The organism is Nitrincola sp., from assembly GCF_048264025.1.
Taxonomy (GTDB): domain Bacteria; phylum Pseudomonadota; class Gammaproteobacteria; order Pseudomonadales; family Balneatricaceae; genus Nitrincola.
Genome location: NZ_JBLXDN010000010.1, coordinates 57672 through 113453 on the forward strand (window position 1 = coordinate 57672; position 55782 = coordinate 113453).

61 protein-coding genes and 2 tRNA genes (2 of these 63 running past the window's edge) are annotated in these 55782 nt (G+C 51.6%); 24 read left to right on the forward strand and 39 right to left on the reverse strand.

The window, feature by feature from the left end; genetic code table 11:
• Nucleotides 1-384: the 5' portion of a glycine--tRNA ligase subunit alpha gene (glyQ, locus tag ACN0R1_RS09505; protein WP_417582202.1), read on the reverse strand. 621 nt of this gene lie to the left of the window's left edge; 384 of the gene's 1005 nt are visible here — the first part of the coding sequence; it begins with the start codon at nucleotides 382-384; its stop codon lies beyond the left edge, outside the window.
• A 94-nt stretch (nucleotides 385-478) separates the two neighbouring features.
• Between glyQ and ACN0R1_RS09510 the strand changes: the two genes are divergently transcribed.
• Complete coding sequence (locus tag ACN0R1_RS09510) at nucleotides 479-1372, forward strand: lysophospholipid acyltransferase family protein (RefSeq protein ID WP_417582204.1); 894 nt, start codon at nucleotides 479-481, stop codon at nucleotides 1370-1372.
• On the opposite strand, the gene ACN0R1_RS09515 is transcribed toward ACN0R1_RS09510, so the two are convergent.
• From ACN0R1_RS09515 to def, 5 genes are read right to left on the reverse strand one after another with little or no spacing between them, the layout of a single operon-like run.
• Nucleotides 1373-2821, reverse strand: coding sequence for a TrkH family potassium uptake protein (locus tag ACN0R1_RS09515; protein WP_417582206.1), 1449 nt, complete (start codon nucleotides 2819-2821; stop codon nucleotides 1373-1375).
• Nucleotides 2822-2831: 10 nt separating this feature from the next.
• Nucleotides 2832-4208: a Trk system potassium transporter TrkA gene (gene trkA, locus ACN0R1_RS09520; protein WP_417582208.1), complete on the reverse strand. Its 1377-nt coding sequence runs from the start codon at nucleotides 4206-4208 to the stop codon at nucleotides 2832-2834.
• Nucleotides 4205-5533: a 16S rRNA (cytosine(967)-C(5))-methyltransferase RsmB gene (gene rsmB / locus ACN0R1_RS09525; protein WP_417582210.1), complete on the reverse strand. Its 1329-nt coding sequence runs from the start codon at nucleotides 5531-5533 to the stop codon at nucleotides 4205-4207. The genes trkA and rsmB overlap by 4 nt, the downstream gene beginning before the upstream one ends.
• Nucleotides 5533-6480, reverse strand: coding sequence for a methionyl-tRNA formyltransferase (fmt, locus tag ACN0R1_RS09530; RefSeq protein WP_417582212.1), 948 nt, complete (start codon nucleotides 6478-6480; stop codon nucleotides 5533-5535). The genes rsmB and fmt overlap by 1 nt, the downstream gene beginning before the upstream one ends.
• Nucleotides 6481-6504: 24 nt before the next feature.
• Nucleotides 6505-7023: a peptide deformylase gene (def, locus tag ACN0R1_RS09535; RefSeq protein ID WP_417582214.1), complete on the reverse strand. Its 519-nt coding sequence runs from the start codon at nucleotides 7021-7023 to the stop codon at nucleotides 6505-6507.
• A 177-nt stretch (nucleotides 7024-7200) separates the two neighbouring features.
• Between def and ACN0R1_RS09540 the strand changes: the two genes are divergently transcribed.
• From ACN0R1_RS09540 to ACN0R1_RS09585, 10 genes are all read left to right on the forward strand, one after another.
• Complete coding sequence (locus tag ACN0R1_RS09540) at nucleotides 7201-8235, forward strand: LysM peptidoglycan-binding domain-containing protein (protein ID WP_417582216.1); 1035 nt, start codon at nucleotides 7201-7203, stop codon at nucleotides 8233-8235.
• A gap of 12 nt (nucleotides 8236-8247) precedes the next feature.
• Nucleotides 8248-9354, forward strand: a complete 1107-nt coding sequence (dprA, locus tag ACN0R1_RS09545) for a DNA-processing protein DprA (RefSeq protein ID WP_417582218.1) — start codon at nucleotides 8248-8250, stop codon at nucleotides 9352-9354.
• Nucleotides 9355-9468: 114 nt separating this feature from the next.
• Nucleotides 9469-9957, forward strand: coding sequence for a 5-(carboxyamino)imidazole ribonucleotide mutase (gene purE, locus ACN0R1_RS09550; RefSeq protein WP_417582220.1), 489 nt, complete (start codon nucleotides 9469-9471; stop codon nucleotides 9955-9957).
• 18 nt (nucleotides 9958-9975) lie between these two features.
• A complete protein-coding gene (locus ACN0R1_RS09555) occupies nucleotides 9976-11106 on the forward strand; it encodes a 5-(carboxyamino)imidazole ribonucleotide synthase (protein ID WP_417582222.1) in 1131 nt (376 codons plus the stop codon).
• A gap of 9 nt (nucleotides 11107-11115) precedes the next feature.
• The gene (locus ACN0R1_RS09560; protein WP_417582224.1) at nucleotides 11116-11673 is read left to right on the forward strand and encodes an L-threonylcarbamoyladenylate synthase; all 558 of its coding nucleotides are present in this window, start codon (nucleotides 11116-11118) and stop codon (nucleotides 11671-11673) included.
• A 33-nt stretch (nucleotides 11674-11706) separates the two neighbouring features.
• Complete coding sequence (gene hemF / locus ACN0R1_RS09565; protein WP_417582226.1) at nucleotides 11707-12624, forward strand: oxygen-dependent coproporphyrinogen oxidase; 918 nt, start codon at nucleotides 11707-11709, stop codon at nucleotides 12622-12624.
• Nucleotides 12621-13463 carry a shikimate dehydrogenase gene (gene aroE, locus ACN0R1_RS09570; protein ID WP_417582228.1) on the forward strand — a complete coding sequence of 281 codons (843 nt, stop codon included), beginning with the start codon at nucleotides 12621-12623 and terminating at the stop codon, nucleotides 13461-13463. The genes hemF and aroE overlap by 4 nt, the downstream gene beginning before the upstream one ends.
• Before the next feature lie 109 nt (nucleotides 13464-13572).
• The gene (locus ACN0R1_RS09575) at nucleotides 13573-15945 is read left to right on the forward strand and encodes a Lon protease family protein (protein WP_417582230.1); all 2373 of its coding nucleotides are present in this window, start codon (nucleotides 13573-13575) and stop codon (nucleotides 15943-15945) included.
• Between the two features lie 18 nt (nucleotides 15946-15963).
• Complete coding sequence (locus tag ACN0R1_RS09580) at nucleotides 15964-16332, forward strand: CidA/LrgA family protein (protein WP_417582232.1); 369 nt, start codon at nucleotides 15964-15966, stop codon at nucleotides 16330-16332.
• The gene (locus ACN0R1_RS09585) at nucleotides 16325-17056 is read left to right on the forward strand and encodes an LrgB family protein (RefSeq protein WP_417582234.1); all 732 of its coding nucleotides are present in this window, start codon (nucleotides 16325-16327) and stop codon (nucleotides 17054-17056) included. Before ACN0R1_RS09580 ends, ACN0R1_RS09585 begins: the two co-directional genes overlap by 8 nt.
• A 4-nt stretch (nucleotides 17057-17060) precedes the next feature.
• Here ACN0R1_RS09585 and ACN0R1_RS09590 read toward each other — a convergent pair whose 3' ends face one another.
• A complete protein-coding gene (locus ACN0R1_RS09590) occupies nucleotides 17061-17603 on the reverse strand; it encodes a gamma carbonic anhydrase family protein (RefSeq protein ID WP_417582236.1) in 543 nt (180 codons plus the stop codon).
• Between the two features lie 120 nt (nucleotides 17604-17723).
• Between ACN0R1_RS09590 and prlC the strand changes: the two genes are divergently transcribed.
• Together prlC and ACN0R1_RS09600 are read left to right on the forward strand one after the other, a co-directional pair.
• On the forward strand, nucleotides 17724-19766 hold the full coding sequence (gene prlC, locus ACN0R1_RS09595; RefSeq protein WP_417582238.1) for an oligopeptidase A: 2043 nt from the start codon (nucleotides 17724-17726) through the stop codon (nucleotides 19764-19766).
• 7 nt (nucleotides 19767-19773) lie between these two features.
• On the forward strand, nucleotides 19774-20058 hold the full coding sequence (locus tag ACN0R1_RS09600; RefSeq protein ID WP_417582240.1) for a YheV family putative zinc ribbon protein: 285 nt from the start codon (nucleotides 19774-19776) through the stop codon (nucleotides 20056-20058).
• Nucleotides 20059-20064: 6 nt separating this feature from the next.
• On the opposite strand, the gene ACN0R1_RS09605 is transcribed toward ACN0R1_RS09600, so the two are convergent.
• The 4 genes from ACN0R1_RS09605 to ACN0R1_RS09620 are packed head-to-tail and all read right to left on the reverse strand — an operon-like array spanning nucleotide 20065 to nucleotide 23467.
• Nucleotides 20065-21402, reverse strand: a complete 1338-nt coding sequence (locus tag ACN0R1_RS09605) for an MATE family efflux transporter (RefSeq protein WP_417582242.1) — start codon at nucleotides 21400-21402, stop codon at nucleotides 20065-20067.
• Nucleotides 21402-22196: a zinc ABC transporter permease subunit ZnuB gene (znuB, locus tag ACN0R1_RS09610; RefSeq protein ID WP_417582244.1), complete on the reverse strand. Its 795-nt coding sequence runs from the start codon at nucleotides 22194-22196 to the stop codon at nucleotides 21402-21404. Before znuB ends, ACN0R1_RS09605 begins: the two co-directional genes overlap by 1 nt.
• Nucleotides 22189-22974, reverse strand: a complete 786-nt coding sequence (znuC, locus tag ACN0R1_RS09615) for a zinc ABC transporter ATP-binding protein ZnuC (protein WP_417582246.1) — start codon at nucleotides 22972-22974, stop codon at nucleotides 22189-22191. Before znuC ends, znuB begins: the two co-directional genes overlap by 8 nt.
• Nucleotides 22967-23467: a Fur family transcriptional regulator gene (locus ACN0R1_RS09620; RefSeq protein ID WP_417582248.1), complete on the reverse strand. Its 501-nt coding sequence runs from the start codon at nucleotides 23465-23467 to the stop codon at nucleotides 22967-22969. The genes znuC and ACN0R1_RS09620 overlap by 8 nt, the downstream gene beginning before the upstream one ends.
• Before the next feature lie 70 nt (nucleotides 23468-23537).
• Here ACN0R1_RS09620 and ACN0R1_RS09625 point away from each other — a divergent pair, with 70 nt between their 5' ends.
• The 3 genes from ACN0R1_RS09625 (at nucleotide 23538) to ACN0R1_RS09635 (ending at nucleotide 24842) form a co-directional block, all read left to right on the forward strand.
• Nucleotides 23538-24566, forward strand: a complete 1029-nt coding sequence (locus ACN0R1_RS09625; protein ID WP_417582250.1) for a zinc ABC transporter substrate-binding protein — start codon at nucleotides 23538-23540, stop codon at nucleotides 24564-24566.
• Between the two features lie 69 nt (nucleotides 24567-24635).
• Nucleotides 24636-24722 (forward strand) — tRNA-Leu (locus ACN0R1_RS09630).
• A 33-nt stretch (nucleotides 24723-24755) separates the two neighbouring features.
• Nucleotides 24756-24842, forward strand: a tRNA-Leu gene (locus ACN0R1_RS09635).
• A 343-nt stretch (nucleotides 24843-25185) separates the two neighbouring features.
• Here the strand turns inward: ACN0R1_RS09635 and ACN0R1_RS09640 are convergent.
• From ACN0R1_RS09640 to nifH, 20 genes are all read right to left on the reverse strand, one after another.
• On the reverse strand, nucleotides 25186-25311 hold the full coding sequence (locus tag ACN0R1_RS09640) for a hypothetical protein (RefSeq protein WP_417582252.1): 126 nt from the start codon (nucleotides 25309-25311) through the stop codon (nucleotides 25186-25188).
• A gap of 233 nt (nucleotides 25312-25544) precedes the next feature.
• A complete protein-coding gene (gene trmL / locus ACN0R1_RS09645; RefSeq protein ID WP_417582254.1) occupies nucleotides 25545-26009 on the reverse strand; it encodes a tRNA (uridine(34)/cytosine(34)/5-carboxymethylaminomethyluridine(34)-2'-O)-methyltransferase TrmL in 465 nt (154 codons plus the stop codon).
• Nucleotides 26006-28699, reverse strand: coding sequence for an EAL domain-containing protein (locus tag ACN0R1_RS09650; protein WP_417582256.1), 2694 nt, complete (start codon nucleotides 28697-28699; stop codon nucleotides 26006-26008). The genes trmL and ACN0R1_RS09650 overlap by 4 nt, the downstream gene beginning before the upstream one ends.
• Nucleotides 28700-28793: 94 nt before the next feature.
• Complete coding sequence (locus ACN0R1_RS09655; protein WP_417582258.1) at nucleotides 28794-29732, reverse strand: tripartite tricarboxylate transporter substrate binding protein; 939 nt, start codon at nucleotides 29730-29732, stop codon at nucleotides 28794-28796.
• A gap of 95 nt (nucleotides 29733-29827) precedes the next feature.
• The gene (locus ACN0R1_RS09660) at nucleotides 29828-30487 is read right to left on the reverse strand and encodes an alpha/beta hydrolase (RefSeq protein WP_417582260.1); all 660 of its coding nucleotides are present in this window, start codon (nucleotides 30485-30487) and stop codon (nucleotides 29828-29830) included.
• Between the two features lie 88 nt (nucleotides 30488-30575).
• The gene (gene fdxB, locus ACN0R1_RS09665) at nucleotides 30576-30857 is read right to left on the reverse strand and encodes a ferredoxin III, nif-specific (RefSeq protein ID WP_417582262.1); all 282 of its coding nucleotides are present in this window, start codon (nucleotides 30855-30857) and stop codon (nucleotides 30576-30578) included.
• A complete protein-coding gene (locus ACN0R1_RS09670; protein ID WP_417582264.1) occupies nucleotides 30854-31078 on the reverse strand; it encodes a CCE_0567 family metalloprotein in 225 nt (74 codons plus the stop codon). Before ACN0R1_RS09670 ends, fdxB begins: the two co-directional genes overlap by 4 nt.
• Nucleotides 31079-31103: 25 nt before the next feature.
• Nucleotides 31104-31562, reverse strand: coding sequence for a NifX-associated nitrogen fixation protein (locus ACN0R1_RS09675; RefSeq protein WP_417582266.1), 459 nt, complete (start codon nucleotides 31560-31562; stop codon nucleotides 31104-31106).
• Entirely contained in the window at nucleotides 31546-32001 is a 456-nt protein-coding gene (locus ACN0R1_RS09680; RefSeq protein ID WP_417582268.1) for a SoxR reducing system RseC family protein, read from the reverse strand. Before ACN0R1_RS09680 ends, ACN0R1_RS09675 begins: the two co-directional genes overlap by 17 nt.
• A complete protein-coding gene (locus ACN0R1_RS09685; protein ID WP_417582270.1) occupies nucleotides 31995-32489 on the reverse strand; it encodes a NifB/NifX family molybdenum-iron cluster-binding protein in 495 nt (164 codons plus the stop codon). The genes ACN0R1_RS09680 and ACN0R1_RS09685 overlap by 7 nt, the downstream gene beginning before the upstream one ends.
• On the reverse strand, nucleotides 32467-33879 hold the full coding sequence (nifN, locus tag ACN0R1_RS09690) for a nitrogenase iron-molybdenum cofactor biosynthesis protein NifN (protein WP_417582272.1): 1413 nt from the start codon (nucleotides 33877-33879) through the stop codon (nucleotides 32467-32469). Before nifN ends, ACN0R1_RS09685 begins: the two co-directional genes overlap by 23 nt.
• Nucleotides 33863-35272, reverse strand: coding sequence for a nitrogenase iron-molybdenum cofactor biosynthesis protein NifE (nifE, locus tag ACN0R1_RS09695; RefSeq protein ID WP_417582274.1), 1410 nt, complete (start codon nucleotides 35270-35272; stop codon nucleotides 33863-33865). Before nifE ends, nifN begins: the two co-directional genes overlap by 17 nt.
• A gap of 280 nt (nucleotides 35273-35552) precedes the next feature.
• Entirely contained in the window at nucleotides 35553-36536 is a 984-nt protein-coding gene (locus ACN0R1_RS09700; protein ID WP_417582276.1) for a hypothetical protein, read from the reverse strand.
• 25 nt (nucleotides 36537-36561) lie between these two features.
• A complete protein-coding gene (locus ACN0R1_RS09705; RefSeq protein WP_417582278.1) occupies nucleotides 36562-36837 on the reverse strand; it encodes a DUF6129 family protein in 276 nt (91 codons plus the stop codon).
• On the reverse strand, nucleotides 36834-37541 hold the full coding sequence (locus tag ACN0R1_RS09710; RefSeq protein WP_417582280.1) for a dinitrogenase iron-molybdenum cofactor biosynthesis protein: 708 nt from the start codon (nucleotides 37539-37541) through the stop codon (nucleotides 36834-36836). The genes ACN0R1_RS09705 and ACN0R1_RS09710 overlap by 4 nt, the downstream gene beginning before the upstream one ends.
• Nucleotides 37542-37621: 80 nt before the next feature.
• Entirely contained in the window at nucleotides 37622-37813 is a 192-nt protein-coding gene (locus ACN0R1_RS09715; protein ID WP_036523961.1) for a 4Fe-4S dicluster domain-containing protein, read from the reverse strand.
• Between the two features lie 39 nt (nucleotides 37814-37852).
• A complete protein-coding gene (gene nifT / locus ACN0R1_RS09720; protein ID WP_417582282.1) occupies nucleotides 37853-38068 on the reverse strand; it encodes a putative nitrogen fixation protein NifT in 216 nt (71 codons plus the stop codon).
• 27 nt (nucleotides 38069-38095) lie between these two features.
• The gene (gene nifK, locus ACN0R1_RS09725) at nucleotides 38096-39667 is read right to left on the reverse strand and encodes a nitrogenase molybdenum-iron protein subunit beta (protein ID WP_417582284.1); all 1572 of its coding nucleotides are present in this window, start codon (nucleotides 39665-39667) and stop codon (nucleotides 38096-38098) included.
• A gap of 59 nt (nucleotides 39668-39726) precedes the next feature.
• Nucleotides 39727-41199 carry a nitrogenase molybdenum-iron protein alpha chain gene (nifD, locus tag ACN0R1_RS09730; protein WP_417582286.1) on the reverse strand — a complete coding sequence of 491 codons (1473 nt, stop codon included), beginning with the start codon at nucleotides 41197-41199 and terminating at the stop codon, nucleotides 39727-39729.
• Nucleotides 41200-41317: 118 nt separating this feature from the next.
• On the reverse strand, nucleotides 41318-42193 hold the full coding sequence (gene nifH, locus ACN0R1_RS09735) for a nitrogenase iron protein (protein WP_417582288.1): 876 nt from the start codon (nucleotides 42191-42193) through the stop codon (nucleotides 41318-41320).
• A gap of 344 nt (nucleotides 42194-42537) precedes the next feature.
• Here nifH and ACN0R1_RS09740 point away from each other — a divergent pair, with 344 nt between their 5' ends.
• Both ACN0R1_RS09740 and ACN0R1_RS09745 read left to right on the forward strand, forming a co-directional pair.
• On the forward strand, nucleotides 42538-43398 hold the full coding sequence (locus tag ACN0R1_RS09740) for an SIR2 family protein (RefSeq protein ID WP_417582290.1): 861 nt from the start codon (nucleotides 42538-42540) through the stop codon (nucleotides 43396-43398).
• Nucleotides 43399-43413: 15 nt separating this feature from the next.
• Complete coding sequence (locus tag ACN0R1_RS09745) at nucleotides 43414-43845, forward strand: bacteriohemerythrin (RefSeq protein ID WP_417582291.1); 432 nt, start codon at nucleotides 43414-43416, stop codon at nucleotides 43843-43845.
• Here the strand turns inward: ACN0R1_RS09745 and ACN0R1_RS09750 are convergent.
• Complete coding sequence (locus ACN0R1_RS09750; RefSeq protein ID WP_417582293.1) at nucleotides 43834-44718, reverse strand: LysR family transcriptional regulator; 885 nt, start codon at nucleotides 44716-44718, stop codon at nucleotides 43834-43836. The two genes, ACN0R1_RS09745 and ACN0R1_RS09750, sit on opposite strands and share 12 nt — an antisense overlap.
• A gap of 107 nt (nucleotides 44719-44825) precedes the next feature.
• Between ACN0R1_RS09750 and ACN0R1_RS09755 the strand changes: the two genes are divergently transcribed.
• Nucleotides 44826-45470 carry a glutathione S-transferase N-terminal domain-containing protein gene (locus tag ACN0R1_RS09755; RefSeq protein WP_417582295.1) on the forward strand — a complete coding sequence of 215 codons (645 nt, stop codon included), beginning with the start codon at nucleotides 44826-44828 and terminating at the stop codon, nucleotides 45468-45470.
• A gap of 37 nt (nucleotides 45471-45507) precedes the next feature.
• Here the strand turns inward: ACN0R1_RS09755 and ACN0R1_RS09760 are convergent, their stop codons facing one another.
• Entirely contained in the window at nucleotides 45508-45819 is a 312-nt protein-coding gene (locus ACN0R1_RS09760; protein WP_417582297.1) for a helix-turn-helix domain-containing protein, read from the reverse strand.
• 16 nt (nucleotides 45820-45835) lie between these two features.
• Entirely contained in the window at nucleotides 45836-46195 is a 360-nt protein-coding gene (locus ACN0R1_RS09765; protein WP_417582299.1) for a type II toxin-antitoxin system RelE/ParE family toxin, read from the reverse strand.
• 160 nt (nucleotides 46196-46355) lie between these two features.
• Between ACN0R1_RS09765 and ACN0R1_RS09770 the strand changes: the two genes are divergently transcribed.
• The 5 genes from ACN0R1_RS09770 (at nucleotide 46356) to modC (ending at nucleotide 50146) form a co-directional block, all read left to right on the forward strand.
• Nucleotides 46356-47033, forward strand: a complete 678-nt coding sequence (locus tag ACN0R1_RS09770) for an arsenic resistance protein (RefSeq protein ID WP_417582301.1) — start codon at nucleotides 46356-46358, stop codon at nucleotides 47031-47033.
• A gap of 36 nt (nucleotides 47034-47069) precedes the next feature.
• Nucleotides 47070-47312, forward strand: coding sequence for a hypothetical protein (locus ACN0R1_RS09775; protein ID WP_417582303.1), 243 nt, complete (start codon nucleotides 47070-47072; stop codon nucleotides 47310-47312).
• Between the two features lie 290 nt (nucleotides 47313-47602).
• The gene (gene modA / locus ACN0R1_RS09780) at nucleotides 47603-48349 is read left to right on the forward strand and encodes a molybdate ABC transporter substrate-binding protein (RefSeq protein ID WP_417582305.1); all 747 of its coding nucleotides are present in this window, start codon (nucleotides 47603-47605) and stop codon (nucleotides 48347-48349) included.
• A gap of 3 nt (nucleotides 48350-48352) precedes the next feature.
• A complete protein-coding gene (gene modB, locus ACN0R1_RS09785; protein ID WP_417582307.1) occupies nucleotides 48353-49039 on the forward strand; it encodes a molybdate ABC transporter permease subunit in 687 nt (228 codons plus the stop codon).
• A gap of 12 nt (nucleotides 49040-49051) precedes the next feature.
• Nucleotides 49052-50146 (forward strand): molybdenum ABC transporter ATP-binding protein, encoded by a 1095-nt coding sequence (gene modC, locus ACN0R1_RS09790; protein ID WP_417582309.1) that lies wholly within the window; start codon nucleotides 49052-49054, stop codon nucleotides 50144-50146.
• A gap of 9 nt (nucleotides 50147-50155) precedes the next feature.
• Here modC and ACN0R1_RS09795 read toward each other — a convergent pair whose 3' ends face one another.
• From ACN0R1_RS09795 to nifL, 5 genes are all read right to left on the reverse strand, one after another.
• Entirely contained in the window at nucleotides 50156-50737 is a 582-nt protein-coding gene (locus tag ACN0R1_RS09795) for a nitrogen fixation protein NifQ (protein WP_417582311.1), read from the reverse strand.
• A 15-nt stretch (nucleotides 50738-50752) separates the two neighbouring features.
• Nucleotides 50753-51004, reverse strand: a complete 252-nt coding sequence (locus ACN0R1_RS09800; RefSeq protein ID WP_417582313.1) for a 4Fe-4S binding protein — start codon at nucleotides 51002-51004, stop codon at nucleotides 50753-50755.
• Nucleotides 51005-51039: 35 nt separating this feature from the next.
• Nucleotides 51040-52527: a nitrogenase cofactor biosynthesis protein NifB gene (gene nifB / locus ACN0R1_RS09805; protein ID WP_417582315.1), complete on the reverse strand. Its 1488-nt coding sequence runs from the start codon at nucleotides 52525-52527 to the stop codon at nucleotides 51040-51042.
• Between the two features lie 168 nt (nucleotides 52528-52695).
• A complete protein-coding gene (gene nifA / locus ACN0R1_RS09810) occupies nucleotides 52696-54267 on the reverse strand; it encodes a nif-specific transcriptional activator NifA (RefSeq protein ID WP_417582317.1) in 1572 nt (523 codons plus the stop codon).
• A protein-coding gene (gene nifL, locus ACN0R1_RS09815) for a nitrogen fixation negative regulator NifL (protein WP_417582319.1) crosses the window boundary here: on the reverse strand, nucleotides 54260-55782 show its 3' portion. It continues 16 nt past the right edge of the window; only the last 1523 of its 1539 coding nucleotides appear in the window; its start codon lies off the right edge, out of view — the gene reads right to left on this strand; the stop codon is at nucleotides 54260-54262. The genes nifA and nifL overlap by 8 nt, the downstream gene beginning before the upstream one ends.

The window sequence follows — 55782 nt, forward strand, 5'->3', positions numbered from 1 at the left end:
ATCGATTCCGATATGTTTAAAGGAGCCGAGAAAAAGCTCCTGAAGATTGTCGGGCGAGGGTTTAAGAACCACTTGGAATTGATAATAATGTTGCAGGCGGTTGGGGTTTTCGCCGTAGCGGCCATCAGTAGGACGACGGCTGGGTTGTACATAAGCCGAGCGCCAGGACTCCGGACCGATAGAACGCAAAAACGTCGCCGGATGGAAAGTCCCTGCCCCGACTTCGAGATCAAGGGGTTGTACGATAACGCAACCCTGATCACCCCAGTACTGCTGCAGGGCGAGGATCAGGCCCTGAAATGTGCTAACGTCTGTAGTAGCCTTATCAGTCACGTGAATCACCTTAACTGTTGATAGGATCAAAACAAACCCATAATTATACATGAACAAGGTCTATAGAGCGTGATCCCATCAGAGAAACTTGATAGGTCTTAACGCAAGATGGGTATAATAAGTCAAAAATCCGGTTGGAGTGGATATGAAAACGATTAAGGGCATGCTGGCTATTTTGGCGCTGGGGATTACTGCCTTGTTGCCTTTGCGATGGGCGCAAGGGTTAGGGAGGCGTTTGGGGCGGTATTTCTACCGACAAGGTGATAGCAGTCGAGTGTACCGTACTACGCGAGTAAATTTGCTTACATGTTTTCCTGAGCTATCTGATCAACAGCAGCAACAGCTAATCCAGCAAAGCCTTGAGCAGACTGGACAGTCAATTGCTGAAATGGGCATGTCCTGGCTTTGGCCAGTTAAGCGTACATTGAAAGTAATTCGCAGGGTACATAATGAAGCGTTGATTACCGAAGGAATCGCCAAAGGAAAAGGCGTGATTTTGATTGCACCACATCTTGGCAATTGGGAGATTCTGAATCTGTACTTGTCCAACCGCTATACCTTCACCGCCATGTACAAGCCCCCTCGCCAGAAACAGATGGATAACCTGATTAAACGCATGCGAGCGCGTTTGGGTACAGATATGGCGCCTGCCAATGTGCAAGGCGTGCGTAAAGTTATGAAGGCACTTAAGCGCAGTGAAATGGTTGGCATATTGCCGGATCAGGAACCGGATGTTGGCAGCGGTGTGTTTGCTGATTTTTTTGGTACCCCTGCCCTGACTATGTCATTGCTGCCACAGTTGGCGGCACAAACAGGGGCAACAGTAATTTGTGGATATGCCAAGCGGCTGGATAATGCTGAAGGATTTGATATTTATTTCAGTGAAGCTGAGGCAGATATTGCACTTAAGGACATTGTGCTGGCAACTGCGGCCATGAACCGCTCTGTTGAGTGCTGTGTGCGTGAATTACCAGCGCAGTACCAATGGGAGTACAAACGCTTTAATTCACGACCTGAGGGCGCTGCGCGCGTTTACTGATCAGCGGCGCCAGAATACCGGAGTGAAGAGTACCAACAGAGTGAAGACTTCAAGCCGTCCCAGCAGCATTGAAAAGCACAGGATCCACTTTGCCGTGCTGTTGATATCCCCGTAGTGGTTAGCGACATCACCCAGTCCAGGGCCCAGGTTGGTAATGGTTGCCCCGACGGCAGACCAGGCGGTGACCTGGTCGAGACCTGTTCCCATTAGCGCAATCATCATAATGATAAAAATCAGCAAGTAAACCGAGAAAAACCCCCACACGGCTTGTAGCACTTTATCCGGTATCGTGCGACGACCTAATTTGACCGGAAAAATAGCATTGGGGTGAACCAGGCGCTGTAACTCTCGATAGCCCTGTTTCAGGATAAGTAGGATTCGGATCACTTTCATGCCTCCACCCGTTGAACCGACACAGCCACCAATAAAGGCGGTAACAAAGAGCATAAATGGCAACATCACTGGCCAGTAAGCAAAATTCCCTGTGGAAAATCCAGCGGTAGAAGCAACCGATACCGTCATGAAAGCCGCATTGCGCAATGAGTTTATGGGTGGATAGGTTTCATGAATCAACAATACGGAAAAGGTAATGACGAAAGTTAGCAGTAAAATGCTCAGAAAAAAGCGTACTTCAGAATCACCAAAGTAATGAAACAGACTGCGCTGTCTCCAGGCAAAGAAATGTAGCGCAAAGTTCATGCCGCAAAGGACCATGAAGAAAATGGCAATGAGCTCGATAGTCGCACTGTTAAAAGCTCCAATGCTAGCGTCATAGGTTGAAAATCCACCCAGAGCAACAGTTGAGAAGCTATGCCCTATCGCATCAAAGGGTGACATGCCGGCGAGCCAGTAAGCTAAAGCACACAGAAATGTCAGAATGGCGTAGATAATCCATAGCGCCTTGGCTGTTTCGGTAATACGCGGAGTTAGCTTGGTATCTTTTACTGGCCCCGGAATTTCGGCACGAAACAACTGCATTCCTCCGATTCCCAGCATAGGCAAAATAGCCACAGCAAGAACGATGATACCCATGCCGCCAAGCCACTGGAGTTGTTGTCGGTAGTAAAGAATCGATTTGGGCAGGTGGTCCAGACCGGTGATTACGGTAGCACCTGTCGTCGAAAGCCCTGAAATAGATTCAAATACGGAGTCAACCAGTGACATATCCGGCGTAGGCGACAGGTAGAGTGGAATGGCACCAAATACGCCTAATACAGACCAGAATAACACGGTGATCAGAAAGCCATCGCGAATGCGCAACTCACCCTTTACCCGGTAGAAAGGTACCCACAACAAAAAACCGCAAAATAACAGAATAAAAAAGGCAGAGATAAAAGCTCGGTGTGCTCCATCGACAAAATAAAATGAGACTGCGATAGGAGGAATCTGTGCCAGGCTGAACAGCATCAGCAGAATTCCAAGAACGCGCAGTGTTAGCTGGTAATGCATAATAGCGGCCTCAGAAGAAGGTCAAACCAACCTGAAACAGGCGCTCGACTTCGGGAATGCGGCGTTTATCAACCAGGAAAAGAATGACATGATCATTATTTTCTACCACGATATCATCATGTGCGATCAATACCTTATCATTACGAATGATGGCGCCAATGGTAGTGCCCTGAGGTAAGTTAATATCCTCGATGGCGCGTCCAACGACCTTGGATGAGTTGCGGTCACCGTGTGCAATCGCCTCCATGGCTTCGGCTGCGCCGCGACGCAAGGAGTGTACAGCAACAACATCACCACGACGTATATGTGTCAGCAAGGAGCCTATGGTGGTTTGCTGGGGAGAGATGGCGATATCGATAACACCACCCTGCACCAGGTCAATGTAAGCAGGGTTGTTAATCAGTGTCATAACCGTGCGCGCACCTTGCCGCTTCGCCAGCATTGATGCCATGATGTTGGCTTCGTCATCATTTGTCAGGGCACAGAATACATCAGTGTCTTCAATGTTTTCTTCAATCAACAGATCACGGTCAGATGCACTGCCATGCAACACTATGGTGTTATTAAGTTTTTTGGCTAAAAGCTGGCAGCGCGGTAACGAGCGCTCAATGATCTTGACTTGAAATGTCTGCTCCAGGCTTTCAGCCAGCCTGGCACCTATATTGCCTCCCCCTGCAATCAGGATACGACGATAAGGCTTATCCAGCCGTCGGAGTTCACTCATAACGGAGCGGATGTCACGTTGTGCGGCAATAAAGAACACTTCATCATCGGCTTCAATGATGGTGTCGCCCTTGGGTATGATGGGTCGATCCTGACGAAAAATAGCTGCTACACGTGTATCAACATTCGGCATGTGCGCACGCAGGTATGAAATTTCCCGACCCACAAGTGGTCCACCATAGTAGGCACGTACAGCAACCAGCTGTGCTTTACCTTCAGCAAAATCCAGCACCTGCAGAGCACCGGGATGCTGAATCATTTTTTTGATGTGTCGTGTTACTGACTCTTCCGGACTGATTAATACATCAACTGGCATGGATTTGGAGCCAAATAATGCCCTGTCGTTGTAGAGGTAGTCGTGTTCACGAATACGTGCAATCTTGGTTGGTATATTGAAAATAGTGTGCGCAACCTGACAGGCGATCATGTTAACTTCGTCAGAATTGGTGACGGCGATCAGCATATCAGCATCACGCGCACCGGCTTGCGCCAGCATGGAGGGATTAGAGGCAGGACCATCAAGCGTACGTATATCCAGCCGATCCGCAAGTTCACGTAACCTGGCTGGATCTGTATCGATGATAGTAATGTCATTGGCTTCGCTAGCCAGGTTTTCGGCCAGTGTGCCGCCTACCTGCCCTGCCCCTAAAATAATTATATTCATGATCTGCTGAGTCCGCTGTCGATCGACTTGATCAGTTTGGCATAAAAGAAGCCATCATGGCTGTGTAACTGTGGAAAAAATTGCTGACCCAGGGGGCGCGCGAGCCCCCAGGACAATTCCAGCGGTTGATGTATGGCCTCTGGTTGTTGCTTACAGAAACGCTCAATAATACGTTCATTTTCCTGTGGAAATACTGAGCAAGTGGCGTAGAGCAGCGTTCCTCCGGGTTTTAGCAGACTCCAGAGATTGCTGAGAATGCTCAGTTGCAGGCTGGCCAGTTTCAGTAGGTCTTCATTCTGGCGCAGTAGCTTGATATCTGGGTTGCGGCGGATGACACCGCTGCCGCTACAGGGTGCGTCCAGCAGAATTCGATCATATAGGGTGCCATCCCACCAGTCTTGCGATGCGGCATCACCATTGATTAACTGGCAGCGGTGGCTGAAATTCAAGCGTTGTAAGTTAGCATGGATGCGTTGCGAGCGAGCTTCGCTGAGTTCCAGTGCGGTAACGGATGTATCTTCCGGTAACAGTTCAAGCAACTGTCCGAGTTTTCCACCCGGTGCTGCGCAGGCATCGAGTATTTGCTCGTCAGCCTTGGCATCGAGTAGATAGCCGCTCAGTTGCGCAACTTCATCCTGGACACTGCACCAGCCTTGATCGAAGCCTGGAAGTAGGTGCACGTCCATTGGCTCGTCCAGAATGATGGCTTGGTCACACATGGTGCCTGCTCTAGCGGTTATGCCATCTTCTGACAGCTTATTTAAGTAGTCTTCACGAGATAGTAAGTGCTTATTAACTCGGAGGGTCAATGGGCCTTTGATATCATTCTGAACCAGGATTGATTGCCATTGCTCCGGCCAGTTGTGCTTGAGCTTATCGAGAATCCATTGCGGATGATTCCAGTGGTAAGCATCCGAGTGTTGTGAGAGTGTCTGGTCCAGAGCTATCGCTTCGCGCTGGTAACGGCGGAGCACCGCATTGATCAAGCCCTTTGCCCAGTCTTTATTCAATAGGCGTGTCAGCTCAACAGTTTCATGCACAACCGCGTGTTCGGGTATGCGCATTTCACGCAGCTGATATAAGCCCAGCAGCAGTACAGCATAGAGATCATAATCCTTGGACTGAAAGGGCTTTTTTAGCAGGTGCTGGGCCAGTGCATCCAGGCGGAAAAACTCTCGCGTACAGCCATAACAGAGTTGCTGTAGTAGGGCGGTATCGCGTTCGCTGATCTGCTTTTGGGCGTCAGGCAATAGTGAAGCAATGGAGCCCTGCTGGGAGAGTAATCCAGTGATAAGCTGAGTGGCAACCAGGCGTACATCGGTCACTAGGAAAACCTCATGCCGACACTAAACGGGTGCTGGCCGTTCAGCAAGGCGCTCACTGGCTGGGCCCGTTTGCCGGGTAGTTGAATATGGGTGAGCTTCAACGAGCCTTGACCGGTGGCAACCTCAAGGCCGTCACGCTGAATGGCAGTCAGTGTGCCAGGCTCAGCGGTGGTTTTTGCAGAGATGTTTGCTTCGGCCTGCCAGATACGCAAGGTTTCATCTCCAAGTAGGCAGAAGGCAACAGGCCAGGGATTCAGCCCGCGCACCTGTACAGCCAGTTGTGGGGCAGGCAGCGACCAGTCAATACGCCCCTCTTCTTTTACCAGCTTGGCGGCATAACAGGCCTGGCCGTCATCCTGTTTTTCAGCGTCCAGTTGCCCCTGTGTAAGTGCGGCCAGACTGTCTATCAGCGTCGTGGCGCCAAGTGTAGCCAGACGGTCATGCAAGCTGCCAGCCGTATCATCCGGCAGAATATCTGTGCTGCGCTTATACAGCATTGCACCGGTATCCAGGCCTGCATCCATCTGCATGATGGTGATGCCAGTTTGATGATCACCAGCCAGTAGTGCACGATGAATCGGTGCGGCGCCTCGCCAGCGGGGTAACAGTGACGCATGCACATTAATGCAGCCCAGTTTCGGTAAGCTAAGGACTGACTGTGGCAGGAGTAGGCCGTAAGCAGCAACGATCATCAGATCCGGCTGAAGTGCTTCAAGTTCAGCAATAGCCTGTTCAGTCTTAAAGTTGAGTGGTTGATAAACTGGAAGATTATGCTGTAGAGCGAGTTGTTTGACCGGGCTTTGTAATAGCTTTCGTCCGCGACCAGCCGGTCTGTCCGGCTGGGTATACACGGCGATGACTTGATATGAATGTTCGAGGAGCGCCGCCAGACTGCTGGCGGCAAACTCCGGTGTGCCGGCAAAAACGATACGTAGCGGCGAGTTCATGCACAGGGCTCCGGTTACATGTGATCAGTGTTGAGGCAACTGGTCGAGTTTGTGCTGTTTTTCCAGTTTGCTACGAATACGGCTGCGCTTTAGTTTGGACAGGTAATCAACAAATAGTTTGCCATTGAGGTGATCCAGTTCGTGCTGAATACACACAGCCAGCAGGCCTTCAGCCTCAAAACTTTGGGGTGTGCCATCGCGGCCGAGAAAATCCACCTTGATATGTTTGGGGCGCTTGACCGTTTCATAGAAACCGGGCACAGACAGGCAACCTTCCTGCATCTCATCCTGTTCCTGCTCTAATACTACGAAGCTGGGGTTGATTAGCACTAACGGCTCAGAGGCATCTTCGGATAGATCCATGACGACTACCTGCTTGTGAACATTGACCTGCGTTGCCGCTAGTCCTATGCCGTTGGCATCGTACATGGTTTCAAACATATCATCGATGAGTTGAAGGATTTCATCGTCAACAATTTCTACGGGTTCCGCAATTGTGCGTAAACGTGGATCAGGAAATTCAAGAATATTGAGCTTGGACATAGGTCTGCATCATATTAAGAGGCTAGAATGGGTCAGATAGGTGACGTTTTAGTCTATTAAGCCTATTATACTGAATACAAAACTGAATGCATTGTTATGATGCCAGGAAGTGCTTTTAATTACCGGATAAGCGGAAAATTGGAAGCGGTCACGGTGTCTGATCAAAGGGAAGCGGATATGAAACAACTGCTATGTGGGCTGCTGACAGCAGGCTTGCTTTTCTCCAGTGTGGCTGCAGCTCAGACCAGTCAAGATCAGTTACAGCTGAAACAGGGTTATCCAAACGAGTATGTTGTAATAAAAGGTGACACGCTGTGGGATATTTCCGGGCATTTCCTGAATCGTCCATGGCGCTGGCCGGAAATCTGGGGAGTGAATCCGCAGATCGACAATCCCCATCTGATTTATCCTGGTGATGTTATTTATCTGACCTGGGTTGATGGCCAGCCAAGGCTGGGTTTGCGACCTGGTGACGGTCGCCTGAGCCCACAGGTTCGAGATATGCCGCTGGAACAGGCGATTCCTGGAATTTCATTGCGCGATATCAATAGCTTTATCAGTGACAACCTCGTAGTTCAGGATGATCTGTTAGAGAGTGCACCCTACGTGGTTGGCGGTGATAATCGTCGATTAGTCACTGGCGCCGGAGATAGGGCCTATGCTCGAGGTGAGTTAGTGCGCGATGACCCCAATCAGGCGGTGTATCGTCCTGCTCGTGAATATGTAGATCCAGTTACCGGCGAGTTTTTGGGGTACGAGTTGTTTAAGGTTGCTGACGCCACGATATCAGCAGTACAAGAGGATATTATCTCGCTGGAACTGCGTAGTTCCAATGAAGAGGTCCGGGCAACTTACCGGGTGCTACCAACCGAAGAAACTCGCATTCAGTCTATGTTCTATCCCCAACCTGCTCCCGATGGGCAGGAAGGTCGCATTATAGGCTTGCTAAAAGGGGTATCCAGTGCCGGACAGTATGATGCTGTGGTGCTGAATGTCGGTCAGCGTGAGCAGATCGAGCCTGGACATGTGTTTTCCATTTACCGCACTGGTGAGGTCATACGCGATCCTGTCGCTCGTGATACGGTTCAATTACCCTCGGAGCATGCTGGAATACTCATGGTGTTCAAGTCATTCGACAAGGTCAGCTACGGCTTGATTATGCGAGCAACCAATGTCATTTCTGTTGGGGATGAAATTCGTAACCCCAGCTAACAGGAGTTTATTATGCGCTGCGATCCAAGGGACTGGGTCGCTGTCAGTCAGGTGCCGGGGTTAGGTCCGGCAACGCTGGCCAAGCTGACAGCTGCCGGTTACACACCGGCTGATATCCTCACACAACGGCTTCCGGATAGGGTGCGATTACGTACCGATACTCGGCATTTCTTTAAATCTAATTCAGTTGAAAAACTCTACCGGTATGCGGATCAACTACTCCAAGTGGCTGAATCGCTTGAGCTGCAGGTTATAGGTTTCGATGGTCCAGATTACCCTCCTTTGCTGCGTCAAATTGATGATCCACCTCCGGTTCTTTGGTTGCGTGGCGATGTAAAACTTCTCTTTTGCCCTCAACTGGCGATTGTTGGTAGTCGCAAGCCTTCGCGAAGTGGCTTGCAGTCGGCCCTACAGCTTTCTGCTTCTCTAGCGAGTGCTGGGTTCGTAATAACCAGCGGGCTTGCGCAGGGCGTAGATGCGGCCGCCCATCAGGGAGCGCTCAACGTGGCAAAACCAACACTGGCCGTTTTGGGCAGTAGCCCTGAGCTTATTTACCCGCGCTGTAATACGCGCTTGGCCGAGGCTATTCTGGCTCAAGGCGGGGCATTAGTTTCCGAGTTTCCGCCTGGCACCAAGCCTCGTCCAGAGCACTTTCCAAGACGTAATCGCATTATCAGTGGCTTAAGTGTAGGTACACTGGTGGTCGAAGCGGCGTTGCGCAGTGGCTCTTTGATTACCGCCCGGCTGGCAATGGAACAGGGACGTGAGGTGTTCGCCCTGCCCGGTGCGCTGAGTAACCCGCTGGCCAGGGGGTGTCATGCGTTGATACGCGAGGGTGCGGTATTGGTTGAAACCCCTGCACATATTTGTGAGCCTCTGGCACCCTTGCTGGGTTTTTTGCAGGATTCATCGGCTGCAATACCGTTTAAGAGTAGCGCCGAGACGGTTGCAACGGAACTACAGCCGCTGTTTGCATTGTTGCAGCAAGAACCCTGGACGCTGGATGCATTACGCACGGAAACGGGGTTGGCTATAGGTGAACTACAGCAGCAGCTGATAAAGTTAGAACTTGCCGGTAAAATAGCCGTTACAGGCAACCGCTACGCGGCGCTTGCTTAATGACAGATGAAACTGTTTCACTTTTCCCGTCCAGCGTTTAAGGGTATCCTGCTGGGCTTTCATTTTTTACAAGTGCCTTCCCGGTGCCTTGTTTTGTGTAACAGGATTTAGACAATGCAGCCAAAAGTTGGGGTAATTATGGGTTCCCGGTCAGATTGGCCGACCATGGAGCATGCCGTGAATATGCTGGAAACGCTCGGCGTTGCCTATGAAACACGGGTGGTTTCGGCACACCGTACACCTGACCTGCTATTTGACTATGCCAAGAGTGCAGCCGACAGAGGCTTGCAGGTGATCATAGCCGGTGCTGGTGGTGCTGCGCATCTGCCAGGCATGGTCGCGTCGCAGACGGCCCTGCCAGTACTGGGTGTGCCGGTTGAGTCAAAGGCGTTGAGTGGTATGGATTCGTTGTTGTCTATTGTACAGATGCCAGGTGGCGTACCTGTGGGTACCCTGGCAATCGGTAAAGCTGGCGCAACCAATGCCGGCATTCTTGCCGCACAAATTGTGGCTTTACAGGATGCGACTGTCAGATCAGCCCTGCAGCGCTTCCGAGAAGAGCAAACCCGAAATGTGATGGATAACTCGGATCCTCGAGGTTGAATGAAGGTGAATAAACCCATGCGAATAGGTGTCCTAGGTGCCGGTCAGTTGGGGCAAATGCTGGCCTTGTCCGGTTATCCGCTCGGTAATCGTTTTAGTTTTTTTGATACCACCGGCAGTCCGAGTGCCGATATTGGCACAACGCTGAGTGATGCCTCGGGTACAAAGTTGGACGACTTTCTTTCGCAGGTAGATCTGGTCACCTATGAATTTGAGCACCTACCCTTGGTGCTGGTACAACAAGTGGCCCAGCAAAAGGCGCTGTATCCTGGCGTTGAGGCATTACGGGTGTGCCAGAACCGCGAGGCAGAAAAGGCCCTGTTTGATCAGTTGTCTATCCCTGTTGCTGACTATCGTTTGGTCAGCTCAGCTGATGAATTGGCCCAAGCCTGTGCTGCGCTGATGCAGGCCGGAGCACCTGCTGTAGTGGCCAAGTCCATAACCGAGGGCTATGACGGCAAAGGCCAGGCGGTGCTGCGTGATCCAGCTCAAGCCGAGGAAGCCTGGGCGCAGATTGGCCATGCACGTCTGATTGTTGAGGCTTTTGTTACCTTTGTTCGCGAAGTGTCGATCATTGCTGTACGTGGTCAGCAAGGTGAAGTGGTTTTCTATCCACTGGCTGAAAACAACCACGCCGACGGCATCCTTCGCTATTCACTGGCGCCTTTGCCTGATTTGAGTGACGCCGTGCAGCAGCAGGCTGAAAACTATATTCACAAGCTGTTAGATGCGCTTGATTACGTTGGTGTGCTGACACTTGAGCTGTTTCAGCAAGCGGATGGCACGCTGCTGGCGAATGAAATGGCTCCGCGTGTGCATAACTCCGGGCACTGGACGCAAAATGGCGCGATCACCAGCCAGTTCGAAAATCACCTGAGAGCTGTCCAGGGCTTGCCGCTGGGTTCGACCCAGGCGATAGCCCCTACCTGCATGATCAACATCATTGGTTGTATGGGGGATGCTGCGGCTATCTTGGCTGTGGAAGGCGCGCATTTGCACCTCTATGGTAAAACGGAGCGTGCGGGGCGTAAGCTGGGTCATGTTAATCTGGTTGCCGCTGATATAGACACCCTGCTGCAACGGGTAAATCAGGTGGCTGCACTGTTGCCTGGTTCTCCTCCAGCTGTTTTTAGTTTTTCCTCAACCTGATTATTGACTATGAATGCTTGGCAGTTACAACAGACAGTGCGCGTTATGCAGTCTGGAGGGGTAATAGCCTACCCTACTGAAGCTGTTTGGGGGTTGGGTTGTGATCCCTATGATCAGTCTGCGGTGATGCGGCTGCTTAGGCTCAAGCGTCGTCCAGTACATAAAGGATTGATTCTGGTGGCGGCTTCTCAAGCACAAATAGCGCCCTTGTTACGAGGGTTAACAACTGAACAGTTGGCCTGGCTGGATCAGACCTGGCCCGGCCCGAATACCTGGTTGCTACCTGACCCTACTGGCTTGGTACCGGACTGGGTAAAGGGGCAGCACAGCCAGGTGGCCATACGTGTTAGTGCACACCCTGTGGTTAAATCCTTGTGTGAGGCTTGGGGTGGTCCGATTATTTCGACTTCAGCCAATCCATCAGCTGCCTTTCCTGCAAGGTCTAAATTGAAAGTTATGACTTACTTCGGCTCTAGGTTAGATAGAATAGTAGATGGTGAGCTTGGAGGGCAGAAAAGTCCAAGTACGATTCGATCTATCACAGATTTATCGATCATAAGATCGTAGTGACCACTTACTTCAGTATATTCGGGAGCCTTAATGAAACAGCCTGATATCGAACAGGTTAAAACCTACCTTCTGACGTTGCAGGATCGTATCTGTGAAACCCTGTCGGAATTAGATGGCCAGGCGTTTGTTGAAGATAGTTGGCAGCGAGAGGCTGGCGGTGGTGGCCGTAGTCGGGTTCTGGCTCAGGGTAATCTGATTGAAAAAGGTGGGGTGAATTTCTCGCATGTATTTGGCACAGGACTCCCCGCTTCGGCAACGGCGCACCGACCCGAATTAGCTGGGCGTAACTTTCAAGCGATGGGTGTGTCGTTGGTGATACACCCGCACAACCCACATATTCCAACCTCGCATGCCAATGTGCGCTTTTTTATTGCCGAAAAGCCGGGGGAGCCGCCGGTCTGGTGGTTTGGTGGCGGTTTTGATTTAACCCCCTACTATGGCGTTGAAGAAGATTGTGTACATTGGCATCAGGTCGCTAAAGCGGCTTGTGATCCGTTTGGTGAGACTGTTTACCCGCGTTACAAGCAGTGGTGTGACGAGTATTTCTATCTGAAACACCGTGACGAGCCGCGGGGCATCGGTGGCTTGTTTTTTGATGATTTGAATACACCGGACTTTGAAACTAGCTTTGCTTTGATGCGATCGATTGGCGATGCCTATATTGAAGCCTATCGACCCATTGTGGAAAAGCGCCGGGATCTGCCCTGGACAGAGACACAACGCGATTTTCAGCTGCACCGTCGTGGTCGCTATGTTGAGTTTAATCTGGTCTATGATCGCGGTACGCTGTTCGGACTGCAGTCGGGGGGGCGCACTGAGTCGATTCTGATGTCCCTGCCTCCGGAAGTGCGCTGGAGTTACGATTGGTCTCCTGAGCCTGGTTCTGATGAGGCGCGTCTCTATGAAAAATTTTTACGTCCACGGGATTGGTTAGAGGGGTGTTCATGATTGATCAATATGCTGTATTCGGTAAGCCTGTAGCACATAGTCAGTCACCGTTTATTCATGCCTGTTTTGCCCGTCAGCAGCAGCAATCCATGCACTATGTAGCCACTCAAGTTGAACCTGAGTCCTTTGCTCAACAAGTCGATACTTTTTTGCAGGGGCGAGGTAAGGGGCTGAACATAACCGTGCCGTTTAAAGAGGTCGCCTGGCAACTGGCTGAGGTAAAAACACCTCGCGCTGCTCTGGCCGGTGCGGTGAATACGCTGTGGCGTGATGATCAAGGTCAGCTGTGTGGTGATAATACCGATGGATTGGGGCTGGTAAATGATCTAACCCAGAATCTTGGTTGCTCATTGAAAGGAACTTCTATTCTATTATTGGGTGCCGGTGGCGCGGTTCGTGGCGTTATCCAGCCCTTACTGGAGGCTGGCTGCAGGGAGCTGATCATTGCCAATCGTACTCCGGAGAAAGCACAACAGCTGGCAAAACATTTTGCAGAAGCTGCAGGCCCATCCGTAATGCTTCAGGCCTGTGGTTATGCTGAAATACCTGCTAAAGCTTTTGATGTGATTATCAATGGAACCTCTGCAAGCTTGCAGGGAGATCTTCCTCCCTTGTCTAAAGAGGTAGTGAGTGCTCACACACTTTGTTATGACATGATGTATGCTGCCAAGCAGACCCCCTTTTGCCGCTGGGCATCCGAGCAGGGAGCTACACGTGTTGTAGATGGTTTGGGGATGCTGGTTGAACAGGCAGCGGAGGCTTTTTACCGCTGGCGTGATCGACGTCCTGATACCGCACCTGTCATTGCACTATTACGCCAGAGCCTAGCGCAGCAATAAACGACTGCACTGGCTCAGGACATTCAATACAAGTTACAACAAATGTTGCAACTCGGGGTCAATAAACGTTATAACCCGATTATCACTCTGCCGTCTTTGGATAGGATTTATGACAGATTCGACTTTACTGAGTACCGATCAGCTGTACAAAATCTGTGACCCAAAAGACTTGCCTTTTCTGACCACAGACTCAATTGAGCCGTTTAACGGCTTTTTCGGTCAGGAGCGTGCCATTGAGGCGATGGACTTCGGGATCAGCATGCAGCGCCATGGTTACAACCTGTTTGTGATGGGCAACCCGCATACTGGCCGCTTTTCTTTTGCCATGGAAAATCTTAAAACCTATGCCAAAAAGGAGCATAAGCCTTCTGACTGGTGTTATCTGAACAACCTTTCCGACTCTCGTTATCCGGTGGTATTGCAGCTTCCTGCTGGCAAGGCGATGCAGCTGAAGAAAGATATCGAGACGCTGTTCGAAACCTTGCAAACTGAATTACCTGCCGCCTTTGAAAGCCCGGGCTATCAGCGGATTAAAAGCCGTATCGAGCGTGACTTTACCCGCCGTTATGATCAAGCTGTGGATCAGGTCGAGCGTAAGGCACGTGATGTGAACATTGCTGTATATCGTGATGCCGGCACAATCGGTTTTACTCCTCTGGCTGAGGGCCAGGCGATGGATGAGGCGGCTTTTTCTCAGCTTCCAGAAAACGAGCGCGAAGTTATTCAGACCAATATCTCTGATCTGGAAGATCAGCTCAATGAAGGCCTGACAGAGCTTCCCAAGTGGCGCCGTGAAGCGGCGGCGGAGTTACGTCAATTAGACAGTGATACGGCGCGTAAATCTATTCTGCCACTGTTTGCACAACTGCGTGACCGCTATGTTCATCATGCCAGCATCCTTAAGTATCTGGGTTATTTTGAAAAAGACCTGATCAAAAATGTCGCTGAAATCGTCGGTGATGAGCGTGGTATCGAGATTAAGACAGACCAGATGCGCCAGCAGTTTCTGGAAGAGAATTACGGCATTAACCTGTTGGTGGACAATCATAAGACTAAGGGTGCTCCAGTGGTCTATGAAGCCCACCCCAGCTATGAAAATCTGTTTGGACGAGTTGAATATAACAGTGAAATGGGGGCTTTGGTCACCAACTACACTCTGATTCGTCCAGGTGCTCTGCATAGAGCCAATGGTGGTTATCTGCTGTTGGAAGCTGAAAAGCTGCTGGAACAACCCTTTGTCTACAGTGCATTGAAGCGTGCACTGAAATCCCATGATATCCGCATTGAAAATCCGGTCAGTGAATATACTGGCGTGAGTACCATTACGCTGAATCCACAGCCTATTCCATTGAAGGTTAAAGTGGTATTGGTCGGCGGTCGTGATATCTACTACTTGTTGCAGGAACTGGATCATGATTTTGAAAAGATGTTCCGTGTGGTGGTGGATTTTGACGAGGATGTGAAACGCTCACCTGCGAGTGTGCGTAATTATGCCCGCTTGATGAAAACGCTGGCTATGGAGGAAGGCCTGGCGCCGCTGAAACGCGAAGCGGTAGCACGCCTGACAGAGCACAGCTCACGTATGGCCGAAGATCAGGAGATGCTTTCTGCTCATATCGGCGAATTGGTTGACCTGCTGTGTGAGGCTGATTTCCGCCGTCGCCAGCGAGGTGATGAGCTGATCAGCTCTGCGCATGTTGAAATGGCCCTGCAGGGTAAAGAGCGTCGCACAGGCCGCCTGTCAGAAAAAATTCTCGAAAGTATTCTTAACCGCACGGTGTTGATTGATACCGATGGCAGTGCCGTTGGTTGTGCTAATGGCTTGAGTGTACTGCAAGTCGGTGATGTGTCTTTTGGAACCCCGGCCCGCATTACCGCTACAGTGAACCCTGGCAACAAGGGCATAGTGGATATAGAACGAGAAGTGACTCTGGGCCAGCCGATCCACTCCAAAGGCGTGTTGATCCTGTCTGGCTATCTGGGTCACCAATATGCGCATGATTTCCCCATGACCTTGTCCGCCAGTATTGCCATGGAGCAGTCTTACGGCTATATCGATGGTGACAGTGCGTCATTGGCTGAAATATGCACTTTGATTTCAGCGCTGACAAGAATCCCGATCTATCAACACTTCGCCACGACCGGTTCAATTAACCAGTATGGTGAAGTACAGGCGATTGGCGGGGTTAATGAGAAAATCGAGGGTTTCTTCCAGCTTTGTAACATGCGCGGACTGACTGGCAGTCAGGGCGTTATTATCCCACGTGCCAATGTGCGCAACCTGATGCTGAAAAAAGATGTCGTTGAAGCCGTCAATGCGGGTGATTTTTCTATACATGCCGTTAGTCATGTTGATCAATGTCTGGAATTGCTCATGGGGCGTAAAGCGGGGCAACTGAAAACCGATGGCCACTTCACGCAACGCAGTATTAACGCCTTGGTGGTTAAACGTCTGCGAGAAATCGCCAAGGCCAAGCCCTGAAAAAGAATGGTTTGATAAATGACTGTCATTAAAGGTTTTTTAATCCTTTTATTGTTCTTGCTGTTGGGCGATGTGATAGTAACCAGCTTAGAGTTGCCTGTGTCACCGGGTGTTATCGGGATGCTTATGGTTACTCTATGGCTGCTGATGCGTGGTCGAATGCAGAATGACCTGGCTGCTGTGAGTCAGCCGCTGATTGCGCTCTTGGCAATGCTAATTATGCCGGGTGTGGTGGGGGTGTTTTTTGTCGTGGGTGATTATGCTCAGTACTGGCTAGCCGCCCTACTGGCACTGGTGGTGGGGACAATGCTGAGTGTCTTGACCACCCTGTGGTTGATGTCTCGGTTAATGCCGGCGACAAAGAGACCGGAGACCGATGATGCCTGAATTTATGCATGGGTTGGTAATGTTACGGGATCATTTAACCGCAACACCCATAGCGGCTATTGCCATAACGCTGAGCGCTTTTTTTGCCGGAAACTGGCTGTTTCAGAAGATGGGACGGCCGACCTGGTGCCCCGGCATACTGCTTGCGGCGCTGTTTGTGGTGTTGATGCTGGTGGTATTGCAGATCGATTATCGCGTTTATCAAGCTGGTGCTGGCTGGCTTGTGCTGTTGTTGGGTCCTGCCACGGTTGCTCTTGGTGTGCCTTTATTTCAGCAGATCCACCATATCCGCGCACTATGGAAGCCGATACTGTTTACTTTGCCTCCGGCGGCTACGCTGGCGGCACTCTATGCACTGCTGCTGGGTTGGCTGGCGGGTGCTTCACCTGAGGTATTGGCCTCTTTAGCCCCTAAGTCTGTAACCGCACCGATTGCCATGGGTATTACTGAACAAATGGGTGGTTCCATTCCTATTCTGATGGGCGCCTTATTGATAACCGGCGTTATGGCTACCCTCTGGGTTAATCTGATCAGCAACTGGCTAAAGATTGAAGATCATCGGGTGATAGGCTTTGCCCTGGGTATCAACGGTCATGCAATCGGCACAGTTCGAGCTTTTGAAATCAGCCCCACCGCTGGTGCCTTTGCATCACTGGGAATGGGGCTGACTGGATTATTTACGGCCCTGTTCCTGCCACTTATCTGGTTGTTGCTTGGCTTGTGAGCACTTACTTGCTCCAGGACTCTTGCATATGGGTGTCTTTTAGCTTTCGATAGTTGTCTGCACTGTAGCTGAAGAAGTTACGCTCTTTATCAGTTAGTGGGCGTACCTGTTTTACCGGTCGGCCGACATAGAGATAACCGCTTTGCAGTGTTTTTCCGGGTGGCACCAAACTGCCCGCCCCGATGACCACCTCATCCTCAACTACCGCACCATCCATTATCAGGCTACCCATGCCGACCAGCACGCGATTACCGATACAACAACCATGTAAGGTGACCTGATGCCCCACGGTAACCTCGTCCCCCACGATCAACGGATAACCGTCAGGGTTGAAGGGGCCAGCATGGGTGATATGCAACACAGAACCATCTTGAATGCTGCTACAGCGCCCAATACGTATATGATTCATATCACCTCGTATTACCGTCAGTGGCCAGACTGAAGAGTCATCGCCGATTTCCACATCACCCAGTACTACGGCGCTTGGGTCGATAAAAACGGCCTTGCCCAATTGCGGTCGTTTGCCCTGATACTCACGTATATGCATGGATAAAACTCCGGATCGGTTGAAAAGTGACGTACACTTCCCCATTGTATAACAGATCAGCGACAGCGGTTCAGTCAGGCGCTTAGTGTCTGTCGAGAATAACCTTGAAGAGGCCCAAATATGCACAACCCTTTGCTCCAACCCACTCAGCTACCCCCATTCAGTAACATCGAGGTGGCGCATATTGAACCGGCTATCGATGCAATTCTGGCGCAAAACCGTGCGGATGTGGCGGCTCTGACAGCCGCACAGCAGACTCATGACTGGCAGTCACTGGTAGCGACCCTGGAAGAAGGATCGGATCGACTCTCCTATGCCTGGTCCATCGCTTCCCATCTGAACGGTGTGATGAACTCTGATGAGCTGCGTGAAGTCTACAACCGTTGCCTGCCCAAGCTGTCTGCCTACTGGACTGAAATGGGTCAGCACAAAGGCTTGTTTCAGGCTTATGAGCGCTTTGCTGCCAGTGAACACTATGCTGGTCTGGACGCGGCACAGAAAAAGGTTATCGATAATACCCTTCGGGATTTTCGTTTATCCGGCATTGCGTTGCCACCCGATCAGCAGCAGCGCTATGCCGAAATTCAACAGCGCTTATCTGAATTGACCAATAAATTTTCCGAAAACGTGTTGGATGCGACCCAGGGTTGGTACTTTCACACAACTGATGTGGCTGAGCTGCAAGGCTTGCCGGAGGACGCCATTGAAGCGGCGGCCAGCGCTGCACACAGTCGCGATTTGCAGGGCTGGGTTATCACGCTGGACTTCCCTTCCTACTATGCGGTGATAACCTATGCTGATCAGGCGTCTGTGCGTGAGCAGTTCTATCGTGCCTATTCCACCCGAGCCTCTGATCAAGGTCCAAATGCCGGTCGTTGGGATAATTCGGCAGTAATGGAAGAGATATTGGTGTTGCGTCATGAGTTGGCTCAGCTGCTTGGTTATGACAGCTATGCCGATTACTCACTGGCCACGAAAATGGCTGATACACCCGATCAAGTGATTGGTTTTCTGGAAGACCTTGCTACTAAAAGCCGCCATGTCGCTGAGCAGGACCTGGCTGAGCTGACAGCCTTTGCGGCCGAACAAAATGGCGTAGAAAGCCTCAACCCCTGGGATGTGGCTTATTATGCCGAAAAGCTTAAGCAGTCACGCTATCAGCTTTCTCAGCAGATGTTACGCCCCTATTTTCCCTTGCCCAAAGTATTGGATGGTTTGTTTGCGGTTGCAGCGCGTTTGTTCGACATTCACATAGAAGAGCAGGATAACGTCGATACATGGCATCCAGATGTGCGTTTCTTGCGCTTATCCCGTGATGGCAAAACCTTAGCCTATTGCTACCTGGATCCCTTTGCCCGTAGCAATAAGCGCGGTGGTGCCTGGATGGCGGATTGCCGGGATCGTCGTCGTTGTGCCGATGGTCAGGTTCAACTGCCAGTGGCTTATCTGGTGTGTAATTTTAACCCCCCCGTTGGTGGGAAGCCGGCGCTGTTGACGCACGATGAAGTAACCACGCTGTTCCATGAATTTGGGCATGGGCTGCATCATATGCTCACGCAGATCGATTATGCCGAGGTCAGTGGCATCAACGGTGTTGCCTGGGATGCCGTCGAGCTGCCAAGTCAGTTTTTGGAAAACTGGTGCTGGGAACCGGAAGGTCTGGCGCTCATGTCCGGGCATTATGAAACCGGTGAATCCCTTCCGGGTGATCTGTTAGAGAAAATGCTGGCGGCAAAGCATTTTCAAGCCGGTATGATGATGGTGCGCCAGTTGGAGTTTTCTTTGTTCGACTTCCGTTTGCATCATGAATACCAGCCGGGTAAAACGGTTATTCAAGCCATATTAGACCAGGTGCGTGAGCAAGTCGCTGTGCTGACGCCTCCACCTGAAAATCGCTTTCAGCATAGTTTCAGTCATATCTTTGCGGGTGGCTATGCCGCGGGCTATTACAGCTATAAATGGGCCGAAGTGCTATCAGCTGACGCCTTTTCCCGTTTTGAAGAAGAAGGTATTTTCAGCGAAGCCGCGGGACAGGATTTCCGTACCCATATACTGGAAAAAGGCGGTTCGGACGAGCCTATGAATCTATTTGTGGCGTTTCGTGGACGTGAACCCAGTGTCGAGGCTTTACTGCGACACAATGGCATAACACCCAAAGCATGAGGTCTGTATGTCGGTAACCAAACGTTTTATCGCCGGGGCTGTCTGTCCCCGGTGCGGCAAGATGGATGCGGTGCGTATGCATCGGGATGAGGAGCGTGAGTACCGCGAGTGTATCGCCTGCGGTTTCAGTGATTCCTTGCGTCTGGATGGACGACCCGAGCCACAGGAAATCGATACACGGGTACACAAGGACAAGCCAGAAGACCGGCTCAGCGCTAAAGCCAAGGCCTCTGAGCCGGTTAAAGCTGAGCCGATCAGGTTATTCCTTAATCCAGGTAAAAGCGCTGACTGATTGCCACTACGCCAGTCCCCAGCGGTTATAACGGGTCAGTTGCACATAGACCCATCCACCGCTGAGGCCTCTGGCCAGAAACAGACCGCACATAGCCATCCATAGGCCATGATTGGCTAAGGGTTGGGTAAGCCACCAGAGTGGCAGAAAGACCAGTAATACCGAAAGCAGCATGGTATTCTGCATCGCCTTTACCTGAGTGGTACCGATAAAAACACCATCGAGCAGGTAACTCCAAACCGCTATCAGTGGCATAGCGATCAACCAGGGCAGGTAAATGCCAGCCTGCTCTCTTACGCTGTCGATACTGGTGAGTAATGAGATCACAAAATCACCGGCTAGCCAGAAAAACAAAGTCATCCCCAGTGCTGATATCAATGACCAGAGGGTCGCTGCGCTAATCAGTTGATAAAAATCTTTCGATTTACGACGTCCCAGAGCTCTGCCTGCCAAAGCTTCCGTCGCATGTGCAAAGCCATCCAGTGCATTGGATATAAGCACCAGAAAATTTAGTAGCACCGCGTTAGCTGCGACGATATCCGTGCCTAAACGCGCACCCTGTGCTGTAAAAAAAGCAAAGCAGAACAGCAGCAACAGGGTGCGGACAAACAGGTAACGATTCACGTGAAACAGTGCGGCATAATCACGCCAGCGCAGTAATTGTCGAGCAACAAACTGACCGCCGGTATTTATCAGCAGGCCACGGCATAACCACAACCCGAGCCCCAGGCTGGCGTATTCTGCCAGCACGGTACCCAGTGCGACGCCATCGGCGCGCATGCCCAAGCCAAATACAAATAGCAGGTTGAGAACAATATTCAGCAGATTGGTCAGGGTCATGAGTAACAGCGGAATGCGGGTGTTCTGATTGCCGACAAACCAGCCCAGTAGAACAAAATTACAGAGTACGGCGGGCGCGCCCCAGGCTCGGATAAGCGCATAGTGACGGGCTTCAGTGACTACGGCTTCTGTTGCGCCGGACAGTGCCAGTGCGAGTTCGGTAATTGGGTTGCGTAACAGAAATATAATCGACCCTAACAAAAAGGCGATCAGCAAGGATTGAGCAAGATAATTACGAATGGCATTACCGTCCTCACGCCCAAAGGCCTGCGCAACGAGTCCTGTGGTGCCCATACGTAAAAAGCCAAAACTCCAGTAAACCACGGTAAACAGCATTCCACCTATGGCGATGGCAGCCAGGTAGCGAGGCTCGGGTAAATGACCCATCACCGCCGTATCTACTAACCCTAGTAACGGCACGGTAATATTGGATAACATCATTGGCCAGGCAAGTTGCCAAACGCGACGGTGGATGGCGCTATCTGGCCAGTAATGAAAAGCCATCAGCGGCTGGCTCGCTTTAATGGCAGGCTGTAGAGCAGCAGAAAAATTACCAAAGCTGTGACCACGACCGAGGGGCCAGCTGGTGTGTCAAACACCCAGGAAGCCCAGATGCCACCAGTTACCGCGACCATGCCTAGCAGCGAGGCTATGCAGGCCATCTGTTCGGGCGTGCTGGATAAGCGACGTGCCGCGGCCGCTGGGATGATCAGTAGTGAGGTGATCAGCAAAATACCAACCAGTTTCATGGCCACGGCAATGACCAGTGCAATCATCAGCATCAGAGCTAGCCGTGTGGCAGTAACATTCACCCCTTCGACGCGTGCCATCTCTTCATTGATGGTAATCGCCAGGAGTGGATGCCACAGGCGCCAGAGAGTAAACAATACCAATAGCCCTCCTCCATAAACCCACAGCAGATCAGACGGTGCAATCGCCAACAGATCACCAAACAAATATTGCATCAGATCGATACGGATATGGTCCAGTAAGGATACAGCGACCAGGCCAATCGACAGAGTGCTGTGCGCCATGATACCCAGTAGCGTGTCAGTGGCGACCAGATGTTGCTTTTGCATCGCTACCAGTAAAACCGCCAGCAATACGCAGCAAACCATCACCGCCAAATTCAGGTTGATGCTGAACAAAAAGCCCATGGCCACACCCATTAGGGCAGAATGGGCCAGGGTGTCACCAAAGTAAGCCATACGCCGCCAGACCACGAAGGCGCCCAAAGGTCCGGTGATTGCCGCAACGCCTAAACCACCCGCCAGGGCAATCAGAATAAACTCAGGCATCGCTTGACTCCGGTGGTGTGGTGGGTTTTAGCAGTTCGGGTTCAGCATCCAGACGGTCATGGCGGTGGTCATGATGGTGGTTGTACAGAGCAAAAGCCTGCGCCTGGCTGCGTCCAAACAGTTCAATAAAGGTCGGATCATTGCTTACCCGCTCCGGGTGGCCGGAACAGCAGACGTGACGATTAAGGCAGACCACATGGTCTGTTGCCGACATAACCAGGTGCAGGTCGTGTGAGATCATCAGAATGCCGCACTTGCGCTGTTCCCGGATGGCACTGATCAACTGGTAGAGTTCCGTTTGACCGTTAACATCTACACCCTGCACTGGCTCATCCAGGACCAATAGACGCGGATTGCGCAGTAGTGCTCTGGCTAGCATGACGCGTTGGGTTTCTCCACCGGACAGATCGTGAAATGAATGCTGTAACAGGTGTCGTGCGCCGACCTGGTCCAGGGTCATATCCAAAGTGGCAGAATCAGGTTTGAGGCCGATATTCAGAAAACGCCTCACTGTGAGAGGCATGGTTCGATCGATGTGCAGCTTCTGTGGCATATACCCGACTCTCAGCCCCGGTGTGCGCCATAAACTACCCTGGCTGGGTGAGATTAATCCCAGCACAACACGCACTAGAGTCGTCTTGCCTGCTCCGTTAGGGCCGATGAGGGTGGTGATGCAGTCATCGTGTAGCGTCAGGGAAACATGACTGAGCACATCCTCCCGGGCAAAACGTACAGAAATGTCTTCTAGGCGCACAAGATCGCGATCATGATTAGACATGCGGTTGAGGGCTTCCTTGTTGGCATTCTGGACAGATACCCAGTACTTCAATAGTTTCACGGGTAATGGAAAAGCCCAGGCTCTGTGATTGTTGCTTCAGCGCCGCCTGGAGTGGTGTTGCATCGACTTCACGAGCCTGATGGCAGCGCTCGCAGATGAAGAAGCATCCGGAATGTTGTTTTCCAGGATGAGAACAACCCATATAAGCATTGAGTGAAGCCAGTCGATGCACCAGGCCTTGTTCTTGCAGAAACTCCAATGCCCGATAAACAGTGGGGGGCGCTGAGTTAAAACCAGCGTCAGCCAGTGCGGGTAGCAGATCATAAGCGCCCAGGGGTTTATGGTTTTGCCAGATTAACCGCAGCACCAGTTCTCTGACTGGCGTCAGGCGTAGTTGTTGCTCACGGCAAAGTGCTTTAGCGGATGACATGGCTTCATCAATACAGTGCTGATGGTCATTAGCACAGACAAAGGCTGTATTCTTATCAGGCATGACAGATGCGTTCCGAGGTTATTTGTTATATTATAACCTAAACAGTTAGTAAACGGGATCAGGACCTATCATGCCAAAATTAAATACGTTAGTCCGTAGTTTGCCACTTGCCGTCGCACTCTTTTTTTCTACGCAATTGAGTGCGCAGCAGGTTGTTAGTACCCTAAAACCTCTGCATCTGATAGCCAAGGCTGTCACTGATGGTGTGCTTGAGCCATCTCAGCTACTGCCAGACAATGCATCTCCACATACTTTCTCGCTGCGCCCATCTGATATGCAGATGCTAACGGATGCTGAGGTTATTTTCTGGGTAGGGCCGGAGATGGAGCAGTTCATGGTCAGACCTCTGCAGCGTACGAATGCTCGGGTTGTAGAACTTTACACCGATCATGACGATGATCAGGATGACGACCACGACCACGACCACGACCACGACCACGACCACGACCACGACCACGACCACGACCACGACCATGACCACGACCATGACCATGACCATGACCATGACCATGACCATGACCATGACCATGACCATGACCATGACCACGAAGAGCACGATAATGGTGATGCACATGATGAGCACAACCATGATACGCATATCTGGTTAGACCCACATAATGCTGCTGAAATTGCGGTGAAAATGACCGAAGCGCTAGTCAGCATCATGCCGGAGCATGAAGTTGCCTTTCGTGACAATCTGGATGAGTTCAAGTTATCTATTGAACAACTGGATGCTGAGCTAACAACCCTGTTCGAACCGGTTCAAGATAAAGGCTTTTTTGTTTTTCATGATGCTTACGGACATTTTGTTGGACACTATGGCTTGAATCAGTTGGGCTACTTTACCGTAGATCCCGCCAGGCAGCCGGGTGCACGCCATCTTGCTGAGATTCGTCAGCAGTTGCAGGATGACAAGGCCAGCTGTGTCTTCAGTGAACCCCAGTTTACCAGCGCTGTAGTCGAATCGATTACTCGCGGTATCCCTGTTGGTCAGGGCGTGTTGGATCCGTTGGCGCGTGATATCGCTCCGTCTAAAACTGCCTATGTCGACTATTTGCGAGCTTTAGCTATAGAAATGGCTGGCTGCCTAAACAATTGATTGAGTTTTATTCACCCAGGGGGCTTCACAAGCCTCCAAGGGCTGGATATAATGCGCCCCACTTTTGACGCAGATGTGGTGGAATTGGTAGACACGCTAGCTTCAGGTGCTAGTGCCTTCACGGGCGTGGGAGTTCGAGTCTCCCCATCTGCACCATCTATGGTGGTGTAGTGAGTTAAAAGTGAATTTGCAGATGTGGTGGAATTGGTAGACACGCTAGCTTCAGGTGCTAGTGCCTTCACGGGCGTGGGAGTTCGAGTCTCCCCATCTGCACCAATGTTGATATACCCTCCCTGATATTATTTTTATCCCCCTTTTTTATTCGTCATCAGATTTCAGTCTGAGGTGATGTTGGTCCTTTTGTATTAATTTTTCTTACGCATCCATGCACCCGCGGCAGGGCCTGCCCCGCGAGCGGGGCGAGTGTTTTGGGTATACCGTACATCCTGTACATGCGCCGCTCCTGTGCATCCATGCACCCGCGGCATACCGTACATCCTGTACATAAAAAAAGCCCACTCAGGTGACTGAGTAGGCTGCTGCATAACTTGGGATGGGTGAGATCGGTGCTTGCTTGGCCGGATGAAGTGCCTGCAACTGCAGCTAAATAAACGGTGAGTTAAACGACCAGTACGCCTATCTGAAAGGCTAAAGGTAAAATGGCTACCAGAAATGCAGCAACGATCAACAAAATAGAAGGTATCAGCCCTAAAGTTTCATAGGCTTCATCAGATGCATGGCTCATAAATTACTCCTGAAGTGCAAGGTATTTGCATTTAACTTGAGTAGAGCAAAATGAGTGCCAGTTTTATTCTGTGTTGCTTTTTTTGAATCAATTAATTGATATATAAGGAATATTATTGTTTCTTTAAAGTAGATGATAGCATTGATGTAGGTGAATACAGGCATCAATGAGCTGTTTATCTGCCATTTATGCCATGTGTGCCAGATGCTATTGTCATAAATGGCATAGTTGAGCTACGCTAATCCCTTAAAATCTTGTTGCCGTAAGGCTTCATATACCAGTACAGCGACACTGTTGGATAGGTTAAGACTGCGGCTATTGAGGTGCATTGGGAGCCGTAGAATATGGTCTGGAGCTAAGATTTCCAACAGTTCAGCTGGTAAGCCGCGGGTTTCCGGGCCAAATAGCAGATAATCACCCGGCTCAAATATGGCTTGGGTGTAGCGCTGCTTCCCCTTGGTGGACAAAGCAAACAGGCGCGACGGGGTTGCTTGCTGCAAAAAGGTTTCAAAGTCTGGCCAGACCTTCACTTGAGCGTATTCGTGATAATCCAGTCCTGCTCGACGTAGGGACTTCTCTTCCATGGAAAAACCTAGCGGTTCGATAAGGTGCAGATGGCAACCTGTGTTAGCTGCCAATCGTATTACGTTGCCTGTGTTGGGAGGTATTTCAGGTTGGTAAAGGACAATGTTAATCATAAAAACTGCCGGGTAAAGGCTTCCAGAGTTAAGGGGTGGCTGAACAGGTATCCCTGATATGAGAAGCAACCAAAGCCTTCCAGCATGGATCTTTGCTCTTCCGTTTCCACCCCTTCTGCAATAACGGCCAGGTCAAGGCTACGGGCGAGGGAGACAATGGTTTTGGCTATGTCAGCATGGTGCTGATCATGCAGCATGTCACTGACGAACGACTTGTCGATCTTTAACTGATCCAGAGGCAGACGCTTCAGATAGGACAGCGATGAATACCCGGTACCAAAGTCATCCAGTGAAAAGCTGATACCCCTGGCTTTCAGCAGGTCCATCTTTGTGATGGTGTCATCAATATCTTCAAGCAACATACTTTCAGTGATTTCTAGCTTCAATCTGTGTGGATTGCACTGAGTCTTTTCAATAATGCTGAGTACCTGATTAACAAAATTGGTTTGCTGAAACTGTTTGGGACTGATGTTAACGGCCAGCTCCAGGTGGCGCCATCTAGGATCTTTTTCCCAGATTGTCAGCTGCTTGCAGGCTTGCTCTAACACCCATTGCCCGATTGGCAGGATCAGGCCGGTTTCTTCGGCTATTGGGATGAACTCCACGGGAGAGACGATACCTCTTTCCGGGTGTTGCCAGCGTAGCAGTATTTCAGCACCGGATACCTGTCCTTGATGACTGATCTGTGGCTGATACACCAGGAAAAAAGCCTGCTGCTGAATGCCCTGACGTATATCCCTGGCCAAGGTGGCATGCTCAGTAACACGGATCTGCATGGCAGGATCGAAGAAACGAAAGGTGTTGCGTCCTGCAGCCTTGGCCTGGTACATGGCCAGATCCGCCTGTTTTAACAATTCGTCAATACTCTCTTCCTTGCCACGAAACAAGGTGACACCAATGCTCAGGGTACTGAAGTGTTCGAGGTTTTCGAAGTGGTAGGGTTGGCAAAGGGAGTGTAATAGTTTCTGGCACAAATGATCGATCATCACAGATGCCTGATCCATCTCCTCTCCCAGCTCTTCCAGTAGAATAATAAACTCGTCACCCCCGAGGCGTGCCACAGTATCGGCTCGGCGTACACCGGCAGATAAGCGTTCGGCAACCTGCTTCAGCAGCAGATCACCGGTGTGATGGCCCCGCGTATCATTCAGGGTTTTAAAGTCATCCAGGTCGAGGTATAGAATACCGCCGATGCTCTTGTGGCGGTGGCTGTTTTCCAGAGCATGCTCCAGACGATCCATCAGCAACTGCCTGTTTGGCAGAAGTGTCAACTGATCATAAAAAGCCAGTTGCCGTATACGGATTTCAGCTTCCTTGCGGTCGGTTACATCCAGTAGGGTGACAACATAGTTGATGATGGAGCCGTCATAATCGTTGATAACAGCCGAAATACTGGTCCACTGCAGGAAACCAAGGCCACCCTTGCGCTGGCTCCAGACTTCATCTTGCCATACACCGTGCTTTTCCAAGGCTTCGTTGATCAAATCAAAGCTTGTGTTTTCATCTTTGATTTTAATACAGCTCAGGCTCTTGCCAGTGACTTCGTCTGGCGTAAAACCCGTTATGCGCGTAAACGCCTGGTTGACTTTGAGAATGATTCGGTTGTGATCAGTAACCAGTATGCCTTCACCAGATTCAAATACAGTCGCCGCAATATTCAGGTCGTTGACCATTGATTGCATGGCATTGCCAACCTGGTTGTACTCTGCAATACCGGTGGTTTGAAAAATACTCCCTCTGATTCCCCTCTGGGTGGCATTGATGAATTCGAGCAACCGGGAGATAGCGCGGTTATGACTAATATGCAGGAGCCAGCCAGCGATGACCAAAAGAACAATGAAGCCTATGGCGAACAACACAAATGAACGGGTGAAGTGCTCGGTCCGATGGGTGAATCGTTCAGAGGCTAGGGCCAGAGAAATCGAAAAGCGGGTCGCTTCTCCGGCAATTATTAATGGCTGGCTTTGCCAATGGGCGGTGATTTCGTTCTGATCAATAGGGTTTAAATAGCTGCTTTCATCAAGACGGTTGAGACGGCTGGCGCGGATTAATGTGTTATTCTGACTGTCATGAATGCTGATTTCATCCAGGTCAGCCATGTTCAGTAGCTCTTGAATAAAATAGCGGTTCTGCCCTATTGCCAGTCCTGTGACCATATAGCCACGCAGTTGGATGGTTGAAGGGTCAAATATGGGAACAGACCGGATAATAGACAGGTTATTCGAACCTACTGGCTTCCATTCTGAGGTGTAGAGAATAGGTGAGTCCATTTCAGCGATAATTTTATCTGCACTGTAGAGTGGCATGCCGGCATCAAAAAGCAATTGGCCATCAGGGCTGAGCAGAAAAAAAAGATCCAGAAGGGCACCACGGTCAGAATCCTGAAATAATAGAATCATGTCCTCTGTGACTGAGTCAAAACCAGGGTCCTCGGTAAGCAGTGATGTAAAAACGCGGTTGAAAGACGCTACATCAAGATAGGCATTCAATAGATCAAGACGGTTTTCAATCAGGCTTTGAACTGTTCGGTGACGTTGCTCAAGTGTATTGCTGATTTCAGTCTGAAGCTGGACTTCGCTTGATTTTGCAGAATAGAGACTCGCTGCCAGCAGAGCCATCAGGCCGAGAAAACCAAAAATCAGAGATATCCGGGTTGTGAAGGTAAGTGCCCATGGTTTGACTGCCGTCATATACTACCCAAGATCCGCATAACCCGACTTTCCACGTTGTTTTAGCTTATATTTTGAGGTTTTATTATAGGCAGAAATGGTATGCGGCGTCACGTTACGGTTCTAGTTCTGTTAATCTAAGATAATAGGCTTGCTGCTGTTGAAGAAACTGCGTGAGAGATTCTGCACTCATATAACGAACGGGCTGATGAATAATCTCTTCAGTCACGTAGATAAATCGCGGGTCACTAATCGCATTATGCAGCGCTGAAATCAGGATCTGCTGCTGAGATGGTGGTGTTGTGGCAGGTACAACCAGCATACGAACTGAAGACATCTGTAAATCATAGCCTAGCTCTTTCAGCGTAGGCACAGTGGCGTAGTGTTTTAGCCGACTGTTTCCTAATCCAGCTAAGAGTTGCATGTTACCCGCATCAACGAACTTAGAGTGACTGCCGCCACTAAAGCCAATATCCACATCACCCGCCATTACTAAGGTGGCCATGGCGCTGCCTCCTGTAACAGGTATTATTCGGGCAATAAATCCCTCCTGTCTGGCAATATGGTTCATGATTCTTCTATCGGTCAGGGTTTGTGAAGCAAAGGTGATTTCTCCTTCTTGACGAGCATACTCAAGGAATTCACTCCAGTTGCTGAAGGGGCTGCTCTGACGTGTAACCAACGCCTGCTGATCTTTCGAAAAAGCGCCGATATATGCAAAATCGTTTAAGTCGTATGAAGCACGCATCTCTAGCGGATAGTTGGTAAAAGGCATGGAAGGTGTAAACAGCAGCATGTAACCTTGCTCGTGGCTTGTCGCCAGCATCGCGGCAGCCGCCCCGCCACCGATGCCTGGTCGGTACTGTATGTTGACAGGTTGCCCGAGTTGTTCTGATAACACCTCAGCCAGTACGCTGCCCTGAGTGGACATGGATCCACCCTGTTCAAATCCGATTAGCAGGGTCAAAGGGCGCGCCGGGAAGGACTCTTCAGCTGATAAAGCTACACTGAAAAGCAGCAGTTGAATCAAGCAAGCAAGCTTCAAAATTTTCACGGCGGACACCTCCTTGGGATCAGGGATCAATCAAAAGGTTTGAAATGTCTCGCAAGCCTATCCGTCGTTCCTGCGGTGCACCCTTTCAGATCAGTCTAGACTGATTTCAGGCGTTCAGCTAACCAATGGCCTATTTCTCGAATTTGCTCCAGGCAAACAGCATGTTGCATAGGGTAGCTGGTATAGGCTACCGGGTATCCTGCTTCACTCAGCAGGTCACGGGCTTTCTGGCCCAGCGTTTCGGGAACAATATCATCATGCCTGCCATGCATTATCAGGATAGGCAGGGCCTGGTTGGTGGGGCGATGCTGAACCTGCTCGGCGGTGGCAAAATAGGTCGATAATGCCAGCAGCCCGGCAAGCTGGTGTGGGAAGGTTAGGGCTGCGTGGTAGGCGACAGCACCTCCCTGCGAGAAACCGGCTAGCAGAATGCGCTCTGGCGCTATGCCTGCGGCTATTTGTTGTTCAATCAGTTGAGTGACGGCCTGGGCTGATTTGATCAGTTGTTCGCTGTCGACCTTGCGGTCAATATTCATTTCCAGAATATCGTACCAGGCCGGCATCACCATCCCGCCATTAATGGTCACTGGCATTTCTGGCGCATGTGGAAAGATAAACCGCGTAGCCAGGCTGTCAGGCAGCCCTAGCTCCGGTACGATAGGTTCAAAGTCATGACCATTGGCTCCCAGGCCATGTAGCCAGATGACACAGCTATCGGCTGGCTTTTTAGGTTCGATTACAACGCTGGATAGCATGGATTTAAGGCTCCTGAAATGATGGCTAATCAGCGCAGCTTACCAGTTTCAGTAGAGGCCGCAAACCACGCTTAATTCAGTGTTATACCTAGTCCAGACCTCTGGCTTCATGGGTGTGGCATTTTTTCGGGCATACCCGGGCGCAGGAGCCACAGCCGATACAGTCAGCGGCGTTGGCAATCACCATGATACTGACCACATCATCCATATCGTCATCATCATCGGGTTCACGTTCCTCCAGAGTGAAAACATCGCGAGGACAGACTTTGTAGCAGCGCCCACAGCCGATGCAGGTTTCCTCATTTAGGTGAACAACAAATTCAGGTGTCCAGGTGCTGCCACCCCGGGTTAAGCCGGTGATCGGATTCATACCCTGCTCTCCTCTGTCTGCTGAGCTTGTTCCAAAGCTTGTCGGGCTTTATCCCACTCCTCACAGGCGGCATAGGTTGAGGCTGAGAGTGCCGGTAGCTTGTCATAGGCCGCTGGCAGACCATCCTCTACCAGGTCATGCAGCTCCATGGCCTGTTCACCGGCTATGCGACGTGCACGGCGCAGTTGTTTTTCCAGTGTCTTTATCTCATTTTCATTCATTGTCAGGCGTCCTTATTTACCAGGGTCAGGCTGTGGCAGCATCAGGATGTGCTCGGACCAGCTCCAGAGCTTTGTCAACCAGGGTTTCAGCTTGCTCACACAGACTTTCCATGGATTCAAATCCGAAGCGGTGTACATCGCGCAGGGAGCGATCCAGCACCAGCAGTTTGCCCACACTGATGATGACGCGACCGAATCCTTCATGTGACAGGCTGAACAGCGGGGTCGCCATCATGCCGCAGCCGGCTTCAATACGCATGGCGATGGCACTGTAATAAGCTTTCAGACGGGCCAGAATCTCCTCATCCGGATCGCCGATGATGGGAATCTCACGCCGCTGTGCCTTGGTGACAATATAGGGTTGTAGCAACTCAGTGGTATTGAGCTGCGCATTGACGCCATAGCTGTCAAAGGCTCGGGTCTGACGGATCATCTCGGCAATAAATGGGTGGTCGGGCAAGGTTGCTTCAGCGCAGAGGCTCATAATCTTTCTCCAGAAGTTGGGGGTTGTAAGCTAAGGGTTGGGTATCCTGATCTGCATGGAAAAGATGGACCTGAGGCGGTTTGCGTACAGCAAGCTGGCTGCTAATGAATAGGCCGCCTGCCAGGCCGGTCAGGCAGCCGATAGCAGTGGCCAGGTTGCCCCAGGGGGATGCCAGCAGCGCCGTGATCAGCATGGTGACACAGGGCAGACTGTAGACCAGCAGGGCTATGCGCAGCAGTTCACCTTCTTCAACATCAGCACGGACTCGCTGCCCCTCTTTCCAGGTTTGTTGAGCTGCAGGTAAGCTCAACAGCTGGGTACGTCGGCTACCGGAACAGATTTTGTTGACTCCGCACGTCTTGCAGGATTCCAGGCAATCAGCTTGCATCGCCAGCAGACCGTCTGCTGAGCGTACAATTTTTCCTTGCGTTGTCAGCATGATGGCCAATCCTCCTGCCAACCTTCAGCGAGCATGGCTGAGAAGCGCTCATCGGCCGGTAGGGTGTTATGTTGTTGACGAAGCGCCCGAGTCAGCCAGATGGGCGGAGACTGCTGCCAGGCGTCGATCAGCTGTTTAAGCAGGTCTTCGATCAGCTCACCCTGCTCTACTTTCAATGGCTGCACACCAGCGGCCAGCAGTTGGCGAATCGCCGAGGCGCCTACGGCATTACAGTACACTGCGGCACAGCCTTGCAGCAGTCTGACCTTGGCTTCGAGCTTGCCTTCCTGTTGGTCTTTCAGGGTGTCATTGCCGGAAAATTCAGCGATTTCAGCCACCCGATAATCCGCCGCGCTAAGGCTGTAGATGACAAAGGCTTCTGCCGCACCGAAATGCTGGTTAACCTGGCAGCGATCACTGCTGGCAAACGCAATTTGCAATCGGCTGGTGTCGGATCTGGCTGGATTAATCAGCTTCAAGTGACGCATTGTCAGCCTCCCCTGTCATAGGTTGATAGGCATAAGCGGTTTGGGTGGCATAGATGGACACGTGGGGCTTGATGGCATGCTGATGCTCCTGTTCCAGCAATTGATTAGCCAGTAGCGTCAGGGTGTTGCGTGTACCGCGATAGCCGATCCAGAGCTGGTGCTGTGCACCCAATCGGTCATAGATCGGCCAGCCAGCTCGCACTAACGGAATGTGCAGCCTGGCCGCTGTCTCGGCCGCATGGGCGTTACTGATCAGCAGTTGTGCCTGATGGCTACGGGCCGTTTGTTCCAGATCTTCCAAATCGCCGATAAACACCTCGTTGACTGGCACATCGGCTAGCAGTGCGGCGTGATGCGGGCTGACGGCCGCGACAACCTCCCCGCCAGTACTGATTATTAATTGGCTGAGTGAATAGAGTAGATCTGGATCGGCCGCAATGGCATAACGAGCAAAGCCCAGCATAAAGTGGGTATCCAGCAGGCTGTCTTGCAGTTGGCTACGTTCACGCTCCAGCCTTACGGAGACGGCTTGTCCACTGAGTTGGCGCAGGGTCTCCACCAGTGCATCCATGGTGTCTAGTCCCATCAGACTGTCGAAGCGGTAATCCTCAACACCGGTGCGCTGGTGTAACAGATCGGCAGCTTTATGCAGGGAGCGGCCTATAACCAGGGTGGCACGGGCTTGCCCCAGGGTGGTAAAGGCTTCTACCGGGGTGCCGCCCACGGTTAGGGGCGTAAAGTCATCTTCGGTCAGATGACCATCCAGGGCATCACCGACATCGGGCAGGATGGCTGGCTGCAGGGAAAAGCTTTCTACCAGATCACGCAGATACTCCAGGTCAGCTGCCGTCAGCATAGAGGATACCAACAGATTGATCTGCTCTGGGCGCTCACCTGCGTGCCCCGGATTATCGGCTACCAGTTGACTGATCAGCGCTTCAACCGCAAGGGCATAACCGCTTTCCAGCCCACCGCTGTAATCTGGTGTGACAACCGGGATGATCGGTGTGTTGCTGTATTCAGGGTGTTGATGGTAGAAGCGTTTAACCAGGCCCTGGATATCACTGCCCTGGGTTTCCGATAAGCCGGTAGTCGGAATGCCGATCAGGGCGGGCTGGCGCTTTTCGATCACCGTACGTAACCCTTGAAAGACATTGTCATCAGCGCCCATGACCGTGGTTGTCTGGTCCATGGCGGTGGTTTGCAGGGGGATAGGCTCACGAAAGTGGCGCACAAAAAACACCTTGGCAAAGGCACTGCAACCCTGTGAGCCGTGCAGCATGGGTAACGCATGGCGTATGCCAAGAAACGCCAGAATTGCACCGGTGGGTTGGCTGACTTTGAGTGGATTCACTGCCAGGGGTTTTTGGCGTTTAATGATCTTGGCCATGTTGCTCTCCTTTAACCGGGGTCTGCCAGGGTGCCGGTGTTCTCAGTGATGACCAGATAGGTGACTCCAGCGTCAGGGAGAGCTGGCGAGCCAGCTCCAGCATGCCGTCATAACCGGCATAGCCGAACTCGCGCTCCTGATTGATGTCCAGAAAAGGAATTCGGGCTTTCAGCGCGGTATACATGTTACGGCCCCCGGCAATCAGCATATCGGCACGGTAGTCACGGATGGTATCCAGCAGCGCCCTTGGGCTGCCATCATCAAGCATGCGGGCATCCTCACCCATGATGTCGCGGATACGTTGTTTGTCTTCTTCGGTAGATTTTTTGGTACCGGTTGCCACCACTTCCATACCCAGATCTTGCAAAGCAGAAACTATGGACCAGGATTTCACCCCACCGGTATACAACAACACGCGCTTACCCTTTAAGCGCTCTCGCCAGGGGGCAAGCAGGGTGTGGATACGGGCCTCTTCACGGGCAATCAGTTGTTCGGTGCGCAGGGTGAGGTCAGGGTCCTGAAGCAGATGCGCCAGGCTGCGCAGGGCATCAGAGGTGTCTTCTACGCCATAGAAGCTGCCTTCAAACCAGGGAATGCCATAGTGCTCCTGCATTTTGCGGGCAACGTTCAACAATGCCTTGGCACAGACGACCATATTGGCTTCGGCGCGGTGCATGGTCTGTACCTGGTGGAAGCGAGCATCACCGGACAGGGTACAAAGGATGCGCAGCCCCAGTTCATCGAGTAACGGCAGTACCTGCCAGAATTCACCGGCGATGTTGTATTCACCGATCAGGTTGATGTCATGCACCTGTATGCCAGGGCGCTGAACCTCAGCAGCTATGGGCTCCGGTTCAGCGGTACCGATGACGTACTTAAACATGGCCTCTCCGGCCAGACGGTTGCCCAGGTTTTTGGTACCGTAGAATCCAGCCGAGTCCACCGGTATCACCGGCAGGCTGAAATGCGTGCTGGCGGCGCGGCAGACGGCTTCAAAGTCATCGCCGATCAAGGCGGGGACACAGGTGTTATAGACAAATACCGCCGCGGGAGAATAGTCCCTGAGCGCCTGGGCAATACTGTGAAACAGGCGTTTTTCACCCTGACCCATAATCACATCCTGCTCAGTCAGATCTGTGGTCATACCGATACGATACAGCGTTGGACCGGAGGAACGGGTGCCGCGGTTATCCCAGGAACTGCCTGCACAGGCGATGGAGCCATGGACGATATGCGCCACATCAGCAATAGGGAGTAAGGCGATCTGGGCGCCGTCAAAGGCACAGCCACCGTCCGACGCACCGGGTTTTGGCGGAGTGCAACCACTCTTTGCTTTGCTGTTATGGCTGCAAGCGGGCTCATCCAGTAACGCGGCCAGTTGTTTTGCCTGCATAGTCGCTTCCTCTGTCTATTACTGAGGCTGAATCCGGCTAAACCGATTTTTTCAGCATAGGTCTGTAGAGAATTGCAAAGGCTGTGCCACGCAGGTTTTCACTAAAGGATTTGATATTTATATAATAAAAACAATAAATTATATTTTCTATGCTGCGCATGTCCGAGGGCATGTCATACCTGACAGACAAAATGTCTTAAAGGCGACAAAGTGCTTGAAGCAATTAAGTAAGGGTGAGGCTGAGCAACCTGGGCAAGTGGTTGTCAGCCTCGGGGGGGGACTAAAGTGTATAGGGCTTATGTAACCAATTACGGATCCACAGCGCTTGGCGCTCTGAGATGTAGCGGTAGTCGTTGATCCAGTCCTCCTGTAAGCGCTGTGCCAGTTCTTTGGGCACCAGGTTGCCGGCGACCATGGCAAAATACCAGGCACCGAAAAAGCCGGCGGCCTTATCGAAGCTGCGTAACTGGGCAGCCATGTCGGTCGCGTTGGCACTTAGCTCCCAGGGGAGTGTTTTCAGTGTGCTGGCTTTAATGGCTTGGGGTTGCAGCCGCAGTTCCTGGACGCCATAGGGGTTCTGACTTTGATGGCGCTGAAAAAACCAGTGACGATGGAAATCAGTGAGTCCGCTACCTGGCCCTTCTTTCCATTCACTGAAAAAGCGCTGTAGTGACGGTGTATTTACGGCCGTTTCCAGTGCGAGGTGCAGGTTAGTCAGGCAGCTTACTCGGTAAACAGGAAACCCCAGGGGTTGTCCATCCAGACGTGCTGGATGCAACGGATCGGTCAGGTCTGCCAGATCCAGTGGCGCAGCGGCAGTACTATTGAGCAATTGCCGGTCCATCACTTCCTGTAACTCCTCGACTTCCAACTGCCAGCAGGCTTCGGGGGCATGGCCGTAGCTGGCGGTAAAAAAGTGAGTGACGCCATTAAAGCGTGTAACCAGGGGCTGCAGTGACTCAATATCGATCAACAACTGTTCGAAATCACCGCTTTGCTGAAGTGATCTCTCTAACCACTCTTCTATATTCTGGCTGAGCAGGGTGCCATCCTGATGGCGAATACCCCCGCTTCTGAACCAGCCGGAGCGGCTAAATCGATGTTTGAAGCTGGCTTCTGGCCAACAAGTGTTGAGATAGGTTAACAGTGCGGTGTGATGGGGGCGTGGCTGCAGGCGCGCAATGCCTTTAGCCAGGTAATCTACACCGGGTCCAGAGTGTTGCAGGCTGTCAGGCTGTACTATAGCCGATACCCTGTTCTGCATGCTGTTCTCCCCGTCAGATTCAGGCCTAATCGTCATCGTCATGAAGTGCCAAAACCACACCGCAGGCGATTGTCAGGTCATTGGTCAGGCTGGCGCAGTGTGCGCTTGCATCCACCAGATACAGATCAAACCCTGTTCCCTGATAAGCCGGCTTGGCGCGTCCAGGTATATCGTTGTCGCTGCAGCAGGTCAGGCTGGCATCTGGCAAAAAGGCTTTAAACAGCTGCGTATCATCCCTGAGTGCCAGAGGCGTTTGCTCGATGGCCTGGGCCAATTGCTGTAATGCACCGGCGGCGATCATTCTTCGGCCTCTTCGACGAAGCGTTGTAGCAATACATTTTCTTTACCCAGAATTTTAGCTAGCCAAGGAGGTGGGTTGACCAGGGTGCTTTGCAACGCATTCAGCGTATCTCGAGCGGCGCCGGGCTTAGGAAACTTAATGGGATGGACGCCTGCACGTACCACTTTGGCCGCCGCCGGACCACCGATAGACTGTACATAAAGCAATTGGCAGTCGCCGATCAGCTCGGCTCTGGCGGTGTTGCGGTCATCTGCCGTCTGCGTGCTGCTGGCATCACGTATATCGGCTAGATAGAGCCCCTCAGTGTTGACGCGGTAAATCAAAAACCGCAGACAGGAACCAAAATGGCCATCCAGCAGTTCGGCATTGTTCGACGCCACAGCCACCTTAATACTGGGTGAGCCCTGCATCGACACCGGCATCGTCTCTATTTCCGGTGTTATGAGCTGAGCTTCCTGCTCGCCCCAAAGGTATCGCAGTGCATTTTTGATGCTATCACGGCTATAGTCTTCGGGTAGTTCGCCATCGTCACCGCTAAGAATACGGTTAATATCTTCGACGGTCAGCGTCTGTAGCTTGGCTTCGGTAATCGGCAAGCCGAGATAGGAACCCATAGCGACTACAAAAATGGTCGGGTCTTGTTCGGACAGTACCCGTGCCGCTTGGGATAAGCGACGTGCGGCGCCTTGGCTGATACTGGTCATGGAATTTTTTCCCCTTGCGAAAGCTAATGGATATACTGAAACCGGCCGGTTAAGGCCGGTTTCAGTTATGACAGCCTGGATCAGGCCGCCAGTGTGATACAGTCGACTGGGCAGACCGCCACACAGCGCGGCTCACCCTCATCAACACACTCATCACAGCTGCTGGCATTGATCACATAGGTTCCACGCTTGGCGCTGATTGACACAGTGGGGCATTCCACTTCACAGTCGCCACAGGCCGTACAGATATCCGGATCTATTTTCATTGACATGGTTACATCCTCCACAGTTAACCAAGAAGCCTATGGCCTTCAGTCCATGCGTTTGGCGCGCAGGGATTTGGGAAGTGACGGCATGTTGTCTAGTGGATCGATGTAGTATCGCTGGCCACCGGCCAGTGTCAGCTCACCTCCCCACTTTTGCGGCTGGTTAAATTCCAGCGACTCAACCGGGACTTCCAGATCCTTTTTCGGCATGTAGAAGGTCAGTCCACCGTCTGCTGCCTGACTGATGATAATGTTGGCCATAGGTTTCTCCTGCACTGAATCGTCTGATTAACGCACCAGATCATAGTTAAAGTCTGTTTGCGCCATCAGACGGGTATCATCATCCATGCGCTCCAGTACGGCATTCACCAGGGTGGTCAGTATCGTCATCGCACCTTCGTAGCCCATGGTGGTTGAACGGTGCAGGTGATGGCGATCAAAGATCGGGAAGCCAATACGGATGAGAGGCACCTCGAACTCCTTGCCTTTATGCAGGGTGTCACGCTGGATAAACTTGCCGTAGGAGTTACCGATCATGAAGTCCGGTTTTTCAGTGAACATCAATGAACGGAAGTGCCACAGATCATGACGCGAAAACAGCTGGGTCTGATTGTTGACCGGTGCTGAATCCTGCAGCATTTTCTTCATGCGTTTTTCCCAGCGCTTGCCGCCGCTCTGGCAGAGTACATGGCTTGGCTCGGCACCCAGCTCCAGCAGAAACTTGGTCAGTCCCAGGGTAAAGTCAGGGTCGCCATAGAGGGCAAACTTCTTACCGTGTAACCAGGTGTGGGAGTCGGTCATCATATCCACCAGGCGTCCACGCTCCTTGGCCAGGCTATCCGGAATCGCTTTGCCTGTCAGACGCGATACTGCCATGAGGAAGTTATCAGTCAATTCCAGCCCCATGGGGATATCCAGCTTGGGAACATCATGGTGCCAGGTATTGGTCAGCAGTTTATCCGTTTTGACCAGGTGCAAGGGTTGCAGCAAGATGGTGGTGATGGCATTGGGCGCATCTTTCATTTCATCCTGTGTGGTACCGCCTGAATACATGCGGTACTCACCGTCTGCCGGTGTATCCAGCACTTCGGTCGGATCTGACAGCAGACTGTAATCAACGCCCATCTCCTGCATCATGCGATGGATAACACGGTAGTTACCCAGATAGGTCTCGAAACCCGGTACCAGGTTGATTTTACCGTTACTACCCACCTCTTTATCGTCCATGTGGTTGAGGGTGAAGTAACGGGCGATGCCTTCAAACATGTTGTCCCAGCCGGTTACATGTGAGCCAACAAAGGATGGCGTATGCGCAAATGGCGTAGGAAAGTCTTGCTCCACCGCACCGGCTTTTTTGGCGTTGCCGATAAAGGCATTCAGGTCATCACCGATAACCTCAGCCATGCAAGTGGTGGAAACAGCGATCATCTCAGGTTTGTAAAGTGCCTTGGCATTTTCCAGTCCGTCGATCATATTTTTCTGGCCGCCGAACACCGCCGCATCTTCTGTCATGGAATCGGAAACACAGGCTACCGGCTCCTTGAAATGGCGGTTGAAATAGGTGCGGAAGTACGCCACACAGCCTTGTGATCCATGCACATAGGGTAGGGTTTTTTCAAAGCCCAGTGCGCAGAGTACCGCCCCCAGCGGTTGACAGGCCTTGGCCGGGTTAACCGTCAGAGCTTCGCGGGCAAAGTTGAGCTCTTTATATTCAACTGAGGTGGTCCAGATGAAAGTGTCATCGACTGTATCGACCGGATGACCGTTTTCATAGTCACCTTTTTTGCGCGCCAGCACATCCTTGTACTCATCATTCTGGAACAAGGGGTAGCTTTGTTTGATATTTTCAATGTCTTGCATGACCGTCTCCTTGCCTGGCCGCTAATCTGCGGACGCAGGCGTGAGTAGTGATAAGGGAATCAGGCAACAGCCTGCTGCTCAACTTCTGGAAGTTGTTTCCAGGGCGGCGTCAGTTTTGACCAGCAGGGATTGTTCAGTGTCATGTCCATATCCTTGGCAAAAATGGCGAAGCCATCGTAACCATGGTAAGGGCCGGAATAATCCCAGGAATGCATCTGACGGAAAGGCACACCCATTTTCTGGAAAATGTACTTTTCCTTCACGCCGGAGCCGACCAGGTCGGGTTTGACGCGTTTGACGAATTCCTCAAACTCAAAACCGGTGACATCGTCATAAATCAGCGTGGCATTGCCGATATCGTTACGGGTACGGTCATAGTCATCGTTATGGCCGAATTCATAGCCAGTACCGACCACTTCCATGCCCAGGTCTTCATAGGCTCCGATCACGTGGCGTGGGCGCAGACCACCGACATACAGCATGACTTTCTTGCCTTCCAGACGTGGCCGGTATTTGGCAATGATTTCAGCTGACATGGCTTGGTATTTGGCGATAACCTTTTCAGCACCTTCTTTGATGTTGTCATCAAAATAGGCGGCAATTTTGCGCAGGCTTTCGGCAATTTTGGTAGGGCCAAAGAAGTTGTACTCAACCCAGGGGATGCCGTACTTTTCTTCCATATGGCGTGAGATGTAGTTCATGGAGCGGTAGCAGTGCAGCAGGTTAAGCTTCACTTTCGGGGTCTGCTCCATCTCCGCCAGGGTGCCATCTCCAGACCACTGAGCAACGACACGCAAGCCCATTTCTTCCAGTAAAATACGTGAAGACCAGGCATCACCGCCGATATTGTAGTCACCCAGAATGGCGACATCATATTGGCCTGGCTCTACACCATTGCCACCGCCTTCGCGGTCGAACACATGGTCACGGATCGCATCGTTGGCAATATGGTGTCCGAGTGATTGAGAAACGCCGCGGAAGCCTTCACAGCGTACGGGAATCACCGGTTTGCCGATCTCATTACTACTGGCTTTAGAGACCGCTTCGATGTCATCCCCGATCAGACCAATTGGACATTCAGACTGTACGCTGATACCGCGGTTGAGTGGGAAGAGTTGTTCAATTTCAGTGATGAGTTTGCTGAGCTTTTTATCACCACCGAAAACGATGTCTTTTTCCTGAAAATCAGACGTGAAGTTCATCGTACCGAAGCTGTCTACGCCGGTAGTGCCGACATAGTAGTTACGCCGTCCAGCCCGCGAATATTGACCGCAGCCAACCGGACCGTGCGAGATATGGATCATGTCCTTAATTGGACCCCAGACCACACCCTTGGAGCCAGCGTAGGCACAACCACGAATGGTCATGACCCCTGGCAGAGATTTACGGTTGGAGGTGACGCAGGTTTTTGCCTCAGCGGCGGTATCATTTACCGTTAAATGCTTGGCACGATCCTTTTTCGCCTTTTCCGGATAGACTTCCAGCACTTCCTGAATGAGTGCTTGAGCCTCTTCTTTGGTTAACTTAGCCATAACAGGTTTCCTCCAGCGACGTCTGCCCATCTGCAGAAACGCCATTGAGAATGAGTTAGCGAGCACTTACTGCTCATGTTGGCCTCAGCACGAGACCTATTAGCGTGCCTGGTTGCAATTAAGCAACCGCTTCAGCACGCTGACCGACAATACTCTCGTCCTCTTCTTCCAGAATGCCGAACTCCATCAGTAGTTCTTCCAGGTCGTCCATTTCCAGCGGCGTTGGTACTACAAAATTCTTGTTCTCAACAATTTTGCGTGCCAGGGCACGGTACTCATCGGCCTGCTTGGTGGTTGGATCGTATTCAATACAGGTCATGCGGCGGATTTCTGCATGCTGTACCACGTTGTCACGCGGAACAAAGTGAATCATGGTGGTACCCAGACGGGCCGCGAGTGCCATGATCAGCTCATCTTCACGGTCGGTATTACGACTGTTACAGATCAGGCCAGCCAGACGCACACTGCCTGAGGTGGCGTATTTCACGATACCCTTGGCAATATTGTTGGCCGCAAACATCGCCATCATTTCACCAGAGCAAACGATGTAGATTTCCTGCGCCTTGTTTTCACGGATTGGCATGGCAAAGCCACCACACACCACGTCACCCAGTACGTCGTAGAACACAAAGTCCAGTTCTTCATCGTAGGCGCCTTCCTCTTCCAGGAAGTTGATGGCGGTGATAACACCGCGACCAGCGCAGCCAACTCCTGGCTCAGGACCACCGGATTCAACGCACTTGATACCGCCGTAACCCACGGCCATCACATCTTCCAGCTCCAGGTCTTCTACTGAGCCGGCTTCTGCAGCCAAATGCATTACTGTGGTTTGTGCTTTTGAGTGCAAAATCAGACGGGTTGAATCTGCTTTTGGATCGCAGCCCACAATCATGACTTTCAAACCCATTTCTGCCAGCGCAGCAACCAGGTTTTGAGTCGTGGTTGATTTACCGATACCACCCTTGCCGTAAATAGCAGCTTGACGTAAAGCCATAGTCATTCTCCTCAAGTTGGAACATTTGGCGAACAAAATTGCTCACCGCTGCAGGTAATATGGCAAGGGCTGTGCCAAGTCTTAAAAATATTTTAACGTGTTGTTATTTATGTAAATTTAAAATAACCATGTATTGTTTGTGGTCGTTATGGAGCTGACAAAGCTAAACCTCTTGTCGGACTGGCGACAACAAAATTGTGGCTAACCGACAAGGTCCTTGTTAGGTGAAAGGTACGCAGCCCCCGTAATGCCGCCATTTACTGACCTTGTTGTGATCATGGCATGTGAATTGCTGTTGTTAGCTTGAACGTTATTTTGACTGAATGAAAACAGAGGCGAACCAGATGATGAATAAGACACTGCCTGACAGCCTGCTGGAAGCCATGCGCTCCGGTCAATGTGTACCGGTTATAGGGCCGGACGCACTCAACGACGTGACCGATCCGCAGGGCAATCCGATACCCGCTGATAGCGACAGCTTGATCATCGCCATGAATCAGGGGCGGCCTATGGCACCCAAGTTGATGTATGAGTTTCCACGTGCGGCGATGAATATCGAGCTGAAAAAAGGCCGTAAGGCGGTTACGCGGTTTCTCGACACCACCTACCGTGATACCACCTGGAGTGTTTCCAGCATTCATCAGCAACTGGCGTCACTGAATCCGGATTACATTATCGATATGAACCGTGATACCCAGATGCAACTGTTATGGCGGGACACCCCGCATATCCTGGTTGTTGGGGTGGCGCGCATTACCGGTGGTAGCGAACGCTATCGTCTGTTTCATTACAACGGTAGCCAATATGTAGCCACTCAGGCGTCTTGGTTGGATACAGACTTGCCGGTGTTGTTTAAACCCGTGGGAACGCCCTTACCTGAATCACTCTATATTGCTTCAGATGCAGATTATGTCGATTACCTGACAGAACTGATGGGCGGGTTCGGAATGCCACCCTTCCTGAAGCAGCAACGCCTCGGGAAACAGTATTTGTTGCTGGGCTTGCGCCTGAACCGTGATACCCCGCGCATGCTGCTCAGTGATATTGCCTATGGTGCTGGAAAGCCTGCTGGCTGGGCTTGTCTGCCTGATCCGACCGCAAATGAAGAGAAATTTCTAAGCCGCAAAGGGTTTCAAATTTTGTCAATGACACACGAAGAGTGTCTGGCGGCACTGGTTGAAGCTACCGATCCCTGCTATGCCTGAATGAGGATGTATATCATGACAGATATGACTGCGACACTACGTTTGCAACATTACAATTTACCGGCCATGGATCGTGCCCACCATCACTTTACGGCACTGCTGGGTGCACTGCCGATGGTGTCAAAAACCGCATTACCTTGCCTGCTGAATAGCCTGATATTGAATGCCCGTGAGCATTTTGATCAGGAAGAACGCTTTATGCAGGTAACCGGCTATCCCGGCTATGATTCACACCGCCGACAACATCAGGCGTTGCTGAAAATGTTGGATGACTATCATCAGCAACTACAGCATCAGGTGGGACCCGATGCGCTTACACTGCACAGTCAGTTATGCCTGTGGCAGGATGAGCATCAACAAAACTGGGATGACCCGTTGGCACAATACCTGCGTCATGCACATAGCTGGCATCCGCATGAGCAAGTGCTGCTTAGTTTAGAAAGTTGATTGACTTTCAACCACCTGGATCAGTTTATCCAAAAGGGGTGAGCGGAAGCGTTCAGCTGGATAAACGAGACTGGAGAGGAAAGCGTAGGGCGTATCGACAACTGGCTGCTCGTATAGCTGACCTGTCGCCAGGTCGGCCTCAACAACGCAGCGCGGTAGCAATCCGATACCCATGTCAGCAAACAGACAACGACGGATGACTTCAACGTTTGCAAAGGATTGCCGAGGTTTTAGTTGTAATCCCTGACTGCGAAAATGCGCTTCGGCACGCACTCGGTAGGTACATCCGGGCTCTGTCGTGATTAAGGGCTGCTCAGCTAATTGCGCCAGGGTGAGTGCTGTGTTCTGGAGCCGTTGGCGATGGCAGACAAAAATCACCTCTTCAGTATGCAGTGGGTGCTGGATCCAATCATGACTTGTTGCCAGGGACTGCGTCACTAAAATGGCGGCATCCAGTTCGCCCTGCTCAAACGCACGGTTATAATCAAATGGTTCATGGGTAAGTAACAGCTCAATGCCCGGCGCATCTTGCTGAAGCCCTTCAATTAATGCCGGTAAACGGTAGATGCATATTGAGCTGGGTGCAAAAACACGCAACTGACCGTGAGCTTCATTGATGAAATGCTGTGCCCGGTATCGAATTTCGTCGGCCTGATGGATAAAACTTCGAAAAGCGGTTTCCAGCTGGTGGGTTGCCGCCGTTGGCACTAAGCCACGACCAGCGGTAGCAAAGAGTTGTATACCTAATTCGCTGGAAAGCTCTTTTAACTGCGCCGAGACACTGGAGGGTGCAAGGTGCAGTGCTTTGGCTGCTGCCTGAACACTGCCTAAATCGAGCACTTTTAATAAGCTACGTACTTGTCGAGGCGTCATTGTTCGAAAATACCATTGAATATGTTTTAAATAATTCGCTTTTGTTGTCCAGTATAACGGATTAGTCTGAAAACTCATTCATTACCTAAGTCATCAAGGAGTGTCAGATGCATCTGTATATAGCCTATAAGAACTACTCGTCCTGGTCGTTGAGGCCCTGGCTGGCAATGAAAGTGTCGGGTATTCCCTTTGACGAAACGCTGCTGCCTTTTGCGCATGGCAACAGCTTAACGCAGTTCAGTGAACAGCATGGAGTACCCGCACAGGTACCTGTACTCATCGAGGAAGACAGGGTCGTTTGGGATAGCCTGGCCATTTTAGAGTACCTGGCAGAGCGTTATCCAGAGCGGCAGTTATGGCCTGAGTCTCTTGCCCTGCGTGCTTTGGCACGCTCTGCTGCCGCTGAAATGCACAGTGGCTTTCATGCTTTACGCAGTCAGTTTCCGATGAACTGCCGTACAGAAAAATCTGTGGCACCTAGTGATGCTGTGACCCAAGACCTACAACGCTTAGCCGAAATTTGGTCGCGCTTTGAGCAAGCGGATAAGCCAGAGGGTCCATTTTTAGCCGGAGAGTTTAGTAACGTTGATGCCATGTTTGCGCCAGTGATGTGGCGAGTGCGTAATTACGGGCTGAAGGTGTCACCAGCGTTTGATCGTTGGGCGCAGGCGATGTATGACCTTCCGGCAATGCAGGAATGGCTGGCATCGGCACGCGCTGAAACCTGGCAGATGCCTGCTTATGAGCGTTAATAGTTAAGGTCATTTGAGACAGTAGTCACTTGCAAATTTAAGCATGTTTGAATTGAGTTATCTCAACATCCTGTCCATCAGGAAACTTAGCATGGAGTTCAAGCGTCCCACCTAAGGCTTCAATATAGGAGGCTAGGGTGCTGACCATTGTGTCAGGACGCTTTTCAATTTGAGATACATTGGGTTGTGCAATACCCAAGGCTTGTGCCACCACTGCTTGGCTGCGGCCTCGCAATTTACGGGTTTCAGCCAGTGACATTTCGGCCACAATACCAACCGCTTTTGCACGAGCTGCTGCCTGAACCTCAGGACTCATTTTCTTGCGGAGTTCGCTTAAGGGCTTTGTCATATATACTCCCCGAGCACTATTTAGTGCCTTCGCTTTTTAAATGGTCCGCAAATTCAGCTTCAGCCAGCGGCACCATTTGATTATAAAACTGTTTGTCTTTTGCCCCATCTTTTCGGCCGCCACATAGCAGAACGGCTTGGCGCTTGGGGTCAAATGCATAGAAAACTCTGTAGGGCTTTCCGGCGTGTTGAATGATCAGCTCTTTTAAATTTTTAACCTTCTTTGTTCCCTTTATCGTGTCAGCTTGAGGGCGGCCAAGGTGCGGACCTTTGATTTCTAAAACATCCACCATGGCTTGAACATCAATCTGTTCAGCTTCAGTCAGATTTAAGAACCAACTTTCATACACATCTGTGATTAATACTTTCCATGTCATAATTATCCCTTCCTTCGAATAAAAATATACTCTATGGCTTATATATCGTCAAGCGTATTATTTGGTTGTAGTAAATCAAGGCCTTCCTGCAGGATAGGATCAGTACAAAGCGTTGATCTATGCGATACTAGCCAGGTTATCTACAAGCCGGTAGGAAGTGATGCTGCGTATAACCCTGGAGCGCCAGCAAGTTTGGATTTATATCGTTGCGATTTTCTGTGGCCTGCTGATCCGTCATCAGTGGCCAGGTATAGCTCCATTTTTAGAAAAGCTGCTCTGGCCTGTATTGATCGTGCTGCTGTACACAACCTTTGTGCAGGTGCCGCTACTGCATCTACGTGATGCGTTTAGAGACAGGCGCTTTATCAGCGCTGCTTTACTGGGTAATTTTGTGTTGCTGCCGTTATTGGTCTGGGGGTTGATTCAATTCCTGCCGGATCAGCCTTCGTTGCGACTTGGGGTGCTATTGGTGTTATTGGTGCCCTGCACAGACTGGTTCATTACCTTTACTCAGTTGGGTCGTGGCAGCAGTGCGCATGCCCTGGCGTTGGCACCGGTTATTCTGCTGTTACAACTTGTGTTGTTGCCTGGGTATCTCTGGTGGATGAGTGATGCGGATCTTTCGCTGCAGGGAATGCCGCAGTCTCTGTTGGCGGCACTGTTCATTATCCTGATACCCCTGATCGGTGCCGCGATCAGCGAACGCTGGATGGAGGCTAAACCGGCGCGCTTGATCTGGCGAGAAGGTTTGGCTTGGTGGCCAGTTCCGTTACTGGCCCTGGTTATTCTGCTGATCACCGCATCTCAAGCGGCATCGGTACAGCAAGTGTTCAGCTAGTTACCGCTGTTAGTGCTGGTTTTTGTGGTGTTCCTGTTGGCTGCAGGTTGGTTGGCCAAAGGCCTGTCACAGCTGTTTAAGTTGCCAGTCGAACAGGGACGCACCCTGGCCTTCAGCTTCGGCACCCGTAACTCCTTTGTGGTGTTGCCAGTGGCGCTGGCGTTGCCTGCTGGCTGGGAGCTGGTTGCCATGGTTGTGGTGTTGCAATCCCTGGTTGAGTTGCTGGGCATGCTCTTTTATCTTTGGTGGGTACCGTGCCGATTATTGAAATCCTCCTGATATCTCTGCATTAGATTCAGTCATAAGCCGCCAGTAGAATCTGTGCCGGAGCTGATCTAGGCCGACATTTGTAGCAAACCCGACAAACCTGAAATGACTCATAATTAATTTAAATGCTAATGAACCTGTCTCTAGGCCGCACTATATAACCCGGTAGATAACACCAGTAGGTGTTGGCATTGCGATTGCAAAGTCTGTGTTGATTGATTACCCATGCTTCGAGCTAACAAATCTGTATGCGAGTGCAGATAACGCCCTGAGCTGTTTATCAAAAAACACGGAGCCACCTTATGAAAAACCTCTTGATCTATTGCCTGGTCTTCTTGTTCAGCAGCCATCTGACAGCCAGCGAGCTGCGGGTAGCCGTGGCGGCTAACTTTCTGGGTACGCTGAACCAGCTGGCACCCCTGTATGAAGCCCAGTCCGGCCAGACGCTGCTGATCAGCTCCGGCTCCACCGGTCGCCATTATGCTCAGATCCAGAACGGGGCGCCTTTTGATGTGTTTTTGTCAGCCGATGTCGAACGACCTCAGTTGCTGGTTGAGGAAGGGCTAGCCCTGGCTGATTCGCGCTTTACCTATGCACGCGGTGTGCTGGTGCTCTGGAGTGATCAGCAGGATCTGCCGTTGCAGGGAGGGGAGTTTTTACACAGTGGGTCTTTGCAGCACTTGGCGTTGGTGAATCCCCGTACTGCGCCCTATGGCGCGGCAGGTGTTGAGGTAATGCAGCAACTGGGCGTTTATGAGCACTTACAGGCAGGGCATATTGCCCAAGCAGAAAACCTGACCCAGGCACTGCAATACATTTCCAGTGGCACCGCACAGGCTGGCTTCCTGGCACTGTCTCAGGTGATAGAGTCGGATGGCAGCATCCGAGGTAATGCCTGGTTACCTGATGTGGATAGCTATGCCTCACTGGAGCAGCAGGCCGTGGTGTTGAGCGCTTCACCGCAATTGGAAGCTGGCCAGGCCTTTCTCGATTGGTTGAAAAGTGATCAGGCCCGTGCCGTGATTGAAGCCGCTGGCTACGGGTTCTGATCTATGGAGCTGAGTAGTGCTGATGTTATGGCCCTATGGATCACGCTGAAACTGGCGTTGATCAGCACCCTGGCACTGTTGCTACTCTGTGCCCCCTTGGCCTGGTGGCTGGCTCACACAGCTTGCCGGGCTAAGGTGCTGGTGGAAGCCCTGGTCGCCTTGCCACTGGTGTTACCACCCACGGTGATGGGGTTTTATCTGCTGGTGTTGTTGGGGCCACGCGGTGTGGTGGGCGGTTTTCTGGAGTCTGTGGGGATTGGGCATCTGGCATTCAGTTTTACCGGGTTGGTAATTGGTTCCATGCTGTTTTCGCTGCCGTTTGTGGTACAGCCGTTGCAGAATGCCTTTGCTACCGCCGGAGGGCGGGTGCTGGAGGTGGCGGCAACGCTCAAGGCCTCACCGTTTGACCGCTTTGTCAGTATCGTGCTACCGCTGTCTCGTCGAGGCTTTTTGACCGCGGCGGTGCTCTCTTTTGCCCATAGTCTGGGTGAGTTTGGCATGATTCTGATGATTGGCGGGAATATTCCAGGGCGTACTCAAGTGGCGTCGATAGCGATTTATGATCATGTCGAGGCTATGGACTATAGCGCGGCACATCAACTATCGGTCATTCTCGTCGGTGCCTCGTTTATCTTGCTGTTGCTGGTGTTTGCCCTGAACCGGCGCTTCAAAGTCGTCAGTGTGGTTTAGTCTGGAGGGAGTATGTCACTGACTATGCGTTTTCAGGTTAAGCGTTCGGAATTTCAGTTACAGGTATCGCTGGCGCTGCCAGATCAGGGAGTGACGGCGCTGTTCGGGCGTTCAGGGTCAGGTAAAACTACCTTGTTGCGCTGTATTGCTGGTCTGGAGCAGCTACCTGGTGGCTCGTTGAGCTTTCAGGATCAGGTCTGGCAGTCTGCTGATCAGTTTGTGCCTGTGCATCTGCGCCCTATCGGTTATGTGTTTCAAGAGGCCAGCCTGTTTCCTCACCTGACCATAGAGAAAAATCTGCACTATGGCTTTAAACGTATTCGCGCGGCTGATCGCCGCATCGGCTTTGATGAAGTGGTTGACCTCTTGTGTTTACAAGACTATCTGACGCGTTATCCGGACCAGCTTTCCGGTGGACAGCGCCAGCGCGTTTCCATTGGCCGTGCGCTGCTGACCAGCCCCAGATTGCTGTTGATGGATGAGCCTATGGCGTCACTGGATGCTACCAGCAAGCAGGAAATACTGCCTTATCTGGAGCGTTTGACTGAAGAGCTGCAGTTACCGATTATTTATGTCAGTCATGCGGTTGATGAAGTGATGCGCCTGGCTGACTATATGGTATTGCTGGATCAGGGCCAGGTTCAGGCTCAAGGGCCGTTACAGGCGCTGCTGACAGATCATCAGTTGCCCTTTGCCCGTAGTGAACAGGCCGCGAGCCTGCTCAAAGCCCGGTTGATCGACACGCATGCCGGTGATGGTTTGGCTAGTTTGCAAGTGGAACAGCAGCCGTTGTTAATCAGTCAGACCCACTTGTCGCCTGGGCGGCTATCGCCGATAGCGATAGGCACGACTGTCAGGGTGACTATTATGGCTCGCGATGTGGTTTTGGCAAGGCAGCTACCTGAAGCGATCAGCTTATTAAATGCTCTCTCAGTCCGTGTCCTGGCGCTCGATGCCGATCTGGACAAGAGTCAGGTGCTGGTGCATTTGCAATTAGGTGAACAGGCGCTGATGGCGCGTATTTCAAAACGCTCTGCTAGGCTGTTACAACTCCAGCCAGGAGAACAGGTGTATGCCCTGATTAAAGGCGTGGCGGTGAATAGCTGATGCTGTGGGTTATCCAGGGATAAAGCACTCTGAATAATCTACACAGTCTCGGCAGTTGGGGGAGCGGCACAGCATCACCTCTGTCTCCAGGCAAAGCTGGCGATAGAGAAATTTCTTCCAGCGCATGTTGAAGCGATTGGCCCTGACCAGCTCCGGAAAATTGTGTTGCAGCAAGGCATTCAGATCATCTCGCGACCAGAGCCCCAGATCGTACCAGAGGTGGTCTTTACCACTGCAGGCACAAGCGATAATACGCGCCAGGGCGTATTCGCTGTTGCTGCGTTGGGTGCGGTATCCAAGTAGCAAGTTTGTCAGTTGGAGCGCTTCATCGGAAACACCTTGATTATCCAGTACTCCAAGAGGTGCTGCCAACCGGGTTTGAAAGCCTTTGTACTTTACTGGAAAGTACCGCTGTAACAGGGTTTGGTAACGATCGTCAGTCAGCCCCAGCGTGTCACTGAGCGCGCTGTGTCCCTGCTCGACCGCCGCCAGCATACGCGCCAGGTAGACGGCATTGAAGTCACCGCGTGACAAGCCCATCCAGTGGCTGTAACGCTGTTGGATACGTGGTGGCATGACCAATGCGTTCATGGCGTTTCCCCTTTGTTAGGCGGCAACACGGATAATAATCCCCGTGAGTGAGCCGGGTGGGTTCAGTGGTTCACCGACATCATCTACGATGGCACCTTCAATGGGACAGATGCTGGCGCACTGAGGGTCTGGGTAGGATTCGGCACATTCTGTACACAAGTCCGGATCAATGGCGAACTGCACCTGCTGATCAGTGATCGCATCATTGGGACAGACAGATTCGCAGGCGGTGCAGCTGACGCAGCTGGCAACAATTTCAAAAGCCATAAGAGGCACCTCTTCAGGTTAACAGATTGGTCAGGTTAAGCTGATTTACGATCCACACTGTTTTCGGGTAGCTGCAACAAGCCTTGAGTTAGCATTTCCTGATACACCGCCAGAATGGCATCTTCAATCGGTTCCAGGGCATGCTCACCATTGGGCTGAATACCAGCCTGCTCCAGGGCACTCCAGGGCTCATAGCCGACTTTGGAACACAACAGCACTTCACAGCCTTGCAGCGCTTTCAGCAGGGTGTCTAACAGCTTTTCAGTCTCTTCACCGCAACTGCTACCACCTTCACAGTAGGGCTTTGCTACCTGTCGATGACCGATAAAACGCACCCCGTCACGGCTGGCTTCATAGACCAGAAACTCGGTGGCATGACCGAAATGCTGATTGATCAAGCCACCTCCCTGGGTGGCGACAGCCATAAGTACCGCCCGGCCTTGTAAGGCTGTAGCAGGCAGAGCTACTGACTCGCGTTGGGCATAGAGCTGGCCAAGCAATTGCTCATGAACCTCGGCCCGCTTCACCATGGCGGCTTCATAATCGATCTCCATGGCATCAATCTTGTCCAGCGTGAATTCGGCGCCGCGATCTTCGCCCAGGAGTCCGACCGCATCGGCGCGGCACTGACGGCAGTGACGCATCATATTCATATCACCGGCGCAGGCATCCTGCACCGCCTGGAGTTCAGCTGGTGTCGGTTCAGCCTGGCCGGTCAGGCCGAAGTAGGTACCATGTTCCGGTTCGGAGATAATCGGCATCACATTGTGCAAGAAGGCACCCTTTTCCTTGACGATACGCGACACTTCAATCAGGTGTTGATCATTGATTCCAGGGATCAGCACGGAATTGACCTTCACCAGAATGCCGCGATCAATCAGCATCTGCAGCCCTTTCTGCTGTTGTTCGATAAGGATACGAGCCGCTTCAACTCCACGAATGCGCTTATTTTTCCAGAAGATCCACGGGTAGATTTTGGCGCCTATCTCCGGGTCGACACAATTGATGGTGACAGTGACATGATCGATATTGTGTTGGCAGAGTTCATCTACACACTCTGGTAGTGTCAGGCCATTGGTCGACACACACAGCTTGATATCCGGGGTCTCAGCGCTCAGACGACGGAAGGTTTCAAAGGTTTTTTGTGGATTTGCCAGAGGATCGCCGGGGCCTGCAATTCCCAGTACCGACATCTGAGGAATCGCCGCAGCTACCGCCTTAACCTTCTTGACCGCTTGTTGCGGGGTCAGCACTTCAGAGACGACACCAGGACGGGATTCATTGCTGCAATCGTATTTGCGGTTACAGTAGTTGCACTGGATATTGCAGGCGGGTGCAACCGCTACATGCATACGGGCAAAGAAATGATGGGCTTGCTCGGAAAAGCAGGGATGATCGGCCACCTTGGCCCGGATAGATTCAGGCAGGCTCTGAACAGAGGCATCACTGCTGCCGCAGGAGCCGGAAGCGCAGCCACCGGTTTCGTTAATTGCAGTGGTGTTATTGAGAACGGGCAGTTTCACGGTCAGATCCTCATCTTGGGTTCATTTGACCTGTCGCAAATTCCATGCCTATTTGCTGTATTTTATTAATCTATTGATTTATATATGAATTAATGGATGGATAGGTAGGTTTGTCTCAAAACCGACAGCTACACAAAGGTGCTATGTCAGCTTTGAGACAGTCATCGTTTAGAGTTGCTTGACCCGAATATTGAGGGTTTGGATCCGATAGGAGATCTGTCGTGGTGTCATACCCAGTAAGCGGGCCGCCTTGGCCTGAACCCAGCCAGCCTGTTCCAGTGCGGCTATCACTCGTTCCCGTTCATCCAGATTGTCATCCCCCAGGTCTATCTGCCCGCCATGACTGCCCATGACCTGTTCGTCGATACCGGTGAGCAATACCTGATCACGGTCGATGATGCCATCCTCAGACATGACGGCGGCACGTTCCAGGCAGTTTTCCAGCTCGCGGACATTACCTGGCCAGCTATGGTGCATCAGCACCCGCAGAGCGCTGTCGGTGATGCTGAGTGGGCGTTCCTGGGCTGTGGCGATTTTGTTGAGCAAAAAATTGGCGATATCGGGCACATCTTCCAGGCGTTCGCGCAGCGTCGGCATGAAAATAGGCATCACATTCAGGCGGTAGTAAAGATCTTCACGAAACAGTCCCTGCTCCACATCAGCCTCCAAATCCCTGTGGGTCGCTGCCACCATCCGCACATTGATCTTAATGGTACGCGAACCGCCGACTCGCTCCAGTTCGCCTTCCTGTAACACCCGTAGCAGTTTGGCCTGGAATCCGGGCGAGACTTCACCGATTTCATCTAGAAACAGCGTGCCCTTGTCAGCCTGCTCGAAACGCCCTTGGCGCTGGCTTATAGCACCGGTAAAGGCGCCCTTCTCATGCCCGAACAGTTCCGATTCGAGCAAATTTTCTGGTAAGGCGGCACAGTTAAGTTTGACGAATGGCCCTCTGGCTCTGGGGGAGTTGTAATGAATGGCATTAGCAATCAACTCTTTACCAGTACCCGTTTCGCCACGAATCAATACCGTGGTATTCCACTTGGCCACCTGGCGTACTTGTTCAAACACCTGGCGCATAGGGAAAGAGTGGCCAATGATATTGTCGAAACCAAACTGCCCGCGCACGGTACGTTTGAGCTGATCGCGTTCCTCTCTGAGAGCTTTACGTTCGCGCTCCACCTCTCGTGACAGGCGCACACTCTGGCCGATTAAGTTGGCGACCATCTCCAGAAATCGGGCACGTTCTCCCAGCAGTTCCCTGTGAGAGCTACTGGGCTGGGCTGCGAACACACCCAGGACTTCATCGCCACTGAGAATTGGCACACCAATAAAGGGGCGTTTGGTATCATAAATACCTAAACGGCCAAGAAAACGCGGGTCATCGGTGATCTTGTTGAGTATCAGGCTGGTGCCCCGACGCATCACTTCACCTACCACTCCTTCACCTGGCTGGTAACGTATATCACCAGCTTGCAGATCCGGTACCCCACACAGGGCATAGATGACCAGTTCATTCTGATCTGGTGGTACCAGGCCAACCAGTCCCCTTTCTAGCCCAACCCTATCGTCCAGCACTTCCATAACCTTACTCAGGGTTTCCTGAAGGTTGAGGGATTTGGACAGCACTTGGCTAACCAGAAACAGGGTCTCCAGTTCACCAACGAGAATCGCCTGAAGCATTTCCGGACTCAGCGAATCGCTAGTGTCGTCATGATAACTTGCAGGTGATTTATTCATAGGGAAGGTGCACCTTAATGCAGCAGCCGGTAGTTACATCAGGATCAATTGCCAGCAAGCCGTTATGGCGGTTAACGATATCCTGAGCCAGGGTCAGTCCCATGCCCAGGTGGCCTTTACTTTGATCGCGGGTGGTGTAGAAGGGCTCGAAAACCTTAAATTGATCAGCTGGCAGAATTCCGGCACCGGTATCTTCAATGCTGATTTCTACGACCTCATCCAGCGTGCGAGTGGTTAAGCGCAGCTCACGTACCCGGTGCCTGGTGTCATTCATGGCATCGATGGCATTATCGATCAGCTGTTTGAATAGGGTGACCAGAGCCGTTGGCTGGCCATGAACGCGTTGTAAATTACACTCAGGCTGCCAGTCCACTGTGATGCCGAGCGCAAGTAGCCTGGGGGTTAACAAGCTCAGGGTGTTTTTCAACAGTTCGTTGATGTTCACCACTTCTGTAACTTCATCGCCACGTGCCGGGATGCAGGCGTTGAGCATGGAGATAGCCTGATGGCCAGCCTTCTGCACCTCATTCAGCAGCTTTAGCATCTCGGCGGCATCGATGCGGTTACGGCGGGTCGCCAGCCGTGAAGCCGCATTGATCATATTCAACGGGCGTTCGAGCTGGTAAATGGCACCTGACAGGGCTTCCCGGACACTTTGTACCCGTTCCTGCTCGGCTAACAAAGCTTGCAGGCTATTGAGGCGTAGCTGTGCCTGTTGTTGTTTCAGTCCGGTGATGTCCTGCAGGGTCACCAATAGATAGCGGCTCAGACGTGTCTGGTAAAAGGCATCGGCACTGGTGTCTTTCTCTTCAATTAGCGAGCCGGTACAACTAAACCAGAGCGGCTCCTCACGGCTGGACAGCAGCAAGGCCACTTCAAGGGTAACAAAGCCTTCATGCAGGGCTTTTTTCCGTTCAAACAGATCAGGCCACTCCTGCTCCAGTGCATCGAAGATGATCTCCAGGGGTTCATGACCCAGTCTGGCTTCCAAGGTTTTATAGCTGCGGTTGCGCAGAATTGGCTGTAGTTTGGTGTCTACCAGCACCATGGCTACCTGGGTGGCATCCACGGCTTTTTCAATCAGAGCACGCTGGTTCAATACCTGATGCTCCAACTGATGCACTTCGGTTACATCACGTTGTAAGCCAAGATAATGCGTCGTTTCTCCTGTGGCATTGAGTACCGGCGTAATCGTCAGGTCAGCCAGGTAGCGACTGCCATCCTTGCGTCGGTTGACTAGTAGGCCATTCCAAGGGTGCTGGCGTTCCAACTGCCCCCACAGACTGTCATACACCAGCCGAGGCGTGACCTTATAAGACAGAATGGATTGGTTTTTGCCTAGTAGCTCTTCGCAACTGTAGCCGGTCATCTTTTCAAAGCAGGGATTGGCATAGACGATACGTGCCTTGGCATCAGTGATTGATATGGCTACAGCCGCCTGCTCTACCGCTAGCCTGAAGACTTCGGGCGGGAGGGTTTCTGCCGCTATCTTAAGCTCAGCTAGCACAACATTAT

Coding starts and splice junctions, on each gene's coding strand:
- ACN0R1_RS09575 (WP_417582230.1), top strand. CDS start 13,573: ATGACAGATTCGACTTTACTGAGTACCGATCAGCTGTACAAAATCTGT.
- ACN0R1_RS09675 (WP_417582266.1), bottom strand. CDS start 31,562: ATGAGCCTCTGCGCTGAAGCAACCTTGCCCGACCACCCATTTATTGCC.
- ACN0R1_RS09640 (WP_417582252.1), bottom strand. CDS start 25,311: ATGAGCCATGCATCTGATGAAGCCTATGAAACTTTAGGGCTGATACCT.
- prlC (WP_417582238.1), top strand. CDS start 17,724: ATGCACAACCCTTTGCTCCAACCCACTCAGCTACCCCCATTCAGTAAC.
- fmt (WP_417582212.1), bottom strand. CDS start 6,480: ATGAACTCGCCGCTACGTATCGTTTTTGCCGGCACACCGGAGTTTGCC.
- ACN0R1_RS09580 (WP_417582232.1), top strand. CDS start 15,964: ATGACTGTCATTAAAGGTTTTTTAATCCTTTTATTGTTCTTGCTGTTG.
- ACN0R1_RS09625 (WP_417582250.1), top strand. CDS start 23,538: ATGCCAAAATTAAATACGTTAGTCCGTAGTTTGCCACTTGCCGTCGCA.
- purE (WP_417582220.1), top strand. CDS start 9,469: ATGCAGCCAAAAGTTGGGGTAATTATGGGTTCCCGGTCAGATTGGCCG.
- ACN0R1_RS09705 (WP_417582278.1), bottom strand. CDS start 36,837: ATGATCGCCGCCGGTGCATTACAGCAATTGGCCCAGGCCATCGAGCAA.
- ACN0R1_RS09650 (WP_417582256.1), bottom strand. CDS start 28,699: ATGACGGCAGTCAAACCATGGGCACTTACCTTCACAACCCGGATATCT.
- ACN0R1_RS09800 (WP_417582313.1), bottom strand. CDS start 51,004: ATGGCTTTTGAAATTGTTGCCAGCTGCGTCAGCTGCACCGCCTGCGAA.
- nifK (WP_417582284.1), bottom strand. CDS start 39,667: ATGCAAGACATTGAAAATATCAAACAAAGCTACCCCTTGTTCCAGAAT.
- ACN0R1_RS09515 (WP_417582206.1), bottom strand. CDS start 2,821: ATGCATTACCAGCTAACACTGCGCGTTCTTGGAATTCTGCTGATGCTG.
- nifT (WP_417582282.1), bottom strand. CDS start 38,068: ATGGCCAACATTATCATCAGTCAGGCAGCAGACGGTGGACTGACCTTC.
- ACN0R1_RS09605 (WP_417582242.1), bottom strand. CDS start 21,402: ATGGCTTTTCATTACTGGCCAGATAGCGCCATCCACCGTCGCGTTTGG.
- nifE (WP_417582274.1), bottom strand. CDS start 35,272: ATGCAGGCAAAACAACTGGCCGCGTTACTGGATGAGCCCGCTTGCAGC.
- ACN0R1_RS09770 (WP_417582301.1), top strand. CDS start 46,356: ATGCTGCGTATAACCCTGGAGCGCCAGCAAGTTTGGATTTATATCGTT.
- nifH (WP_417582288.1), bottom strand. CDS start 42,193: ATGGCTTTACGTCAAGCTGCTATTTACGGCAAGGGTGGTATCGGTAAA.
- ACN0R1_RS09680 (WP_417582268.1), bottom strand. CDS start 32,001: ATGCTGACAACGCAAGGAAAAATTGTACGCTCAGCAGACGGTCTGCTG.
- ACN0R1_RS09795 (WP_417582311.1), bottom strand. CDS start 50,737: ATGAACGCATTGGTCATGCCACCACGTATCCAACAGCGTTACAGCCAC.
- ACN0R1_RS09510 (WP_417582204.1), top strand. CDS start 479: ATGAAAACGATTAAGGGCATGCTGGCTATTTTGGCGCTGGGGATTACT.
- trmL (WP_417582254.1), bottom strand. CDS start 26,009: ATGATTAACATTGTCCTTTACCAACCTGAAATACCTCCCAACACAGGC.
- aroE (WP_417582228.1), top strand. CDS start 12,621: ATGATTGATCAATATGCTGTATTCGGTAAGCCTGTAGCACATAGTCAG.
- def (WP_417582214.1), bottom strand. CDS start 7,023: ATGTCCAAGCTCAATATTCTTGAATTTCCTGATCCACGTTTACGCACA.
- ACN0R1_RS09715 (WP_036523961.1), bottom strand. CDS start 37,813: ATGTCAATGAAAATAGATCCGGATATCTGTACGGCCTGTGGCGACTGT.
- ACN0R1_RS09555 (WP_417582222.1), top strand. CDS start 9,976: ATGCGAATAGGTGTCCTAGGTGCCGGTCAGTTGGGGCAAATGCTGGCC.
- ACN0R1_RS09590 (WP_417582236.1), bottom strand. CDS start 17,603: ATGCATATACGTGAGTATCAGGGCAAACGACCGCAATTGGGCAAGGCC.
- znuC (WP_417582246.1), bottom strand. CDS start 22,974: ATGTCTAATCATGATCGCGATCTTGTGCGCCTAGAAGACATTTCTGTA.
- fdxB (WP_417582262.1), bottom strand. CDS start 30,857: ATGAATCCGATCACCGGCTTAACCCGGGGTGGCAGCACCTGGACACCT.
- ACN0R1_RS09620 (WP_417582248.1), bottom strand. CDS start 23,467: ATGCCTGATAAGAATACAGCCTTTGTCTGTGCTAATGACCATCAGCAC.
- ACN0R1_RS09765 (WP_417582299.1), bottom strand. CDS start 46,195: ATGACATGGAAAGTATTAATCACAGATGTGTATGAAAGTTGGTTCTTA.
- hemF (WP_417582226.1), top strand. CDS start 11,707: ATGAAACAGCCTGATATCGAACAGGTTAAAACCTACCTTCTGACGTTG.
- modB (WP_417582307.1), top strand. CDS start 48,353: ATGGAGCTGAGTAGTGCTGATGTTATGGCCCTATGGATCACGCTGAAA.
- ACN0R1_RS09600 (WP_417582240.1), top strand. CDS start 19,774: ATGTCGGTAACCAAACGTTTTATCGCCGGGGCTGTCTGTCCCCGGTGC.
- ACN0R1_RS09685 (WP_417582270.1), bottom strand. CDS start 32,489: ATGCGTCACTTGAAGCTGATTAATCCAGCCAGATCCGACACCAGCCGA.
- ACN0R1_RS09660 (WP_417582260.1), bottom strand. CDS start 30,487: ATGCTATCCAGCGTTGTAATCGAACCTAAAAAGCCAGCCGATAGCTGT.
- ACN0R1_RS09560 (WP_417582224.1), top strand. CDS start 11,116: ATGAATGCTTGGCAGTTACAACAGACAGTGCGCGTTATGCAGTCTGGA.
- ACN0R1_RS09755 (WP_417582295.1), top strand. CDS start 44,826: ATGCATCTGTATATAGCCTATAAGAACTACTCGTCCTGGTCGTTGAGG.
- ACN0R1_RS09745 (WP_417582291.1), top strand. CDS start 43,414: ATGACAGATATGACTGCGACACTACGTTTGCAACATTACAATTTACCG.
- ACN0R1_RS09670 (WP_417582264.1), bottom strand. CDS start 31,078: ATGAATGAAAATGAGATAAAGACACTGGAAAAACAACTGCGCCGTGCA.
- znuB (WP_417582244.1), bottom strand. CDS start 22,196: ATGCCTGAGTTTATTCTGATTGCCCTGGCGGGTGGTTTAGGCGTTGCG.
- modA (WP_417582305.1), top strand. CDS start 47,603: ATGAAAAACCTCTTGATCTATTGCCTGGTCTTCTTGTTCAGCAGCCAT.
- dprA (WP_417582218.1), top strand. CDS start 8,248: ATGCGCTGCGATCCAAGGGACTGGGTCGCTGTCAGTCAGGTGCCGGGG.
- ACN0R1_RS09740 (WP_417582290.1), top strand. CDS start 42,538: ATGATGAATAAGACACTGCCTGACAGCCTGCTGGAAGCCATGCGCTCC.
- nifN (WP_417582272.1), bottom strand. CDS start 33,879: ATGGCCAAGATCATTAAACGCCAAAAACCCCTGGCAGTGAATCCACTC.
- ACN0R1_RS09540 (WP_417582216.1), top strand. CDS start 7,201: ATGAAACAACTGCTATGTGGGCTGCTGACAGCAGGCTTGCTTTTCTCC.
- ACN0R1_RS09585 (WP_417582234.1), top strand. CDS start 16,325: ATGCCTGAATTTATGCATGGGTTGGTAATGTTACGGGATCATTTAACC.
- trkA (WP_417582208.1), bottom strand. CDS start 4,208: ATGAATATAATTATTTTAGGGGCAGGGCAGGTAGGCGGCACACTGGCC.
- ACN0R1_RS09760 (WP_417582297.1), bottom strand. CDS start 45,819: ATGACAAAGCCCTTAAGCGAACTCCGCAAGAAAATGAGTCCTGAGGTT.
- ACN0R1_RS09700 (WP_417582276.1), bottom strand. CDS start 36,536: ATGCAGAACAGGGTATCGGCTATAGTACAGCCTGACAGCCTGCAACAC.
- ACN0R1_RS09710 (WP_417582280.1), bottom strand. CDS start 37,541: ATGACCAGTATCAGCCAAGGCGCCGCACGTCGCTTATCCCAAGCGGCA.
- nifD (WP_417582286.1), bottom strand. CDS start 41,199: ATGGCTAAGTTAACCAAAGAAGAGGCTCAAGCACTCATTCAGGAAGTG.
- modC (WP_417582309.1), top strand. CDS start 49,052: ATGTCACTGACTATGCGTTTTCAGGTTAAGCGTTCGGAATTTCAGTTA.
- nifA (WP_417582317.1), bottom strand. CDS start 54,267: ATGAATAAATCACCTGCAAGTTATCATGACGACACTAGCGATTCGCTG.
- ACN0R1_RS09750 (WP_417582293.1), bottom strand. CDS start 44,718: ATGACGCCTCGACAAGTACGTAGCTTATTAAAAGTGCTCGATTTAGGC.